Consider the following 56,042-nt stretch of genomic DNA (forward strand, 5'->3'; position numbering starts at 1 on the left):
GCCTCGATGGAACGATAGATCAAAGCCGCTCGCCGTGGCGCCTGCACACCTACTTGAGGGCGGGAGCCGCGCTGTGCGCCAGCACAGCGCCACGCCCAACTGTGAGGCCCATTCCAAAAATGGGCTGGAGCAGGCGGGAGCGCGCCGCGGTGGGACCGCTCACACCAGGCGGGGCGGTTTGTCCGGGTTGCTGCCGGGAATTTCCGGCTGGTAGATCTTGGGTTCTTCCGGCTGAGGCAGGTCGAACTTCAGCCCCACCCGCGCCAAGCTCGCCGCCACCGGGCTGTCTGCCTCGAAGAAAGCGACATCCATGGCGCCGGCCTCAATGCCCGAGAAAGTCAGTGCCTCCCCTGCTGCCTTGGCCAGCGATGGCTGTGCCGCCTCCCGCGCGCCGACAAAACCCAAAAGATGCCCCATGCCGCCATCCGCATAGCGCACCCCGACCAGATAGGCCGCGGCAGCCAGGCCACCGGCGGTCGCCAGCTTGGCATCCAGCGCCGTCAGAAGCGCCTCCGGCAATCCCTTGGGCGGCGTGAATTCGGAGACATCGCCCTCCAGCTCCTCCGGCGCGTGGCCCAGGGTCTGATGCAGCCAGCCCACCGCCTCGGCGGGGATCAAGATGGAGGACGGAGCCACTTCCAGGTTCACGCCGAGACCGATCCCCTGCCCGGCCAGCATCTGCGCCACGACCCGCCCGGACAACGCGGCATAGGGCACCGGTTGGCCTGCAAACTGCGCCAGCCGCTCCTCGCGGTCGAACACCAGCACAAAGCTGCCTTCGGGCGTTTCGAACAACGCCGGGGAAATCCGCTCGCCCACGGCCTCCTCTGTCAGCATGAGAAACAGCTCCGCATCGGCCAGCCGCTCGTAGAACCGCAGCCGGGCGGCATCCTCCTCAGGTCTGGCCTCCATGGCCGCATGGGCCTGATCCAACGGTGTCAGCTCCTGCGGGGTTTCGTCAGTCATCTCATCAGCTCCTTCACTCGGGCGCGCAGAACCGGCAGCAGCTCCGCCTCGAACCAGGGGTTCTTCTTCAGCCACCCGGTATTACGCCAGGAGGGATGCGGCAAGGGAAAGACGTGTGGCGCGTGATCCCGCCAGCTGCGCACCACCTCGGTGACCGAGGCCCTGGTGCCCAGATGATAGCGCTGCGCATGCCCGCCGACGAGCACCCGCAAACGCACCCCCGGCAGCTGCGCCATGACCTGCTGGTGCCAGGTCCGGCCACAGACCGCCGGGGGTGGCAAATCGGCCTTGTTGCCGTCGTAGCCCGGGAAGCAGAACGCCATCGGCACCACCGCGACCCGGTCCCTGTCGTAAAATTCGTCCTCCGTCAGCCCCACCCAGTCGCGCAGGCGATCACCGGAGGCATCGGTGAATGGCCGCCCGCTCTGATGCACCCGCAGCCCCGGCGCCTGCCCCGCCACCAGAATGCGCGCGGGGCCGCGGAACCAGACCACCGGGCGCGGCGCATGGGCGGTGGCGGTGGCGGCAAACCGCGCCGCGCAAATGCGGCAATCGCGGATCTGCGCCTTCAGCGTCTCGGTGTCCTGACTGTTCTCGACCATGCGCTCCCCTGGCCCCCTCCCCATCGCGGCGCGTCCGCGACTGTACGTTTGCAACACCGACGCCTTGCCGTCAGCGCCCCATCCGCGCCATAATGGTTAAGGCCTTATTGATAAATCATGTCACAATTCGACATAATAAAGCCCAAGTCACGACGTAGGCCATTAATACTCTTTTGATAAGAAAGAGCCGTCGGGCGGGTCGAAACGCCTGTCACGCGAGAGGCAAAGAGAGCCCGACAGCGGGCCATACGGGCAACACCGGAAGCAACGATGCTAGAGTTTGAAAACGTCAGCAAGTCCTTCTGGACGGGGACCCAGCGCAAGGTAATCCTTGATCGCGTGTCGTTTCGCGTCGAGCCGGGCAACTCGCTGGGGGTTCTCGCGCCGAATGGCACCGGCAAGACCACGCTGATCAACATGATGGCCGGGCTGGAAAAACCCGACGAGGGCGAAATCCGCCGCGGCTGCAAGATCTCTTTTCCGCTGGGGTTCATGGGCGGGGTGATCAGCCGCCTGTCAGCCATGGAAAACAGCCGCTACATCGCCAAGCTTTACGGGCTGGACCCCGATTACGTCGAGGCCTACTGCCGCTGGCTGTGCGGGCTGAAAGAATATTTTGACCAACCGATTGGCACCTATTCCGCGGGCATGCGGGCACGGTTCAGCTTTTCGCTGATGCTGGCGCTTGATTTCGACATCTACCTCATCGACGAGGGCATGCCGAGCACCACCGACGTCGAGTTCAACCGCAAGGCCGGCGAAATCCTGCAGGAGCGGTTGCAGACCACCACCATCGTCATCGTCTCGCACCAGGCCAAGACGCTGGAGAAATTTGCCCGCTCTGCGGCGGTCCTGTTGCAGGGGCAACTGCATATGTTTGACACTTTGGAAGAAGCGAAGCAGCTCTATGACTACGAAACCCAGAGCTAGAAAATTCCGCATCCGCCGTAGCGGCGCTGGGTCGGACGAGGGCAGTGCCTCCGGTGCCGCGCAGTCTCATGCGGCAAGTCCAGCTCCGGCGACGCCCCAGGAGGCAGCGCAAATGGCTGCCGCCGCGGCGGCGCGACCCGCGGCCGCCCGGTCTTCTGCAGACCACGCCCCCACCGGCACGGCACGCTCGGGGATGGTCAGTTCCGCCCGCGAAACCAGAATGGAAACCGATATCGAGGCAATCCGCAACGAAGGGCTGACCGGCCGTCAGCTGCGACTGGCGCGCCGCATGGCGCAAAAGCACAACCTGTCACCAACCTCGGATTTCGAAGCGGTGCGGATGTTGCGGGAACGCGGCATCGATCCGTTCAAACGCGCCAACATGCTGGAGCTGGTGGTGCCGCAGAACAAGGCGCGGCCCGAAGGCACCCCGATCGCTCCGGGATCTGTCCAGCTGCCGCAGACGGTTCCGACCGGCAAGAGCACCCTGCCCTCGACCGAGCTGAGCCCGGCGGAACGGCGCAACCGCGAAATCCAGGAGATCCAGCGCGACATCGCCCGCCGCCGCCGCCGCCGCCTGGCGCTGCTGCTGACCCGGCTGGCATTCTTCGTCATGCTGCCGACGCTGATCGCCGGCTATTACTTCTACGCGGTGGCGACACCGATGTATTCTTCCAAGTCGGAGTTCCTGGTTCTCAAGGCCGACAGCGCAGCAGGCGGCATGGGCGGGCTGCTGTCGGGCACCCAGTTTGCCACCAGCCAGGATTCGATCGCGGTGCAGAGCTACCTGATGTCAAAGGAAGCCATGCTGCGGCTGGACCGCGAGGCCGGCTTCAAGGCCCATTTCACCCAGGAGTGGCTGGACCCGATCCAGCGCCTGGAAAGCAACCCCACCAACGAGGAAGCCTATGAGACCTACACCCGCAACGTTCGGATCGGCTACGACCCGACCGAGGGTGTGGTGAGGATGGAAGTCTCGGCGGCGGACCCGGAGGCGGCCGCGGAGTTTTCGCGCAAGCTGATTTCCTATGCCCAGGAGAAGGTGAACAACCTGTCGCAGCAAAAACGCGCCGACCAGATGTCGGAAGCCGAAGCCGCTTTGAAGGATGCCCAGCGGGAACGCCGCGCCGCACAGGAGCGTCTCGTACGGTTGCAGCAGCAGGGCTCTGTCCTAGACCCGGAGGGTGTGGTTGCCTCCCTGCGCCAGCAGATCAGCACCTTTGAAATCCAGCTTGAGGAAAAGCGGCTGGAACTGGCCGCCCTGCAGGACAACCCCCGTCCCAACCGGGCCAAGGTCTCCGGTGCCGAGGCCGACATCAGACGACTGGAAGCCGTCATCGAAAGCCTGAACAACCGCATGGTCAATGCCTCGGAGGGAGAAGACTCCCTGGCCAACCTGCGCATCCAGATCCAGATGGCACAGGCCGATCTGGCCACGCGCGATCTGATGCTGCAATCTGCCTTGCAGCAGGTCGAGACCACGCGCCTCGAGGCCAACCGTCAGGTTCGCTACCTCACCACCGCGGTGGAGCCGGTTCCCAGTCAGGAACCCGCCTATCCGCGCAAGTTCGAGAATACCGTTTTGGCATTTCTGATCTTTTCCGGTATCTACCTGATGTGTTCGCTGACCGCTTCCATCTTGCGGGAACAGGTCTCCTCCTAACGCCATCGGGCCAATACCATCGGGTACCCATGAAGAAAATTGACATCGCCGGACTCACCATTGGCAATGATTGTCCGCTGACCATCATTGCCGGTCCCTGCCAACTGGAAACCGCCGATCACGCCCGGATGATCGCGGAAAAACTGAAAGAGGCCTGTGACAAGGTCGGCGCGCAGTTCGTCTTCAAGGCCTCTTACGACAAGGCCAATCGCACCTCGCTGTCCGGCGTGCGCGGCCTTGGCATCGATGAAGGGCTGAAGGTTCTGGACGGGCTGCGCCGCGAGTTTGACGTCCCGGTGCTGACCGATGTTCACACCGAGGCGCAATGCGCCGTCGCGGCCGAGGCCGTGGACATCCTGCAGATCCCGGCCTTTCTGTGCCGCCAGACCGACATGCTGCTGGCCGCGGGCCGCACCGGCAAGGCCGTGAACATCAAGAAGGGCCAGTTCCTCGCGCCCTGGGACATGGCCAATGTAGTCGCCAAGGTGGAAAGCACCGGCAACGAGAAAATCCTGCTGACCGAGCGCGGCACCTCGTTTGGCTACAACACACTTGTCACCGACATGCGCGGCCTGCCGCAGATGGCCCAAGGCGGCTACCCGGTGGTGATGGATGCCACCCACTCGGTGCAGCAGCCGGGCGGCCAGGGCGGCTCCTCCGGCGGGCAGCGCGAGTTCGCCCCGCTGATGGCGCGCGCGGCGGTGTCGCTGGGCATCTCGGCCGTCTTCATCGAAACCCACCAGGACCCGGACAACGCCCCCTCCGACGGGCCCAACATGATCTATCTCGACCAGATGCCGCAATTGATTGAAAGCCTGATGCGATTTGACGCGCTGGCCAAGGCCGACCCCATCCGTATTTGAATTTGAGTCTGAAAGAGTATTTTGAGATGAGCAAACCCCTGCCTGAGGTGACCCCGAACACCTGGAGCTTTCTGCGTGACGCGATGATCAAGCCCACCGGCTTTCGCGAATATGACGCGCGCTGGAAGTACCCCGAGGAGATCAACCTGCCCGGCATGACCGCGCTTGGCCTGGGTCTCGGCACCCAGATGCGCAAACGCGGGATCGAGCCGGTGATCGCGGTCGGCAACGACTACCGCGACTATTCCCTGGCGATCAAGAATGCGCTGATCCTCGGCCTGATGCAGGCGGGCATTCAGGTCAAGGACATCGGCCCTGCCCTGTCGCCGATGGCCTATTTCGCCCAGTTCCATCTGGACGTGCCCGCGGTGGCCATGGTCACCGCCAGCCACAACCCGAACGGCTGGACCGGTGTCAAGATGGGCTTTGACCGCCCGCTGACCCACGGCCCGGACGAGATGGCAGAGCTGCGCGACATCGTGCTGAACGGCGAAGGCGAGCCCGCGCCCGGCGGCTCCTATGAATTCGTCGAAGGCGTCAAGGAAGCCTATATCGACGACCTGGTGGGTGACTTCAAAATGTCCCGCCCGCTGAAAGTGGTCTGCGCCACCGGCAACGGCACCGCCGCCGCCTTCGCGCCGGAGATCTTCAAGCGCATAGGGGTTGAGGTCGTGGACAGCCACAACCGGCTCGACTACACCTTCCCGAACTACAACCCCAACCCCGAAGCGATGGAAATGCTGCACGACATGTCGGCCAGCGTGAAAGCCTCGGGCGCCGACCTGGCGCTTGGGTTTGACGGCGACGGCGACCGCTGCGGCGTGGTGGACGACGAGGGCGAGGAGATCTTTGCCGACAAGGTGGGCGTCATCATGGCCCGCGACCTGTCCAAGCTGCACCCCAACGCGACCTTCGTGGCGGATGTGAAATCCACTGGCCTCTTTGCCTCCGACCCGGAGCTGCAGAAGAACGGCGTGAAGGCCGACTATTGGAAGACCGGCCACAGCCACATGAAGCGCCGGGTGAAGGAAATCGGCGCGCTGGCAGGGTTCGAGAAATCCGGCCACTATTTCCTGGCTGAACCGGTGGGCCGCGGCTACGACTGCGGCATGCGCGTCGCGGTCGAGGTCTGCAAGATGCTGGACCGCAACCCCGACAAGTCGATGTCCGACCTGCGCAAGGCGCTGCCCAAGACCTGGTCGACCCCGACCATGTCGCCCTATTGCGCCGACACCGAGAAATACGCCGTGCTGGAACGGCTGGTGCAGAAACTGGTGGCCAAGCACGAGGCGGGCGAACAGCTGGCCGGCCGCGCCATCAAGGAGGTCGTCACCGTCAACGGTGCACGGGTGATCCTGGACAACGGCTCCTGGGGGCTGGTGCGGGCGTCGTCCAACACGCCGAACCTGGTGGTGGTCTGCGAAAGCGCAGAGAGCGAAGCCGAGATGCGGGCGATCTTTGCCGACATCGACGCTGTGATCCGCACCGAACCGCTGGTGGGGGAGTACGACCAGACCATCTGATCTGGTGACAAAGAGTGATTTCGCCTGCTGTCGCAGGCGACCCGCGCCCGCCTTCGGCGGGCGCATTCATTTGCTGAGAAGCGATGTAAGGGCAGGTGTGCCCTCTAATGCGCCAATTCAAGTGTAAGGCGCCAGCGGCCGCGTCAATGACACGCCTGGCTGCGCCCGGGGGCCTTTGGCCCTCCTTGACCCGGCCGCCGGCCTGGGTCGTCAGTTGCCGCCAAGCAGTTTCAGCAGCTGGTCGCGGGCTTCCTGCTCGATGCGCTGTTTCAGCAGGTCGTTCAAATTCTGCTCGGGGGCGATTTCGGTCTCCAGCTCCTCGCTCAGCTTCTGGCGCACACGATCCTTGGCCTGTTGCTCGATTTCGTCGATCCGGGGCTGCAACGCCTGATCGAACTCCGGACGGATCGTCGGGGCATCCCAACTGCCGCGGATGCGGACCGGGATGGAGAGGATCTGGTCGCTGCCGGCGCGGGCCAGCTGTGGCGTGAACAGGTAGTCGAGATCCCGTGCCCCCAGACCGATGCGCCCCTTGCCCTGCGCCCGCAGCCCCTTGAGCAGCAGCAGAAGGTCCTCGTTCTTCAGGCTGCCATCCTTGATCTCGTAGCTGGCCGAGAGCTGATCGAACACGGTGCTGCCGCCATTGCCGCCCGAGCGCATCAGGGCCTCCAGGTCGAAGCCGGTGAAGAAGCCCTTGCCAGCCTCCAGCCAGCCCTTGCCGCTGAGCGAGCGCATGATCGCATCGATCGAATTGCCTGAGCCGAGGAATTCCAGCCCGCCCAGCGCCTCGCCGTTCAGTCGGGTGTAATCGGCAGTCTCGCCCAGGGCGCGTTCCAGAAGGACGCCATCAAAGGTCAGGTTGCCGCCCACTGACAGCCCGTTTCGGTTGTTCGCCACCAGCTGCCCCTGCACCTGGCCGCCAAACATCGCCGCGGGCAGAAATTTCAGCACCGCGCGGCTGCGTTCGATGGTCAGGTTCAGCTGGCTTGCGCCCATCCGAATACCGCCAGCCGCGAGACTGTCGAAGGACATGTCCACATCCGCATCCGCCAAATCCAGTATCGAGGCATCGATATGCTCCGTCGACCAGCCCGAGGCAGAGGCGCTATCCGCCTCGCCCGCGGCCTGACGCGCGTCAGCCTTACCGGCGGCCAGAAGAGTGGAAAGATCCAGCGCCTGCCCCTTGAGTTGCGCGGTAATCTTCGGACGCTCCCCGATGGCGACATCCGCGGCCCCGGTCAACCGATTGCCACCGGTCTCCACGATCAGGTCACGCAGGGACAGACGCCCGTCCGCCGTATAGGTCGCATCGGCGCCGAACATCGCCTTCTGGGCCAAGCCCAGGGTTGGCGACAGTGCGGCCCCCAGCGCAGCCGCCATCTGTCTTGCATTGGTCGCGGCCACCGTCAGCCGACCACTGCCCTCGCCACGCACATCCGCGTGGCCGTCGTAACGTGCCTTGCCGCCCGGCGCTGCGATGGACAGACCGACCGGGGCCACCTCGCCGGAGAGGAAGGCCGCGAAGGTTCCGATCTCCGCCTCGACCTCGACCGGCTCTCCCGCGGGGCGGAGCGTCGCGCGCACCGTGGCGGGCCCGGTCGGATCCGGCCAACGCAGTCCGAAGTCGGCGTTGCTCAGCGCCACCGGGTCCTGGCCATGCACGGTGTACCGCAGGGAAGCGCCGGTCAGCTCGACCGCCTCGATCCGCAGGGGCAGAGTGCTGTCACCCCCAGCCGGTGCGTTACTGACTTCGGCTGGCGGCGGGCCGAATTCCCAGTTGCCGGTGCCATCTTCGCGGGTTGCGAGGTTGAGATGCGGCAAAATGGCCGAGACTTCGGTCACGCGCACGTTGCCACGCAACAGATCCGCAGCATCGACCCCGATGGTCAGCCGTTCCGCCCGCAACAGCGGCTCGGGCCCGGCCCATGGCGCGTTGGACAGGGTGACAGCATCCGCCTTGACGCCCAGCACCGGCCAGAAGCTGAGCCGCACCGGACCGCCAAAGGTCAGCTTGCGCCCGGTCTGGCTTTCCAGCTGATCCGCCGCCAGCCGGGCGATTTTCTCTCCCGGCAACAGCACCACCAGAGCCGCCAGCAACGCGACCGTCAGCGCCAGCGCCGAAATGACCCGGATTATCAGCTTCATCAGCCCACTCCTCATGCCCTGCCACCCGTGGTCCGGGGGCTTTTCCCCAGATTACCCAGTGCGGGCGGACGCGCAATGGCAGAAGCTGGCGACAGACGTCATCATCCCAGACGCCGCAGGATTTCGGCGCTGGCGCAGAAGTCCGGGATCGCCGCCTGGTCAGCATTCTTCTGCGCGGTCAGCCATAGGGCGCAGGACTTGCTGCACCCGCCACCGCGGCAGGCCGTGACCATTTGCGAAAACTCCAGTGGCGACAGGCGCCCTTCTGCCAAGGCTGCGTCGAGATCCAGCCCGGCAGCGGACGCCAGCGAGCGCATTAGCCAGAGATGGCGGTAGATGTTCCCGAGACTCCGGGTCTCGTCACCCAAGTCTCTCATGCCAGAAGCCTTCGACGCGAATGGGGGATCTTGCGCGGCATCAATCTCGCGGCTCCTGCAGATAGGCCAGAAGGTCCCGATTGCGACAGAAATCCGGCGCCAATCCCTGCCCAGCCCCCGCATCCGGCGCATCGGTCAGCCACTTTTTACAGGCTTTGACATTGCCGCAACGCCGACAGCGCAGCACCGCCTCAGCGATTTCATCGAACTGGAAGGCCCCCGAGACCGCCTCCTCCTCGAGATCGAGGCCAACGGCACAGGCCATCCGGTCAAACAGTTCAGCGTGTTGTTTCAGCGAAAGTTGCGAGGGCATGGCACGGATCCTGCTATCATTCATTTCAGGTGCACCTTAGGGTGCCCGTGCCAGTGCCTCCTTGACCTAGGTCAAGTCAGTCAGCGGACCGACCCGCGCGGTCCGCTGCGATCTTTCAGTGGTGCTGGCCGAGGTATTCGCGGACTGCATCCTGTACGCGGCGAAAGCGGTCGCCGCCCAGCTTCTTGCCACCATACCAGCGCGTCACGATGATCAGGTGGTCGGACAGCTGCTCGCGTTCCATCATGCGCAGGATGACCATACCGGCACCGCTTTCGCCGTCATCCGCCTTGAGCGCGCCAGTGGGCAGCACGGCCGCCCAGGTATTGTGGGTCGCCTTGGCGTACGCCCGGTCGGATTTCAGCTCGGCCAGCACCGCGTCGATATCGGCGCGGGTGCGGACACGCGCACCGCTGACCGCATAGCGCGAGCCGCGGTCGCTCAGCACCACGCCGAGCCGGTTGAGCGTCTGCACGGCCGCAGCGCCGTCCTCTGCTGACATGGTCAGTTCAACCCGTGGCGCTGGATCGTGGATTGCACCACCTGCACCCGGTTCGGGTTGGGCGGATGGGTGCCCAGGAACTGGTCGCCCGGATCCGGCAACCGGTTGAAGAACTGCACGCCCACGCTGGGGCGATACCCCGCGGCATGGGTGATGATGGTGCCCAACTCGTCCGCCTCCAGCTCATGGCTCTTGGAGTAGGCCCTCGAGCCCACAAAGCCGCCCAGGTCCCGTGCCAGCGACACGGCCGCCTCGCCGCCGCCGAACACGGACGTGATCGCCCCCGCACCGACGCTCGCCAACACGGTTGTCTGCTCCTGTCGTGCCAAATGGCCCCGGATGTGATGGGCCGCTTCATGGGACATCACGAAGGCCAGTTCGTCCTCGTTGGCGATCTCGCGCAGCATGCGCTGGGTAAAGGTGATCAGGGGGCGTCCGTTGCGATCGAGGCTCTGGTAGGCATTGGGCGCGGCGGAGGGGTTCGGATCTATGCCGATCAGGAAGTCACAGTTCATGCCCTGCGTGCGCTTGCGGCACTCGCGTTCCGCAACCGGCTCCACCCGCCGTGACACGGACGCAAAGGCCGCCTTCGCCTGCGCGGCGGACATGCCTTGCGTCGACGACGCCGGGGTCGGCGCATTCGGCACGGGCGCCGGTTGTGACGTCGGCACCGGTGTGGTGGTGAGGGTACAGGCGCTGACGGACAAGGCCAGCAAGCAGGAAAACAGGCGCATGACGGCTCCTTTCACATTTCGCGCACTGTATCGCAGCTCCGCCCTCGTTCGCAATCGCACGGCGGCGGAACTTTGCCGGAAGGATCTTGTGAACGGCGGCGTTTTGAAGGTCTTGCCAGATTGCTGGCGGTCATGCAGGCTGGCAGCATGTTTACAATCGAACATGAGTTTGACTCCACAGTCATCACCCTGGTTGACGAGGACAATGTCCCGCTCGCCGAGGATGTCACCATCAACGCCTTCGCCGAGTGCGTCACCGTGGAACAGTATGATCCACGTACCGACAGCGTGCAGAAGATCACCCTGTCCCATCTTCAGGTGCGGGATCTGGCCGCGGCCCTGGACCTGCCCGAAGGCGTGTACCGCCTGATCGAGGAAAAGGACTAGCCCCGCTGCGAGCCTGAGCCGACGGGACCGATATAAACGAAGAGCTTGTTGCGTGATGTTGCCCCGCGGCACAGCTCCAGTTGGCTTGCAGCCACCCCCCATGGCGCGGGCCAGCAGGCGGCGGACCGCCTCGGTTGCCTTGCCGTTTTCCGGCGCCTCCTTCACCATGACCCGCAGGGATCCGTCATCGGCCTCCACCACGGCATCGCGCGCCGAGCGCGGCTGCGCGCGCACCGCAATCTGCTGGCCCGGCACGCAAAGATGGCCCAGATCGGGCAGGTCCTTCCTTTTCGGTTTACCCATCGGCTGAGATTTTCCCTTCGAAACCGGGAAAACCATAGACGCCCCCGGGGGTGCCCGTCTATCACTCGCGTGATGCCCCAGCTGCGCCCTTCCCTGCTTGCCTCTGGCAGGCATTCCCGGCACGCAAGGCCTTTGCCCCTTGAAAAATGACCGCAGGTTGCCGAAATAGACGGCAAGCGATGTAAAAAGGATTTACATATGTCCGAAAGTTCCGCTCCCGCCAGCCGCAACGACGCCGCGCTGGAGTTCCTGCTCACCCGCCGTTCGCGCCCGGCAAAGACCCTGACAGCACCGGCCCCGACGCGCGACCAGCTGCTACCGATCTTGACAGCCGCCGCCCGCACCCCCGACCATGGCAAGCTGGAGCCTTGGCGTTTCATTGTCGTCGAACGTCCGGCCATGGCGCGGCTCGCCACCTTGACCGAGGAAGCCGGAACCCGCCTTGGTAAGAGCGCCGAGGACATCGCCAAGGGACGCAGCCAGTTCGACCTTGGGCAGCTGGCCGTGGTTGTGGTCGAAGTTCAGACCCCCAGCCCCAAGATCCCGGCAATCGAGCAAAGCTACTCTGCCGGCGCCGTCTGCCTGTCGCTGTTGAACGCAGCGCTGGCCTCGGGCTGGGGCGCCAACTGGCTCAGCGGCTGGGCCAGCCATGATCCGCAGTTCTGCAAGGAGGCCTTTGGCCTTGAAGCGCATGAACGGGTCGCGGGCATCATCCATATCGCGACCGAAACCGCACCGCCGCCAGAGCGCCCGCGCCCCGACATCGAAGCCAAGACGACCTGGATCAGCGCATGATTTTCGACGCCTTTTTCAAGACCCTAGGCCAATCCGGGGATCCGCGGTTTCGCCGGGTGCTGTTCAAGGGGCTGGGGCTGACCATTGCTTTGCTGGTGGCCGCCTATGCCGGTTTCGTGGTGCTGATCCAGTGGCTTGTCGGTCCCGACGCCACGCTGCCGCTGGTCGGACAGGTGACCTGGCTGGATGACCTGCTGTCAGTCGGCTCCCTGGTCGTGATGCTGCTCTTGTCGGTCTTCCTGATGGTGCCGGTGGCATCGGCCATTACCTCGCTGTTTCTCGAGGACGTGGCGCAGGCGGTCGAGGACAAACATTACCCCACCCTGCCCCCGGCGGCCAAGGTGCCGTTCTGGGACGGGGTCAAGGATACCGTCAATTTTCTGGGCCTGCTGATTGCCGCCAACCTTTTGGCGATCGTGCTCTATCTTCTGTTTCCGCCCGCGATGCTGTTCATCTTCTGGGGGCTGAATGGCTTCCTTCTGGGGCGCGAATATTTCACCCTTGCGGCCGCGCGGCGCATCGGCACCGCCGAGGCGAAGAAACTGCGGCGCAGGCATGCTGGCACCATCTGGGTGGCCGGTACGTTGATGGCGATGCCGTTGTCGGTGCCGCTGCTGAACCTGATCATCCCGATCCTCGGGGCAGCAACATTCACCCATCTCTACCACGCGCTGTCGCGGCAGTAATGCACTATGCGCGCCGCGCACCAGCGCGGCGCCACCCCCAAGCCGGGCTTGGGAACGATTGTTTACTCGAGAGACATGAAGGCAGAAACGCGGCTGCCACGGGCCGCCGGGCCCTGAAGCTCCGGGCCCGCGCGTTGCTGGTCCTGACGAGTTACTTCGCGTCGCCGGAAACCGGCGGCATCATACCCATCCAGTCAAAGTCGCGCACCGAGATCACGCCAGAAATCACGATGGCGCAGGTTACCGCCCAGATCAGCGCGGCAACCCCGGTGGTGATCCAGGCCTTCTGTTTCAGGTAGTGATTTTCAGGTGCGCCTGCATGGGTGCCCGGCACCACCTCGCCCAGGTCGCCCTGTGTCTGCAGGCGAATCGGGATCACCACCAGAAAGGTCATGAACCAGATGACCGCATAAAGCACTATTGCTGAAGTCACACCCATGTCGTCGGCCTCCGGTGAATTTGCCTGCCCCCAAAATGGGGCAGGACGCTCATAACGTCAAACCTGCTCGAGTTCCACCAGGCAGCCGTTGAAATCCTTCGGGTGCAGGAACAGCACCGGCTTGCCATGGGCGCCGATCTTGGGCTCTCCCGTGCCCAGCACCCGGGCGCCTTCGGCCTTCAGGTGATCGCGCGCGGCGAGAATATCCTCGACCTCGTAGCAGATATGGTGAATGCCGCCTGCCGGGTTCTTCTCGAGAAACCCCTTGATCGGAGAGTTCTCGCCCAGCGGATACAGCAGTTCGATCTTGGTGTTGGGCAGTTCGATGAAGACCACCGTCACCCCGTGATCCGGCTCATCCTGGGGCGCGCCCACCTTGGCGCCCAAGGTGTTGCGGTACTGCGCGGATGCCGCCTCAAGGTCGGGGACGGCAATGGCTACGTGGTTCAATCGGCCGATCATCAGGTCTGCGCTCCTCTTCGCATTTTGTTCCCTTGCCTAGGTTATGCGGCCATTGCTGCGCCGCGGCAAGTGCGCCATTGCGCGCGGGGTGGCGGTTGCCCGCAGCGGCGCGCGCCGCGTTAACCCGGTATTAGCCTAGAGTTCCTAGCGTCGTGGCATATCCCGCAAGGAGGATAAGTTATGGACGATTCGGAACTGTTTGCAGCCGCCCAACGCATGCCCACTTCACGCCGCCCACTCCTGGGCCTGACCATTCTCGTAGTGGAGGACAGCCGCTTTGCCTGCGAAGCCATGCGTCTTCTCTGCCTGCGCAGCGGTGCCCGCATTCGCCGCGCCGATTGCCTGAAATCGGCCCGCCGCCATTTGCAGGTCTATCGTCCCTCGGTGCTGATCGTCGATGTCGGCCTGCCGGATGGGTCCGGTCTGGACCTGATCAGCGAGCTTGCCACGGCCAGCGCGCGCCCGGATGTCATCCTCGCCACGTCCGGCGACCCGGCGCTGCAGCAGCCCGCCATTGAGGCCGGGGCCGCCGATTTCATGGAAAAGCCAATCACCTCGCTTGCGACCTTTCAGCAGAAGATCCTGGCCGCCCTGCCCGCCAGCCAGCAGGCCAGCGGGCCGCGCAGCCTGACGGATGAGACCGTCGAACCCGACCAGCTCGCCTTTCGCGACGACATGGCCCATGCCGCGGATGTTCTCAGCATGGGACAGGAAGAGAAGACCATCGCCTATCTCGCGCAATTTCTCGGCGGCGTTGCCCGCAGCGCCGGAGACCGGGCGCTGGCCGATGCCGCCGAGCAGCTGGCGGAATCGCGTCGAAACGGCAAACCGCTGACGCAGGATACGGCAATCGTCGCCGGTCTCGTGCAGGAGCGGCTGGAACGCAAGGCGGCGATCTGACATGGGCGAGATTTTCCTGATCGCCCTGACGACCCTGGTGATCGTGCTTTATGGTCAGACCCGGCTGGAGGCACGCACCATCCGCCGCAACCGCAGCACGGCTGCGGATCAACCACTGATCCTGCACCCCCCCAAGGGCTGACAAGGGCTGACCGGAGGAGCTGGGCACCGCCCGCAGACGGGCGCCCTTGGCATGCGGCGCCAACCCGGCTGGCCCCTGCGTGGTCGGCCTGCGGCTAAAGCAGCAGCTGCGGATCCGCCCCCATGTCCAACCCGGGAAAGACCACATTTTCGAGGTCGCGCTGCGTCACGCCAGTCGCACCGTGCAAAAGCCAGGCCAAGTGGCTGCGTACGTCCCCTGTGGGCATCAGGTCGCGCCGGTCGTAAAGATCCGCCTCCGCAAGGCCCGGCCACTGCCCCAGCACCCGACCGCCCCGCAGCGCCCCCCCCGCCAACAGCATCGCCCCGCCCGTGCCATGGTCCGTGCCGCCAGTGCCATTCTCGCGGGCGGTCCGCCCGAACTCGGTCACGGCGACAACAACCGTTTTCTGCCAGACCGGGGCCCCGACACCGTCGCGCAAGGTCAGGATCGTGTCCGACAACCGCCCCAGCGCCGAGGTCAGTCCGGCAGCCTGGCGAAAATGCGTATCCCATCCGTTGATCGAAAAAGCCGCGATCCGGGCGTCGCCGCTGAGCTGCTGCGCCGCGTAGTCCGCGACCTGCGTATGAGCCTTGCCAGACGGTGGCTGCATCATCGTCTGCATCGACCCGTCTTCCTCGCTGTCCTCGGAACCGCCATCGTCAAGCGACAGATCCCCACGGGTCAGTTCCAGCGCCTCGTTCAGGGCGCGGTGAAACAGCGGGTCATCCTCCATCAGCAGCCCCGCCAGGCGCTCGGCCTGCGGCGACATCGCCAAGCCGGCACCTGGCGCCCATTGCGAGACCGGAGCCGCCCCTTCCAGCATCAGCAGTCTTTCGTGACCGATGGCGAAAGCGGTGCGCGCTTCGACCTCCGGCATCTGCTGCAACATGCGGTTCAACCAGCCACCATCTGCGGTGCCGAGCGCCATCGTGCCGGCCTCCAGCAGGTCCTGACCATCAAAGTGGCTGCGCCGGTCGCGATAGGGCGTGGAAACCGCCTGCACGAACCCAAGCTCACCGCGCTGCCACAGCGGCATCAGTTTGGCGAGGCCGGGATGCAGCGCATAAAACCCGTCCAGATCCGCCGCCCCGGCCTGCGGCCCGGCTGACAAGGACTTGCGCAACTTGGCGAGATTGGGATCGCCATAGGGCTGCACCACGTCGAGCGCATCCATCCCGCCGCGCAGGATAATGACCACCAGCCGGGTCTCCCAAGGCGCGGCGGCAAAGCTGACCGGCGTCAGCAGCGGGCTGGCCGCCAGTGAACAGCCCATGGCGGCTGTGCGGGTCAGAAAGGAACGGCGGGACAACGTCATGGCGATCTCCTGGTCTCAGCGGCGCTGGAAGGCCGGGGCGGACAGCACCAGCCCGATAGCCTCCGCCCGTGTTTCGGCCGCCCCGGCCGCGAATTGCACCCGTGCATCCGCGAAGTGCCCCAAGGCAGTGGCTGCAAACTGTCGCGGATCCGGCAAAGGCTCGGTCAGTTGCCGCGGCGCGGCCAGCGCCCAGCGCAACCGCGCCGCCAGTGCGGCGGGCGTGATCCAGGCGCTGTCTTCTTCGGGCCAACCATCCGGCCCGTTGGAAAAGCCCCAACGCTGCCCCATCGGCGTCAACGGTGTGAGGAACAGGCGGCGCTGCTGGCCTGGGCGCAGACCAGCGATCTGGTCTTCATTCAGCCCCAGCGCCCGGCACGCAGAGGCCACGTAGTCGAACGGCGGCTTTACGTTGGCCAATTTCGGCGCCCAGGCGGCGGGATGCTCCAGCAGCGCCTGATAGACCGCCAAAAGATCACCGTCAGTCGACTGATAACGGGCGGCGAGCTGCTCAACCAGGTCCGGGTCCGGCTTATCCGCGGTGAAATGCACGGCCAGTTTCCAAGCTATATGCCGCGCGGTGGCCGGGTGGCGCGCCAGATCACGCAGCGCTTCCAATACCTGCTCCAGCCGGGCACGCCCGCCGCCATAGCTTTGCCCGAGCACCGTTTCAGCCCCCGGTTCGGCCATGCGCGGACGGAAGACAAACTGGTTGTCGCGGGTAAGCCCCAACCCGGTGAACAGCTCCGCCAACTCGCGCACATCCGTCTGGCTGTAGGGGCCATCAACGCCGAGCGTATGCAGCTCGAGAACTTCGCGGGCGAGATTCTCATTCAGCCCGTCGCGCCCCTTGCGCTGTTTCGCGGCCGGGCTGCCGGGCCCGGTTGACCGGTTCTGATCCAGATAGTGCAGCATCAGGGGGCTGGTGACGACGGCAATCAACATCTCCTCGAACCGGCCTGTCAGATGCGGTCGAATCACGCTCTCGGCATAGGGCGCTGCCAGCATCCGGGTGGCCGGAGATTTGCCCTGGGCCGTGAAATGATCCGCCCAGAACAACGTCAGCCGCTCGCGCAGCCCGTCGCTTGTATTCACCTGCCGCAACAGGCGCTGCCCATGCCAGCGCAAGCGGTCCTGCACATTCTTTCGCCGCAGCGCCTTGAACGCCTGCTCCGCCTCAGATTGCGCCGCCGGGTTCTCGGCCTGCCGCCGCTGCCGGTTCAACCGCCGGTATTCCGGCACAGTTGCAGAGGCTTCCTCAAGGCTGGCGATCAGAAAGCGCCTGGCCATTTCGTCCGGCCCTTGCAGCCGCGTCAGCATCTCGGTTACCGAGGCCGGCGCCGCGACCCTTGGTGACAAGCCGCAGCCAAAGCGGATCGCTGCCAGATCACTGTCAAACTGCATCGCACCGAAACTCCCAGTGGTCCGTCACCTGCGGCAAGAATACCCGATCACGGCCCGCCTGCCACAGTTCAGTTGATCTTACACGGCGGAGCTCCGCCGGTTCCGTCGCCCGCCGTGCAAAACCCCGCCTGTCGCAGCCCGGACGACCCCAAGGGCGCCAAGACGAAAAAGGCCCGGGGAACGAACCCCGAGCCTTTCCAATGCAATCCTGCCACAGCAGTCCGTTGCCGTTACTGATCCTGCGGGATCACCCGCAGCCCCAGTTCCATCAGCTGCTCTGCCATCGGCTCGGAGGGGGCCGACATCATCAGGTCTTCGGCGCGCTGGTTCATCGGGAACATGATGACTTCGCGGATGTTGGCCTCGTCTGCCAGCAGCATGACCATGCGGTCGATGCCGGCCGCGCAACCACCGTGCGGCGGGGCGCCGTACTGGAACGCGTTGACCATGCCGCCGAAGCGCTTGCGCACCTCTTCCTCGCCATAGCCTGCGATTTCAAACGCCTTGAACATGATTTCCGGCTTGTGGTTCCGGATCGCGCCGGAGACCAGCTCGTAACCGTTGCAGGCGAGGTCATACTGGTAGCCCTTGACCGACAGCGGATCGGACAGCAGCGCGTCCATACCGCCCTGCGGCATCGAGAACGGGTTGTGCTCGAAATCGATCTTGCCGGTTTCCTCGTCCTGCTCGTAGATCGGGAAATCGACGATCCAGGCAAAGGCAAAGCGATCCTTGTCGATCAGGCCCAGCTCTTCGCCGATCACGGTGCGGGCCTTGCCTGCCACCGCTTCGAAGGACTTCGGCTTGCCGCCGAGGAAGAAGGCCGCATCGCCAACGCCCAGTCCCAGCTGCTGGCGGATCGCCTCGGTACGCTCGGGGCCGATGTTCTTGGCCAGCGGACCGGCCGCCTCCATGCCGTCGGCACCCTCGCGCCAGAAGATATAGCCCATGCCCGGCAGGCCTTCGCCTTGCGCGAACTTGTTCATGCGGTCGCAGAACTTCCGGGAGCCGCCGGTGGGGGCCGGGATGGCCCGGATTTCGGTACCCTCCTGCTCGAGAAGCTTGGCGAAGATGGCAAAGCCCGAGCCGCGGAAATGCTCGGAGCAATCCTGCATCTTGATCGGGTTGCGCAGGTCCGGCTTGTCGGTGCCGTACCACTTGGCCGCATCCTTGTAGGAAATCTGCGGCCACTCGTGCGGCGCATCCACCTTGCGGCCACCGCCGAACTCCTCGAACACGCCTGCCATCACCGGCGCGATGGTGTCGAAGACATCCTGCTGGGTGACAAAGGACATTTCCATGTCGAGCTGGTAGAAGTCGGCGGGCGACCGGTCGGCGCGCGGATCCTCGTCGCGGAAGCAGGGCGCGATCTGGAAATACTTGTCGAAGCCGGAGACCATCATCAGCTGCTTGAACTGCTGCGGTGCCTGCGGCAGCGCGTAGAACTTGCCCGGATGCAGACGCGAGGGCACCAGGAAGTCGCGCGCACCCTCGGGGCTGGAGGCGGTGATGATCGGGGTCTGGTACTCGTTGAAGCCAAGATCCCACATCCGTTTGCGGATCGATTGGATCATGTTGGCGCGCAGCACCATGTTCTTCTGCATCTTCTCGCGGCGCAGGTCGAGGTAGCGATAGCGCAGGCGGGTTTCCTCGGGGTATTCCTGCTCGCCGAAGACCATCAGCGGCAGCTCTTCGGATTTGCCGAGAACCTCGATGTCGCGGATGAAGACTTCGATTTCGCCGGTCGAGATCTTGGGGTTCACGAGGCTTTCGTCACGGGCCTTCACTTCGCCGTCGATGCGGATGCACCATTCGGAGCGGACCTTCTCGATCTCGGCAAACACCGGGCTGTCCGGGTCCGCCATCACCTGGGTCACGCCATAATGGTCCCGCAGGTCAATGAACAACAGACCACCGTGGTCCCGGACCCGATGAACCCAGCCCGAGAGGCGGACGGTTTCACCGACGTTGGATTTGTTCAGTTCGGCGCAGGTATGGCTGCGGTAAGCGTGCATGGGTTGACCTTTCGTGTCTCGGGCCGTCTTGAGGGCCGCCTGACCGGGGGCGGACCGTCCGTAGGGATGCGCCAAGGCGGCGCTGGAATTCGTCCGGGCTGGTACACTAGGTTGCGGCTCGCTTGTCAAGCAAACTGGGCGCTTTCGGGGCGGTTACCCGAGCGTTTTTGCCCCCGGCAGCGCTCCCCGGACCACCTCTCACCCCCTGCCTGCCATGTCGGCGTGATGCCGCCATCTGGGTCGGCTGGCCAACTTCAGGCCTGCCCCCTGCCCGTTTCCTAGCCCGGGTGAGGCAACCGCGCAGCTGATCCGAATGACCGGGCTCAGCCGTCGACCAGCCGTGCGGGTATCAGCCCGCGCAGGGAATTGCCCATATAGATGGCCTGCGCATTCCGTAGATCCGCCAGCGTCAGCACCGCCTCGCGGCATTCCGCGCGTGCCAGCAGGTGCTGGCGCAACACCCCGGGCAGCAAGCCGCACGCCAGCGGTGGCGTTTTCATCTGCCCGTCCGGGCCGATGACGAAGATGTTGGTGATCGTCCCCTCGCAAGCTTCGCCGCGCTGGTTGACAAACAACAGCTCGTCCACGCCCTCCGGCAGCGCGGCCCGGGCGGCATCGTAAAGCGCGCGACGGGTTGTCTTGTGCCGCAGCCAGACGTCGCCGCTGTCGAGACGCGCTTGCGAGATCCCGAGCCGCCACATCGCGGGCGTTGCCCCCAGCGGTGTCGTTGCCAGCGCGAACTGTCCGGCCGCGTCCAGCGTCAACCGGCAGCGCAGCGGCGCGTCACCGCCTGCTTCAGTCACGGCTGCCTGCGCCTTTTCGCGATCGAAAGGAATGCCAAGCGCCTCCGCGCTTCGCTCCATCCGGGCCAGGTGCAACGCCAGATGACGCGCGCCCTCGCCCGGGTGCCAGCCAAAAGTCTCGATCAGGCGGAAAGCGGGATCGTTCTGGACGGCGGAACCTGGGCGAACCGGGCTTTCCATAGCGCTTCCTCATATTCGGATTGGGCGGTGCTGTCCCAGACCACGCCGCCGCCCACGTTCAGGGTGGCGCGCCCGTCCTCCAGCATCACCGTGCGGATCGCCACGTTGAACTCGGACGATCCATCCGGCGCGGCCCAGCCGATGGTCCCACAATAGATGTCACGCGCCCAGGGCTCCAGCTCGGCGAGGATTTCCATCGCGCGGATCTTGGGGGCACCGGTGATCGAGCCGCAGGGGAACAGCGCGCCCAGGATATCCGCCAGCCCCGCATCGGGCCGAAGTTTCGCCCGCACCAGTGACACCATCTGGTGCACGGTGGCGTAGCTCTCCACCGCGAATAGCTCCGGCACATGCACCGAACCGGTCTGCGCGACGCGGCTGATGTCGTTGCGCAGAAGATCAACGATCATCAGGTTCTCGGCGCGGTTCTTCTCGTCCTGGCGCAAAAAGTCGCGGCGGCGCGCATCCTCGAGCGGATCATCGCTGCGCGGCTGGGTGCCCTTCATCGGGCGGGTCTCGATCACGCCTTCGGCATCGGTGCGGAAGAACAGCTCTGGCGAGCGCGACAGAAGGTCCGGCAGACCGTCCTGTTCGACCAGCACGCCATGGCCGACCGCCTGCTTGGCCTGCAGCGCGGCATAGAGCTCCCCAGCGGTCCCATAGGCATCCGCATCAATCGGGAAAGTCAGATTGGCCTGATAGATGTCGCCTTTGCCGATGTTGCGGTTCACCTCGGCGAAGGCCTCGGCGTAGCGTTCATAGCTCCAACGGGGGGTAATTGCTTCCAAACCGGCACAGCCCGGCTGCGGGCCGGGCCGCGCGCGGCCCTCAGCGTTCTGCGGCAGCGGTGCCTCGTAGACCCCGAAACACAACAGCGGCAGCCGCCGCCCTTCAGGCATCCGGCCCGCCAGCTTCGACTCCAGCGCGTAGCCCAGCTCATAGGTCGCATAGCCAGCCAGCCAGTTCCCTTCGGCCCGCGCCCTATCCAGTGCAGCCAGCGCCGCGGACACCTGTTCCGGCCGATCGGCACGGATCACGCGCTGCGGCCGGTCAAAATATGTGCCACCCTGCAAGGGTCCGCGATCAAAACGAATCCGCACCAGAATTGACTCCATCAGTTTCTGGCCCCCACATATAGACGTTCACAATGCGAACAAAGGGGGTGGATGCGGCATTTTCCAATCCTTTTCCGATCCCCCTTGAACCTTTCGGCGCGGTGCCTATAACGCAGGACAATTTGGGCGCACCTCGGCGCCCGTGATTCAAAGCCTGCTCGCGCGAAAAAACCAAAGGAAGCCTGCCATGCCCAAAAGAACGGACATCCAGTCGATCATGATCATCGGAGCCGGTCCGATTGTCATTGGGCAAGCCTGCGAGTTTGACTACTCCGGCGCCCAGGCCTGTAAGGCACTGCGCGAAGAGGGCTACCGGGTCATTCTGGTGAACTCCAACCCGGCCACCATCATGACCGATCCGGGCCTGGCCGATGCCACCTATATCGAACCGATCACCCCCGAAGTGGTCGCCAAGATCATCGAGAAAGAGCGCCCTGACGCGCTGCTGCCCACCATGGGCGGTCAGACCGGCCTCAACACCTCGCTGGCGCTGGAAGAGATGGGCGTGCTTGAGAAGTTCGGCGTCGAGATGATTGGCGCCAAGCGCGAGGCCATCGAGATGGCCGAAGACCGCAAGCTGTTCCGTGAAGCGATGGATCGCCTCGGCATCGAAAACCCCAAGGCCACCATCGTCACCGCGCCCAAGAAGGCGGACGGTTCTGCCGATCTGGACGAAGGCGTGCGCATCGCGCTGGAAGCGCTGGATGAAATCGGCTTGCCCGCGATCATTCGCCCGGCCTTCACCCTCGGCGGCACCGGTGGTGGTGTGGCCTACAACCGCGATGACTACATCCACTTCTGCCGCTCCGGCATGGACGCCTCGCCGGTGAACCAGATCCTGGTCGACGAAAGCCTGCTTGGCTGGAAGGAATACGAAATGGAGGTCGTCCGCGACAAGGCGGACAACGCGATCATCGTCTGCTCGATCGAGAACGTCGACCCGATGGGCGTGCACACCGGCGACTCGATCACCGTCGCCCCGGCGCTGACGCTGACCGACAAAGAATACCAGATCATGCGCACCCACTCGATCAACGTGCTGCGCGAGATCGGCGTCGAGACCGGCGGCTCCAACGTGCAGTGGGCGGTGAACCCCGCTGACGGCCGCATGGTGGTGATCGAGATGAACCCGCGGGTGTCGCGCTCCTCCGCGCTGGCCTCCAAGGCGACCGGCTTCCCGATCGCCAAGATCGCGGCAAAACTGGCGGTCGGCTACACCCTGGACGAGCTGGACAACGACATCACCAAGGTGACCCCGGCGTCGTTCGAGCCGACCATCGACTATGTCGTCACCAAGATCCCGAAATTCGCCTTTGAGAAATTCCCGGGCTCCGAGCCGTACCTCACCACCGCGATGAAATCGGTGGGCGAGGCGATGGCCATTGGCCGCACCATCCATGAATCGCTGCAAAAGGCGCTGGCCTCGATGGAATCCGGCCTCACCGGCTTTGACGAGGTTGCCATCGACGGCGTCGGCGCCGGTGCGTGGGAGCCTGCCGGCGACAAGGCCGCCGTGATCAAGGCGATCGGCAAGCAGACGCCCGACCGGATGCGCACGATTGCCCAAGCGATGCGCCACGGCCTGTCAGATGATGAGATCCACGCCGTCACCAAGTTCGACCCCTGGTTCCTGGCCCGCATCCGCGAGATCGTCGAAGCCGAAGCCAAGATCCGCCAGGACGGCTTGCCCAAAGACGAAGCGGGCCTGCGCGCGCTCAAGATGCTGGGCTTCACCGACGCCCGCCTGGCCAAGCTGACCGACCAGAAGGAAGCCGACGTCCGCGCCGCCCGCCGCGCCCTGGGCGTCAACGCAGTGTTCAAACGGATCGACACCTGCGCTGCCGAGTTCGAGGCACAGACCCCCTATATGTACTCGACCTACGAGACCCCCGCATTCGGCGATGTCGAATGCGAGGCGCGCCCGTCGGACAAGAAGAAAGTCGTCATTCTCGGCGGCGGCCCCAACCGGATCGGCCAGGGCATCGAATTCGACTACTGCTGCTGCCACGCCTGCTTTGCGCTGACCGATGCGGGCTATGAAACCATCATGATCAACTGCAACCCGGAAACGGTGTCGACCGACTATGACACTTCGGACCGGCTGTATTTCGAACCGCTGACGTTCGAACACGTGATGGAGATCCTGCGGGTCGAGCAGGACAACGGCACCCTGCACGGCGTCATCGTGCAGTTCGGCGGCCAGACCCCGCTGAAACTCGCCAACGCGCTGGAGGCCGAGGGCATCCCGATCCTGGGCACCTCGCCCGATGCCATCGACCTGGCCGAAGACCGCGAGCGCTTCCAGGCGCTGGTCAACAAGCTGGGCCTCAAGCAGCCGAAGAACGGCATCGCGTCCACCGACGAGCAGGCGCTGGCGATTGCCGAGGACATCGGCTTCCCGCTGGTGATCCGCCCCTCCTACGTGCTGGGTGGCCGGGCGATGGAAATCGTCCGCGACATGGACCACCTCAAACGCTACATCAACGAGGCGGTCGTGGTTTCCGGCGACAGCCCGGTGCTGCTCGACAGCTACTTGGCCGGCGCGGTGGAACTGGACGTGGACGCGCTGTGCGATGGCAAGAACGTGCACGTGACCGGCATCATGCAGCACATCGAAGAAGCCGGCGTGCACTCCGGCGACTCTGCCTGCAGCCTGCCGCCCTACTCGCTCGACAAGGACGTGATCGAGCAGATCAAGGAGCAGACCAACGCCCTGGCGCTGGCGCTGAACGTGGTCGGCCTGATGAACGTGCAGTTCGCGATCAAGGACGGCGAGATCTACCTGATCGAGGTGAACCCGCGCGCCTCGCGCACCGTGCCGTTTGTTGCCAAGGCAACCGACAGCGCCATCGCCTCTATCGCCGCCCGCGTGATGGCCGGCGAGCCGCTGACCAACTTCCCGATGCGCCCGCCCTACGGGCCGGATGCGGGCTATGACGTCAACACCCCGATTGCCGACCCGATGACCCTGGCCGACCCGGACATGCCCTGGTTCTCGGTCAAGGAAGCGGTGCTGCCCTTCGCCCGCTTCCCGGGTGTCGACACCATCCTCGGCCCGGAAATGCGTTCCACCGGTGAAGTCATGGGCTGGGACCGCTCCTTTGCCCGCGCCTTCCTGAAGGCGCAGATGGGCGCTGGCATGAAGCTGCCGTCCAAGGGCCGCGCCTTCATCTCGATCAAGGATGCCGACAAGGGCCAGCTGATGCTGGAAGCGGCGCAGATCCTAGTGGAGCAAGGCTTTACCCTGGTCGCCACCCGCGGCACCCAAAGCTGGCTGGAAGCCCAGGGCGTGCCTTGCGAGCTGGTCAACAAGGTCTATGAGGGCCGCCCGCACGTGGTCGACATGCTGAAAGACGGCGCGGTGCAGCTGTTGATGAACACCACCGAGGGCGCACAGGCGGTCGAGGACAGCAAGGAAATGCGCTCCGTCGCGCTCTACGACAAGATCCCCTACTTCACCACTGCAGCTGGCGCCAACGCCGCGGCACGTGCGATCAAGGCGCAGGCCGAAGGAGATGTCGAGGTGAAGTCGCTTCAGGGCTGACGCCCTTCGCTCAAGTCGCTCCGAGCGCTTTTTGCGCCCGGACCAGATACGCAAACACCCCGTCGCGCGAACCCGCGGCGGGGTGTTTTTTTGGCCGAATCGCAGGGGCCGACACAAGGATGGAGCCGTGTCAGAACTGAGTAGAACAGCGCGCCAAAACTGACAGGCGACTGCAGCTCGCGCGTTTGCCGAAACAGTCTTGGTCCAGCCGATGACGCGCACCAGAAAGCTGTAGCTTAGATCGCCTAAGGGAGAGATTTGATCAACCTGACGCACATCGTGCCACGTCAGGGATCCAAGATGGTGCGGTCGAGAAGACTCGAACTTCCACTCCGGTTAAGGAACAGCGACCTCAACGCTGCGCGTCTACCAATTCCGCCACGACCGCACTGTCTTAGGCTTGGTGTAGCGGCGTATAGACCAGCGTGACGGGGATGTGAAGTCGAAAATCATCATTTATGCCAGAATGTTCACGACCGCGAAAACCCGACCTCCGAAGAGGTAAATCAAGCGCGCGCGCAGCCTATGGATACTTGCCCCGGAATCGGGATATTGACCGCTACATCCCCATGCGCCGGGGGCGCGCATCCAAATCACGGAGGGCAACAGCCATGGTTGAATGGATCACCACAGACGGTCTGGTTGACTATGATCAGGCGGTGGCCTTCATGGAATCGCGCGCTGCGGCCATCGCGGCGGGCGAAGCCGATGAATGTATCTGGTTGGTGGAACACCCTCCCCTCTACACGGCCGGCACCTCGGCCAAGCCCGAAGACTTGACCGACCCCGACCGGTTCCCGGTCTTCGACAGCAAGCGCGGTGGACAGTACACCTATCACGGCCCCGGCCAGCGGGTGGTTTACGTGATGCTGAACGTCGGCAAGCGAGGCCATGACGTTCGCCGCTTCGTGCAACAGCTCGAGACATGGGTGATCGCAGCGCTGGAGGAGTTCAACGTTCAGGGCCACATCCGGGAGGGGCGAGTCGGTGTCTGGGTCGAACGGCCCGACAAACCGCGGACACTCAGCGGCGGCCTGGCTGAAGACAAGATCGCCGCCATCGGCATCCGGCTGCGCAAGTGGGTCAGCTTCCACGGGATCTCCATCAACGTCGAACCCGATCTGGAGCATTTCACCGGAATCGTTCCCTGCGGCATCTCCGAGCATGGTGTCACCAGCCTGGTCGACCTCGGCCTGCCGGTGACGATGGCCGATGTCGATGTCGCCCTGAAGCGCAGCTTCACGCAGGTCTTCGGCGACAGCTAACTCGCGGCACTGGCGGCCCAAAACACGCAGGCGTCAATCGGATGCGGCGGCCGCACAATCCTGCAACGCGGTCAGGACCAGCTCCGGGAAGGTATAGAACAGCGACGCCCCCGCCTCCTGGCTGACGCACAGCTGCGCGTTGCCCATGCCGCGAAGCGCTTCCCTTATCTGCGGCAGGGGGGCCACCTGGTCTTCACCGCCATGCACGAAGACCGCCCGCGTCTTTTGCCCCAGCCCCATGTGCGCGAAGCCTCTGCGCATCACCCGCACGTCGGCCAGACACCCGGCGCCGCCCTTGTTCAGGAACAAATCCTGACTTTGCTTCAGGAGCGGCAGCAGGTGCAGCGCATCCAGCCGGGCCCGCTCGCGGCTGCCGGGCGCTGTTTGGGCGCGCAGCAATATCTCGTGGCCGTACCAGCGAATTGCGGTGGCCCAGCCCTTCAACAGGACAGGCAGCAACCACGGCGCGCGCCCGGCGCAAAACGCCACCAGCCATGCATAGCCACGGATGCCGCTGAACTGGCGCGGTGAACTGGCGTTGCAATTGGCCGCGACGGCCAGCAGGGCCGGAATTTTGCGATGCAGGCGGTTGGCTGCGGTGCAGGCGAACAAGGCCCCCGCCCGGTGGCTCAGCAGAATCGGTTTTTGCAGACCTTCCGTGGCGATCAGCGAATCCAGCTGCCGCACGCAGGCTTCAACCGGATCCTCCCCCGGCGCCAGCGGATCCGAACTGCCGTAGCCGCCCCGCATCGGGGCGAACACCCTGAACCCAAGTTGCCGGAGCTGCGGCTGCAAGCGCTGCAGCGGCGCGATCCCATCCAGAATTCCATGCACGAAGATGACCGGCTGGCCGGTCTCAGCCCCGAGACGAAAGTATTGGCTGCGGCGCCCGTTGCGCTCGACCAGCGTGGAGGCTGGTGGCAGCACTTCCCCCCTGGCGACTTTCAGATCGCGGACATGTTCGGTCATCAGAAAGGCCGCGAGCCGAACCACCGCAGCAACGTCGGGGGCCCCGAGCCGGGACGCAAGGTCGATCACGCCCCCCGCCACCAATGCGCCCTCGGCCGAGGCCCGCTCCAAAGGTGCCAACTCATCCGCGGTCGCCCCGATTACCGAGGCGACTTGCACCGCCGCCGCACTGTCCCACTCCAGTTCGAGCCGCTCAGCCATGACAGATCGTGCTGCGCCGCCTGATCGGGATGTCAGGACGGGGCGGCACAGGATGTATTCAGCGGCTGTGCCCGTCTCGAGAAGCAGCACTTCCTGACCGGATACCGCCCCCTGATGAACCTGTCGCAAAAAGTCGCGCCAGCGATTGCTGGAGGCCGCAGTCAGCCCCATCGCGTCGATCAGTTCGGCACCGCCGCTCAATTGCCGCGCCGCGCCTTGCGATGCGTTGATCAGTCGCCCCCCCGACCCGGCATCCACCAATAGCCAGAACCGACTGCAAACGCCTTTGTAACTGCCGGGGTGCTGTCGGTTGGCTTGTTGCCATTGGCCCTCGTGGATTTCTGCAGCCCGTGCGAAATGGGACTGCAAGAGCTGCGTTCCTCGGTCCCGTGCGCCGGTCGCAGTCCCGCCGCGCCGCAGCGTCACCGCCCGCTCACTCGGCGGGGGCTGAAAGAAACGATCGAACTGTTCGGGCCGGATCACCGTTTCGTAAATAGCTGCAACAACCTGATCCAGCGACAAGGCCTGCGCATGACACAAGAGCGTCACTCCCGCCCCTCCGAATGCAACATTAAATACCAAAAAAGCAGCGCGCAAAGCGCCTCTGCTGACTAAAACCTTCTGGCTGATGTATCAGGCTTTCAGCCCGGTGATTGTAATCCTGCCGGTGTGCCTCAGCGCCTGGGGGCGATGGCAATACCGCATCCAACATGCGGCCCCTCGTACCGTTGAGCGCGTGCGCCCCTTTCAAATCACAACCATTTTGGGAACCAGCTACGCCAAAACACGTCGCCAGTTCAACATTTATTTAAATTGATGGGATCGAAATTACCTGTTCCCCTGCGCCGCGACAGTCAGGTCCGCGGCGCAGGGGCTGGACTAATGGGACCGGTCTTCAGGCCTCACACGGCCTCCAGAGCGGCCCGGATCTTCTCGGCCTGGGCGCGGATTGCGTCCTGGTCGCCCATCTGGCCGGGTGCACGAAGGGCGACCCCCTCATGCCGGGGGAGAACGTGAAAATGGAGATGGAAAACCTCCTGGCCGCCAGCAGCTTCGTTGAACTGCTGCACCGTCACCCCATCCGCATCGAACGCCTTCATGACCGCTTGCGCCAATTTCTGAACCGTGCGCATGACAGCTGCCAACTGCTCCGGGGAGGCATCCAGCAAGTTCCGGCAAGGTGTTTTCGGAATCACCAGCAAGTGACCGTCAGCGCGCGGCATGATGTCCATGAAGGCCAGTGTCTCTGCGTCCTCGTACACACGTGTCGAGGGGATCTCGCCGCGCAGAAGCTTGGCAAAAATATTGTCGAAATCGTAGGTGGCCATCGGAGTCTCCTGTCTATCGCAGCCTTTGCTCCCCGGTTTTGGGCAGGACGCCCACGCAGGTCAAGCTCCGCACTGCGCGGCTGACCGGCCAGAAGATGCCGCCCCCTGCGGCAATAAATCTTGATCCATATCAAACTCCACCATTGAAGGCGCCGGCACGCCACACTAAAACGCCAAGGAATCCAGACCGCCCGGAGTCCGTCTCCTGGGGTCTTTCGTATTGCAGCAGGAGGCACCTAAATGGCAGACGCAGCCATTCATGGTCACGGCCACGAGGACGAGCGGAGCTTTTTCACCCGCTGGTTCATGAGCACGAACCACAAGGATATCGGCATTCTTTACCTGATCGTCTCGGCGATTGCAGGTCTCATCTCCGTCATCTTCACCGTCTACATGCGGCTGGAGCTGATGGATCCGGGCGTTCAGTACATGTGCCTGGAGGGCGCACGGCTGATCGCGGACGCCTCTGCCGAATGTACCCCCAACGGCCACCTCTGGAACGTGATGATCACCGCCCACGGCATCCTGATGATGTTCTTCGTGGTGATCCCGGCGCTGTTCGGCGGTTTCGGCAACTACTTCATGCCGCTGCAGATCGGTGCGCCGGACATGGCCTTCCCGCGGATGAACAACCTGTCGTTCTGGATGTATGTCGCGGGCACCTCGCTGGCGGTTCTGTCGGTGGTCTCGCCGGGCGGCAACGACCAGCTGGGCTCCGGCGTCGGCTGGGTTCTGTATCCGCCGCTGTCCGTGAACGAAGGCGGCTACTCGATGGATCTGGCGATCTTTGCCGTCCACGTCTCGGGTGCGTCCTCGATCCTGGGTGCAATCAACATGATCACCACCTTCCTGAACATGCGTGCCCCGGGCATGACCCTGTTCAAGGTGCCGCTGTTTTCCTGGTCGATCTTCGTCACCTCCTGGCTGATCCTGCTGAGCTTGCCGGTTCTGGCCGGTGCCATCACCATGCTGCTGATGGACCGCAACTTCGGCTTCACCTTCTTTGACGCGGCAGGCGGCGGCGACCCGATCCTGTACCAGCACATCCTGTGGTTCTTCGGCCACCCGGAAGTGTACATCGTGATCCTGCCCGGCTTCGGCATCATCTCCCACGTGATCGCCACCTTCTCGCGCAAGCCCGTCTTCGGCTACCTGCCGATGGTCTGGGCGATCATCGCGATCGGCGTTCTGGGCTTCGTCGTGTGGGCGCACCACATGTACACCGTCGGCATGTCGCTGAACCAGCAGGCCTACTTCATGCTCGCCACCATGGTGATCGCGGTTCCGACCGGCGTGAAGGTGTTCTCCTGGATCGCCACCATGTGGGGCGGCTCGATCGAGTTCAAGGCGCCGATGATGTTCGCCTTCGGCTTCCTGTTCCTGTTCACCGTCGGCGGCGTGACCGGTGTGGTTCTGTCGCAGGCCGCGGTCGACCGCGCCTATCACGACACCTACTACGTGGTTGCACACTTCCACTACGTGATGTCGCTGGGTGCCGTCTTCGCGATCTTCTCGGGCATCTACTTCTACTTCGGCAAGATGACCGGCCGTCAGTACAACGAGCTGGGCGCCCAGATCCACTTCTGGCTGTTCTTCATCGGTGCAAACCTGACGTTCTTCCCGCAGCACTTCCTGGGCCGCCAGGGCATGCCGCGCCGTTACATCGACTATCCGGAAGGCTTTGCCTACTGGAACAAGATCTCGTCCTACGGTGCGTTCATCTCCTTTGCGTCCTTCCTGCTGTTCTTCGGCGTGGTGATCTATTCGCTGCTGCGCGGCGCCCGCGTCACCCAGAACAACTACTGGAACGAATACGCGGACACGCTGGAGTGGACCCTGCCCTCTCCGCCGCCGGAGCATACCTTTGAAATCCTGCCCAAGCAGGAAGACTGGGACCGCTCTCATTCGCACTAAGCGTCTGACGGACTGAAAGACCAAAGCCCCCGGCGCCACTGCTCCGGGGGCTTTTTCATTCTATATTGTCAGTACTGGAACGCTCTCGAACAGGCCCGTCGATGCCCTACACCTGGATACATCCGCAGTCCGCCCCGACAGCCGAGCTGCACCTATGGCCGCATCAGTCGCTGCGTCCGCGCGGCTATGTCCGCTTCATCGGCATCACCGCAGCGATGACCTGCATTCCCCTGCTCGCTTTTCTCGGCACTTTGCTGATCTGGGGGCTGCTGCCATTTGTTGTCCTGGCCGTGTTTGGATTGAAATGGGCGCTCGACCGCAGCCGGAAAGATCGCCAGATAATCGAGGTGCTCACCCTGGGTCCGGAACAGGCGCGACTGGAACGGACCGACCCTGATGGCGCGCAGCAAAGCTGGCAGTGCAACCGCTACTGGGCCAGCGTCGAGATGCATGACGACGATGGCCCGGTCCCCCACTACGTCACCCTGCGCGGTTGCGGCCGCGAAGTGGAAATTGGCGCCTTCCTCTCCGAGGAAGAGCGCCTCACGCTCTACGACGATCTTCGCCGCGCGTTTCGACACTAGTCACCAACGAAAATGGGGGCCGAGATGGCCCCCATGTGAATAGCTTGGGTCTTCAGGCAAAGTCGCGGGCTGCCGCCGGGCGATGAGCCGTGGACGCGAAGGTTCAGCAATCGCCCTTGCTGCACAGCTGGTCCTTGACCAGCGGCCCGGCTTTGCCGAAGTCCATCTGACCGGTGTACTTCGCCTTCAGGGCGCCCATGACCTTGCCCATGTCGCGAATCGACTCGGCACCGGTTTCGGCCACCGCCTCCCTGATCGCTTCTTCGACCTCGTCGTCGCTGAGCTGCTTGGGAAGGAATTCCTCTATGATCGCGATTTCGCCCAGTTCCCGCTCTGCCAGATCCAGACGTCCGCCTTCCTCGTAGGCCCGTGCGCTTTCCTTGCGCTGCTTCGTCATCTTGCCGAGAATCGCCAGGATTTCGGCTTCATCGATACCGCTTTCTTCACCGTCCGCGCGGGCGGCGATCTCCCGATCCTTGATCGCGGCGTTGATCAGCCGCAGCGTGCACAGCCGCTCGGCCGCCTTGTCTTTCATCGCTTGCTTCAGGGCCTGGTTGACCCGCGTGCGCGTATCCATTTGCAAAAGCATCCCCATGGTTGCCGAACACCGATGGTTAGCCATTCTCGCGAGGCAGTGCAAGTTTAGCGTAAACTTTCGATTTCCGCCGCTGCGTCACACTGGCCAATGGCTGCAGGCTTGACCCGCATCTGCCCTCCCCTTACAAGCCCATGAATTTCACCCGCATGGAGACTCGCGCAATGGCCGCTTCCGCCCCGACCAAGCCCACCGCCTGCCTGGCGCTCGCCGATGGCACCGTCTTTTACGGCACCGGTTTCGGCGCCACTGGCGAGGCCGTGGCCGAGCTGTGCTTCAACACTGCGATGACCGGCTACCAGGAGATCATGACGGATCCCTCCTACGCCGGCCAGATCGTCACCTTCACCTTCCCGCACATCGGCAACACCGGCGTCACCCCGGAAGACGATGAAACCGCAGATCCGGTGGCCGCCGGAATGGTGGTCAAGTGGGATCCGACCCTCGCATCCAACTGGCGCGCCACCGAAGAGCTGAAAGACTGGCTCAAGCGCACCGGCCGCATCGCGATCGGTGGGGTCGACACCCGTCGGCTGACCCGCGCCATTCGTCAGCAAGGCGCGCCGCATGTTGCCCTGGCACATGACCCGGACGGCAACTTCGACGTCAAGGCGCTGGTCGCCAAGGCACGCGACTGGGCCGGGCTCGAAGGCATGGATCTCGCCAAGGAGGTCACCTGCGCGCAAAGCTATCGCTGGGATGAAATGCGGTGGGCCTGGCCCGATGGCTATCCGCGGCAGGAAGCCCCCAAGCACAAGGTCGTCGCCATTGACTACGGCGCCAAGCGCAACATTCTACGCTGCCTTGCCAGCGCGGGATGCGACGTGACCGTTCTTCCCGCCACCGCCACCGCCGAGGAAGTGCTGGCGCACAACCCCGATGGCGTGTTCCTGTCCAACGGCCCCGGCGACCCGGCTGCCACCGGCGAATACGCCGTGCCGATGATCCAGGACGTCCTGAAGGCGGAACTGCCGATCTTCGGCATCTGCCTGGGTCACCAGATGCTGGCACTGGCGCTGGGGGCAAAGACCGTCAAGATGAACCACGGCCACCACGGTGCCAACCACCCGGTCAAGGAACATGCCACCGGCAAGGTCGAGATCACCTCGATGAACCACGGGTTCGCGGTGGATGCGCAAACCCTGCCGGACGGCGTCGAGGAGACCCATGTGTCGCTGTTTGACGGGTCCAACTGCGGTATCCGCGTGTCGGGTCGTCCGGTCTTCTCGGTGCAGCACCACCCCGAAGCCAGCCCCGGCCCGCAGGACAGCTTCTATCTGTTCGAACGGTTTGCGGAAGCGATGGCAGAGCGTGAAACCGCATAAGCCCTTCGTAAAAACAACCACTTATCGCCATGGTTAAGATGGTATTTACCATTTCTTAAACTCCCGACTACCAGCCTGAACGTCTCAGTTCAGGTTGGTAGAAGGTTGGCAATGGGCGTTGTTTCACATCCGCTGCGGTTCTTGCGACCGCGACAAGACAAGGGGCCGGACGCCCCGAAGGTTGCGCCGCCCGTTGCTGGTGACGACCTGCTCAAGGCGCTGGTGCTGCGCCAACACCAGAAGGCCGAGCTCGGACGAATACTGATCGCCGAGGGGCTGGCCGGGGAAGATCAGGTCCTGGCGGCGCTGTCACAGCAGTATGCCATGCCGCGGGTCGACCTGGAGGGGCAAATCGGCTCGGCCCGATTGCTCGTTGCAAAGCCCGCCCGCTTCTGGCTGCGTCACGACGCGATCCCCTGGATACAGCTTGGTCAGACAGTGACCATCGCCATCGCCCATCCGGACCGCTTTGAACAGCTGCGCCAGGAGTTGCGCGGGTGCTTTGACGACATCACCCCCGTGCTGGCCAAGGAAAGCCAGATCACCGCGTTGCTGACCCGGCATTTCAGCCCGGCCATGGTGCAACAGGCCAGCTGCAGCGTGTCACAAAGGCTCAGTTGCCGGAACCTGGATCTGGCGCGCGGCAAGGCACTGTTGATCGCTTGCATTCTGCCAACGGTCACGTTGGTCGCTCTGGCCCCGGCGGCCACGTTTACAGGGCTCTGCGGCGTGGCGCTGTCCTCGGTCTTTCTGTTCACGCTGCTGAAACTGTGCGGTCTTGCCAGCAGCTGTACCGAGCGTGGCAGCCCAGCTGTGACATCGCACTCGGCCACAGCCCCCCCTCCCCGTCCGGTGATTTCGGTGATGGTGCCGCTGTTTCGCGAAGCGGCGATCAGCCGCGCCCTGTTGCACAGGTTGCGAAAGCTGACATACCCACGGGCGCTCACCGATATCCTCCTCGTGCTGGAAGCCCATGACGACATCACCCGACGCGCCTTGTCGCACATCCAGCTGCCGCCCTGGATCCGAGTGGTGGAGGTTCCGGCCTTTGGCGGGCTGACAACCAAACCGCGGGCGATGAACTATGCCCTGAATTTCTGCCGCGGCGAAATTGTCGGCGTCTGGGATGCGGAGGACGCCCCTCAGAAGGATCAGCTGGAAACCGTCGCGGGCGCATTTTCCACGGCACCGCCCCAAACCGCCTGCTTTCAGGGGGTTCTGGACTATTACAACCCCGATACCAACTGGATTGCCCGCTGCTTCACGCTCGAATACGGCAGCTGGTTCCGGATTGTCCTACGGGGCATTGCCCGCTTTGGGTTGGTGGTGCCTCTGGGTGGCACCACGATGTTCATTCGCCGCAAGGTGCTGGAAGAGCTTGGGGGCTGGGATGCCCATAACGTGACCGAGGACGCGGATTTGGGCGTGCGTCTGTACCGGGCGGGCTATCGTACGCAGATGTTGCCAACCACCACCTACGAGGAAGCCAATTGCCGTCCCTGGCCCTGGGTCAAACAGCGCTCGCGCTGGTTAAAGGGCTTCATGGTCACCTACCTCGTGCACATGCGACAGCCCTTGCGCCTGCTCGCCGATCTCGGCGTAAAGCGGTTCCTGGGCTTTCAGGCCTTCTTTATCGGCACCATAGGCCAGTTTATCTTCGCCCCGATCCTGTGGTCATTCTGGCTGATCACGCTGGGCCTGCCGCATCCGAGCTCTTCCTCGGTACCGGCTGGCGTCCTGATGCTGGCAGCGGCAACGCTGGTGTTCTTTGAATTGCTGGGCCTGGTTCTCGGCATCGCCGCTGCGTTTGCAATGCGGCGGCCCCACTTGGCCCTTTGGGCGCCGAGCCTGATCCTGTACTTCCCAATGGGGGTGATCGCCGTCGCCAAGGCCGCCTATGAATTGCTCGTCTGCCCGTTCTTCTGGGACAAAACCGCCCATGGCATCGAAGCCCCGGACAAAACGACGGAGCGGCCACGCCGCTGGGGCCGCCTCAGCCGCGCCCGCTCGCATCCTGCTTCAATCGAGTCATGAAGGCGATCGAGATGTGGTCCTTCAGCGCCTGCCCGGCGGCGGCTTCGTCCCGGCGGCTGATCGCGTCGACGATGCCCTTGTGCTCTGACTGGGCGATCTCGCTGCGCCCTTCCGCCGCGAGCGAGGTGGTCGCCATCAATGCCATCGTCCGGTGCACCAAATCCAGTTGCTGCACCAGGTAGCGATTGTGCGAGGCGAGGTGGATCTGCTCGTGGAAACGACGATTGGCCTTGGACAACGCAGCGGGATCCCCGATCAGCCTGTCATCTTCCTTGACCATTTCCTGAAGCACCCGGATTTCTTCCTCGGTGGCATGGCGCGCCGCGAGCTGTGCCGCCAGCCCCTCCAACTCTCGCCGGACGATATAGAGTTCCGCCATCTGATTGTGATCGAGGGAGGCGACAATCAGCGAGCGCCCGTCGCGCTCCAGAAGCGACTGCGTCTCCAGCCGTTGCAACGCCTCGCGGATCGGGGTGCGCGACACACCAAAACGCTCCGCCAGATCGCTTTCCACCAGCCGATCCCCCGGTTTATAGATCCCGGTATCAATCGCTTCGAGGATCAGCGCATAGGCGTCTTTCTGGTGGCTGCGGCTCTGGCTCATCTTCATTCCCGTTTTCTGTGATCTGCCAATCTCTACAGCCCACGACGCGGCATTCAACCCTGCCGCCGCCTCAGCGCCGAAAACCCGCAGGCAAAATGCAGTTTTGATTGCAAATACCGCCACCGCCGCCTAGGGGAAGCCCATGCCCAAGCAATTCTTCTCCCACGTCCGACAATGGGTGTTCGATCTCGACAACACCCTGTATCCGCCGTCCGCCCGCCTTTTCGACCAGATCGAAGTCAAAATGACGGCCTATGTGCAGGAAGCGCTGGGACTCAGCCAGCCAGAGGCTGACCGGTTGCGCGGCGACTACTGGCGTGACCACGGCACGACCCTGGCAGGGCTGATGCGAGAGCATGATCTGGACCCGGTCCCCTACCTGGAGGCGGTGCACGATATTTCCCTCGATCACCTCGAACCGGATCCATCCCTTGCAGCGCATATTCGCGACCTTCCGGGGCGGAAGTATGTCTACACGAACGGGTCTGCTCCCTATGCCGAACGCGTGCTGGCAGCGCGCGGGTTGAGCGGATTGTTCGATGGCATCTACGGCGTGGAGCACGCCGACTACCAGCCCAAACCGGACCGGCGTGCCTTTGACAAGGTGTTCGCCCTTGCCCGGATCGAGCCTTCAAAGGCAGCGATGTTCGAAGACGACCCCCGCAACCTCTCGGCGCCCCATGCCATGGGCATGCGAACCGTCTACGTTGCACCAGAGCCGCTGGTGGCCGATCACATTCACCATCATGCGGATGATCTGACCGCCTTTCTGGCCAGGCTGATCTGACCCTTGCTGACGCAGGGCCAGGCTTTGTCGGCGGCTGCGGCAAAATGTGCCTGTTTCAGTCATCTTCAGCTGCATATATGCCCCGGTGATACAGATCATCGGAGCTCTTCCATGTCCGCATATACCCTCCCCGACCGTCTGAGCCTGTGGCAGCGTGTTCTGTTTGCAATCCCGCTGCTGGGGCGGATCATGAAAGAAGTGGCCTACGGGCCGGAGGAAAATTTCTCGTATGCGCTGGTGGCGCTGGTCAGCCTGTGGGGGTGCTCGATCCTGCTGTTCGGCCTGCCCGGTCTGTATCTCCCGGCGCTCTGTTTCGTGCCGGTAATGTTTGCCTTGCTGCTGGGCATCACCCGCGGCTGAGAACGGTAGCGCGCAGGTATCCGCTTGTGTTTTTGCCCCTTGCGCGCCTATCTCTGGCCCAGACACGGAGGGCAGATACATGGCCGAAACCTGCGACATCCTGATTTCCGGTGGCGGTATTGCCGGCCTCACGGCCGCCGCCGCCTTTGCCGCCAGTGGCTTTTCCGTGATCTGCGCCGATCCCGCACCGCCAGTGACCGAGCGCGACGCCGACGGCTCAGATCTGCGCACCACCGCATTCCTGCAACCTGCACAGACCCTGTTGGACCGTTGCGGCGTGTGGCCTCGACTGGCGGATCACGCCGCCCCCTTGCAGGTGATGCGCATCGTCGATGCCGGCGGTGCCCGGCCCGAGCCGCGGGTGGTCAAGGATTTCAACGCCGCTGACATCTCGGGCCAGCCGTTTGGCTGGAACCTGCCCAACTGGCTGTTGCGGCGCGAGCTGATTGCCAGGCTGGCCGAATTGCCCAACGCCGATTTGCGGTTTGGCACCGGAACGACCGGCCTGTTCACGCGCACCGAGGCCGCGCGCGTCAGCCTGAGCGACGGCAGCCAGATCCAGGCGAGACTGGTGGTGGCCTGCGATGGTCGCAATTCGCCAATGCGCAGGGCTGCTGGCATTCCGGTAAAGACAACCCGTTACGGCCAAAAGGCGCTGGCCTTTGCGGTCACCCATCCCAGCCCCCACGACAATGTCTCGACCGAGATCCATCGCTCCGGCGGACCCTTCACGCTCGTACCACTGCCGGATTACCAGGGGCGCCCTTCCTCTGCAGTGGTCTGGATGGAACGCGGCCCCCGTGCGCAGCAATTGCTGGATCTGGACACCGAAGCCTTTGAGGCTGCGATGACGGAACGCAGCTGCGGGCTGTATGGTGATCTGAAGCTGGCGTCGCGCCGCACCATTTGGCCGATCATCAGCCAATCCGCGCAACGGTTGAACGGCGAGCGGCTGGCGCTGATGGCCGAGGCCGCTCACGTCGTGCCGCCGATCGGGGCACAGGGGCTGAACATGTCGCTCGGCGACCTGCGTTGCCTGCTGGAACTGGCTGCCGCCCGCCCCGAGGGGTTGGGCGATGCAGAGATGCTGGCCGCCTATCACAAGGCCCGCCACGGCGAGATCCTGCTGCGGGTCACCGGCATAGATCTGCTGAATCGCACGTCGATGCTGGCCCCCCGCCCCTTGCGCGATCTGCGGGCCCTGGGACTGAATGCGCTGTATTCACTGGCCCCGGTGCGCAAGACGCTGATGCAGATGGGGCTGGGCGTGAAGTAATAAAAAGCGGCTTTCCCCTTGGGAAAGCCGCTGCCTCCGGCGGGAGTATTTGGGCAAAGATGAAGCCCGGCGGTCGGTTTACAGAACCTGGTCCACCACCGTCTTCAGCCGCGCCAGGGTGGCGTCGACATCATAGAGCTTGTCGAGACCGAACAGACCGAGACGGAAGGTGCGGAAATCGGCGGGCTCGTCGCATTGCAGCGGCACGCCCGCGGCGATCTGAGTGCCCAGCGCCAGGAACTTCTTGCCGTTCTGCACGTCCGGGTCACTGGTGTAGCTCACCACAACGCCCGGCGCGCCAAAGCCCTCGGCCGCGACCGACGTGATCCCCTTATCCTTGAGCATCATGCGCACACCGTTGCCCAGCTTCCATTGCGCCTCGCGCAGGCGCTCGAAGCCATATTCCCTGGTCTCGAGCATCGTGTCGCGGAAGGCCTTCAACGCATCCGTCGGCATGGTGGCGTGATAGGCGTGGCCACCGTCCTCATAGGCCTTCATGATCGCGCGCCACTGCTTCAGGTTCAGCGCAAAGCTGTCCGAGGCGGTCTCTTCCAGACGCTTCAGCGCACGATCCGAGAACATGACCAGCCCTGCCGAAGGAGACGCGCTCCAGCCTTTTTGCGGAGCGGAGATTAGCACGTCGACACCGGTGGCCTGCATATCGATCCAGGCGCATCCGGAGGCGATGCAATCCAGCACCATCAGCGCACCGACCTCATGCGCGGCTGCCGCCATTGCCTTTACATACTCATCCGGGAGTATCACCCCGGCGGCAGTTTCCACATGCGGCGCAAAGACGATGTCCGGCTTCTGGTCCTTGATCGCCGCGACCACCTCGGTGATCGGTGCGGGTTCGAACGGGGAGGCGGAGTCATTTCCCGTTTGACGCGCCTTCATCACAGTGGCCGACGCGGTGAGACCGCCTGTTTCGAAAATCTGGCTCCAGCGATAGGAGAACCAGCCATTGCGCACCACCAGCGCGTCGGCGCCGCGGGCGAACTGGCGGGCCACGGCCTCCATCGCGTAGGTGCCGCCACCGGGCACCAGTGCCACGGCCTCGGCCTTGTAGACCTCTTTCAGCATGCTGTTGATGTCCAACATGACCTGCTGAAATGTCTTGGACATGTGGTTCAACGAGCGGTCGGTGAATACCACTGAGAATTCATCAAGACCCTCGGGGTCAACGGTGTCGAGCAATGCCATGTCGGCCTCCCATTCTGTTCTGCCCAAAGGGCTAGCGACTGCTGGCCGGTTTGGCAAACCCTGCTTTGGCGCTTCATCCCAGCGGGCCGGGGCGACGTTCTTCGCTCAACAGCACATTCGCATCCACGCTCCCCACCCCCGGCAAGGTCATCACTCGGCGCCGCAGCACCCTTTCGAAATCGGAAATGTCCCGCGCGGCCACGCGCAACCGGTAGTCATACATGCCAAGAACATGCTCGACCGTCTGCACTTCGGGAATGGCCGCAACGGCGCGTTCGAAATCCTCCAGGCTAATTCGCCCCTTTGTCGCCAGTTTCACGCCAAGGAAAACAGTGACGCCGAAGCCCAGCTTTTCACTGTCCAGATCCAGCCTGCGCCCTGCAATGATGCCGGTATCCTGAAGACGCTTGATCCGTCGCCAGGTGGCCGGCTGGCTGAGCCCCAGCTGCCGCCCCAAGGCTCCGGCCGACTGGCTGGCATCACGCGACAGAGCGCGCAGCAGGGCATAATCGATATCGTCGAGCGAGATCATACTGGCAGCACCTCATCGGATTTGAGACGCGCGACATGCATCAGCGCCTCGATGTCCGCGATATGGGGAAGGTTCAGGATCGCAGCGCGGTAGATCTGCTGATAATGCGGCATGTCCCGCGCAATCACCGAGAGCCGCACATCGACCTGCCCGAGGAAGGTCTGGATTTCCAGCACCTCGGGAATCCTGCGCGCGCCTTCGATGAATTCGTCAAAGGCCCGCGGATTGGTCTTGTCCAGCGTCACGCGCAGAGAGACCTCGACCTCATAGCCCAGCGCGCGCCAGTCGATCACCGCCCGTTGCCCCAGGATCACCCCGGTCTCGCGCAACTTGTCCAGCCGTCGCGACAGCCGCGCCGCCGTTAGTCCGAGACGTTCCGCCAGGTCCGGAATCGATTGCGCCGGGTCGGCCTGCAAGTAGCGAAGAATGCGTCGGTCGAGATCATCAAGCATGAATACATCACTATTTCATCTCCTGACGAATGACCACCAGCAAGAAAGCCCGAAAATTACCCAAATCAGCAATCGCATTTCCGCTTCGCCCCCCTATTATGCCCTCAAACACAAACTGAAAGGACGTGGATCATGCGCGTTTACTACGACCGCGATTGCGATGTGAACCTGATCAAGGACAAGAAAGTGGCCATCCTGGGCTATGGTTCCCAAGGCCACGCCCACGCGCTGAACCTGCGCGACTCGGGCGCCAAGAACCTTGTCGTTGCGCTGCGCGAAGGTTCCCCCTCGGCCAAGAAAGCCGAAGCCGAAGGTCTGAAGGTCATGGGCATCGCTGAGGCCGCCGCCTGGTGTGACGTCATCATGTTCACCATGCCCGACGAACTGCAGGCCGAGACCTACAAGAAATACGTCCACGACAACCTGCGTGAAGGCGCGGCGATCGCGTTCGCCCACGGTCTGAACGTGCATTTCGGCCTGATCGAGCCGAAGCCCGGCGTTGACGTGATCATGATGGCGCCGAAGGGCCCGGGCCACACCGTGCGCGGCGAATACACCAAGGGCGGCGGCGTGCCCTGCCTCGTGGCCGTTCACCAGGATGCGACCGGCAAGGCGCTGGAAATCGGCCTGTCCTACTGCTCCGCCATCGGTGGCGGTCGCTCGGGCATCATCGAGACCAACTTCCGCGAAGAGTGCGAAACCGACCTGTTCGGCGAGCAGGCGGTGCTGTGTGGCGGCCTGGTCGAACTGATCCGCTGCGGCTTCGAGACCCTGGTTGAAGCTGGCTACGCGCCGGAGATGGCCTATTTCGAGTGCCTGCACGAAGTGAAGCTGATCGTCGACCTGATCTATGAAGGCGGCATCGCCAACATGGACTACTCGATCTCCAACACCGCCGAGTACGGCCAGTACGTGACCGGCCCGCGCATCCTGAAGTACGACGAGACCAAAGCGCGGATGAAAGAGGTGCTCTCGGACATCCAGAGCGGCAAGTTCGTGCGCGACTTCATGCTGGAAAACGCCGTTGGCCAACCGACCCTGAAGGCCGCACGTCGTGCCAACGACGAGCACCTGATCGAAGAAACCGGTGCCAAGCTGCGCGGCATGATGCCGTGGATCTCGGCCGGCAAGATGGTCGACAAAGAGAAGAACTAAAGCGCCCGCGGAACCTCCCGCTTAGCTTACCTCTGCAGGGCGCTCCTTTTGGGGCGCCCTATCTTTTTTGCACAATTTCTTTCGAGCTGAGGCAGCCCCGCGTGGACCGTTTGCCGGATGGCCACGCGCGGCCGCAAGTGAGCGCCAGCCCCCATGGGGAAGGAGACAAGCAGTGAACAATTCCCCCGGCGCGGCCAATTGGGCCAAGCTTCTGTTTCTCGGCGTGATCTGGGGCGCCTCCTTCATGGCGGTGTCGCTGGCGCTGCGGGGCTTTCCGCCGATGACCATTGCCGCGCTGCGCATTTCAATCGGCGCGTTGTGCCTTTTGGGGGTGCTCTATGCCATGGGGATTGCCCTGCCCACGCTACGGTCACGCGAAGGTCGCCTCATCTGGGCCTGTGCGCTGGGTATGGGGTTCTTTTCCAACGCCCTGCCGTTTTCCTTGCTGAGTTGGGGTCAAACCCACGTCGCCAGCGGATTTGCCGGGGTCTGCATGGCGGTGGTGCCGCTGTTCGTGTTACCACTGGCCCATCTGCTGGTTCCGGGTGAAACCATGACCCTCCGCAGGACCATCAGCTTTTTCGTAGGCTTTTCAGGGGTCGTGGTGCTGATCGGGCTGGATGCGTTTCGAACCGCCGGGAGCGACTTTGAATCGCTGGCGCGACTGGCCTGTCTCGGCGCATCCCTTTGCTATGCGCTCGGCTCGATCATCACCCGTCTCTGTCCCCAGGTGAACATGCTGGCGCTCTCAGCCGCGGCGCTGCTGTGTGGTGCGGGCATGATGGTCCCGGCCGCGCTTTGGGCCGAAGGGGTGCCAACCTTGCCCGAAGCCCTGCCACTGGCCGCAGTGTTCTACCTCGGGCTGCTCCCAACTGCACTGGCGCAGGTACTGCTGGTGCAAGTTGCCCGCAGCGCGGGCCCTGCCTTTCTGTCGACGGTGAACTATCAGGTGCCGGTCTGGTCAGTGATCTTCGGCGCCCTCCTGCTGGGGGAAACCCTGCCGCCGCAGCTGTTCGTGGCGATGACGCTGATCCTCGGGGGGCTGGTGCTCAGCCGTGGCCGTCGGCCGCGCCCCATCTGATCTGCGCCCGGAACCGCAACACAAGATAGATAACAAGACAAGCAGTCTTGACCTATCCTGTTCGGCAAGGTTTTGTCGCGCAGAGACAAACGGAGACCTTGATGCCCCCAATCGCGCCGCGCTACTGGCTGATGATTTCCACGCTGGGTCTGGTCTGGGGAGCGACTTTCCTGCTGATCAAACTGGCGCTGGAGGGCACCACGCCATTCTGGCTGGCCGCCGGACGCACTGGGTTTGCGGCCCTTCTGTTGGGCACGATCTGGGTCACGCGCGGATGTCGACTGTTCCGCGATCAGCCAAACTGGCCGTCGCTGGGGGCGATCGCGGTACTCAGTACTGCCCTGCCCTTCATGCTGATCTCCTGGGGGCAGCAGCATGTATCGTCAGGATTTACCGGCGTCAGCATGGCGGCAATCCCGCTGATGGTACTGCCGCTTGCGCATGTCTTCGTCCCCGGAGAGCAACTGACCCTGCGGCGTCTGATCGGATTTTCCATCGGCTTTGTCGGCGTTGCCCTGCTGATCGGCGGCCAGGCATTCGAGAGCAGCGGCGCGCCGTTCGAATCCCTTGGTCGGGCCGCCTGCCTGTCGGCGGCGGCCTGCTACGCGATCAGCTCAATCCTCACACGCCGCCTGCCGCCGGTGGACCCGGTGGGCCTCGCGGCGGTGCTGCTGCTGATCGGCTTTGCGATCATCTGCCCGGTGGCGCTGTGGATCGAGGGGCCACCAGTCATGCCAGATGGCCAAACCCTGCTGATCGCCGCGTTCCTAGGTCTGATCCCCACCGCCGCCGCCAACCTGCTGCGGATCATCGTCGTACGCGAGGCCGGGCCAACCTTCATGACCCTCACCAACTATCAGGTGCCGGTCTGGGCCGTGGTGCTGGGTGCCGTCTTTCTGGACGAAGAACTGCCGCCGTCGATGCTGATTGCCATGGTGATGATATTGGGCGGCCTCGGCCTCAGCCAGTTCGGGCGACTAAGCCGCCTGTTCAACAAGGCGCGCTAGAAGGGGCGCTGGCGCCCCTTTCAGGCGACTTGTCCGGCTCGGCAATCCTGCTGACTTGGGACGGATAGCCGTCGGATCACTGTCCGACAGCAGCCTCCACCGCGGCAACAACGCTGTCGACCGCCAGGGTCATCAGCTCTGCGTCTTCGCTTTCGGCCATCACCCGCACCAGCGGCTCAGTGCCCGACTTGCGAATTAACAGACGGCCCTGCCCGTTCAGCATTTTCTCTGCCGCCGCAATCGCCTCTTGCACGCGTTCATCCTCAAGAGGTGCCTGCCCGGTTTGATAGCGGACGTTGCGCAGCCGCTGCGGCACGGTCTGGAACTGATGCGCCAGGTCCGAGGCCTTCTGCCCCGTGTGCACCATTTCGGCCAGGAAGTGCAGCCCTGCCATCAGACCGTCACCGGTGGTGGCATAGTCGCTCATCACGATGTGGCCGGACTGTTCGCCGCCGAGGTTGAAACCACCTTCGCGCATGCGCTCGACCACGTAGCGGTCGCCAACAGCGGTGCGTTCCAGCCCCAGCCCCTTGCCCTCCAGGAACCGTTCCAGTCCGAGGTTCGACATCACCGTCGCCACCAGCGCGCCCCCGGCCAGCTGCCCCTGTTCGGCCCAACGGCTGGCCAGCAGGGCCATCAGCTGGTCCCCATCGGCCACGGTGCCGGTCTCATCGATGACGATGACCCGGTCGGCATCTCCGTCCAGACAAATACCGACATGCGCGCCATGGGCCACGACGGCATCCGCCGCGGTCTGCGGCTGGGTGGACCCGCAACCGCGGTTGATGTTCAACCCATCCGGCGAAACCCCGATCGGAATGACTTCTGCGCCCAGCTCCCACAGGATTTCCGGCGCCGCGCGGTGGGCCGCGCCATTGGCGCAGTCGATCACGACCTTCAACCCATTCAGGCTGAGATTGCGTGGCAGGGAGCTCTTGACCCGCTCCCCATAGCGGAACCTCGCATCATCGATGCGCTTGGCGCGCCCGATATTGGCAGCCTGGGCCGGTTCGACCCCCGCCTCCACCAGCGCCTCGATCTCCAGCTCGGCGCTGTCGGACAATTTGTACCCGTCGGGGCCAAAGAACTTGATGCCGTTATCCTCAGACGGATTGTGACTGGCGGAGATCATTACACCCAGATCCGCCCGCATCGAACGCGTCATCAGACCAACCGCAGGCGTCGGCACGGGGCCCAGCAACAGCACGTTCATGCCGGTCGAGGTCAGCCCGGCTGTCAGCGCGTTTTCGAACATGTACCCCGACAGACGGGTATCCTTGCCGATCACGACCCGGTGCACGCCAGTCGCGTCGCGGCGAAAATAACGGCCGACGGCAGAACCGATCCGCAGCGCCATTTCCGCTGTCATGGGATAGGTATTGGCGGTGCCACGGACACCATCGGTGCCAAAAAGTTTTCGCATTTCAAAATTCCTGCCAGTCTTGGCCTTAACGGACGGCCTGCCACAAACGCAGAGCCTGCACCGTCTCGGCAACGTCATGCACCCGCAGAAACTGCACGCCTTGCGCCAGGGCTGCAAGCCCTACGGCGATGGATCCAGGCGCGCGCGCAGCTGCCTGCGGTTCCTCGCCGATCTTGCCAATGAAGCCTTTGCGAGACACCCCGAGCAGGATCGGACAGCCGAGACCGTGGAACAGGCTGAGATTGCGCAGCAGGGTCAAATTGTGCTCGAGCGTCTTGCCAAAGCCGATGCCGGGGTCGATCACGATCTGCTCGCGCACCACGCCAATCGCTTCCAGCCGGTCGATCTGTGCGTCAAGGTAATCATAGACATCCAGCAGTACATCGGCGTACTGCGGATCTTCCTGCATTGTCGCAGGATCGCCCTGGGCGTGCATGATGCAGACTGGCACGCTGGCTTGCGCGGCCAGAGGCGCAAGCGCCGGATCGAAGGTAAAACCGGACACATCGTTGACAAGGTTTGCGCCAGCCTCCAGCGCCTCCAGACCAACCGTGGCCTTGCGGGTGTCGATCGAGATCGGGATCTGGCTCTGGGCACGGATCGCCTCGATGACCGGCGCGGTACGCAAAATTTCTTCGGCTTCCGGGACTTCGGCGGCGCCGGGACGGGTTGATTCACCACCGATATCGATGATGGTCGCCCCGTCGGCGACCATCTGCAACGCCGCGGCACAGGCGGTTTCAACATCTGCGTGTCGCCCCCCATCCGAGAAACTGTCGGGCGTGACGTTCAGGATGCCCATGATCTGAGGCTGGGTGACGTCCAGTCCGGCAATGGTTGCCCGGCGGGCTGTCAGGCGGCGGCGGACCGGTTCGGGCACCAACCCCGCTGGCGCGATCCGCGGCGGCGCATCCCGGCTGAGGATCTCGACCTCGGTGAACCACAGGGCGCTGCCCGCCAGCGGCATTGCGCCTTCGGGGCGCGCCTCGCCATGCTGAACCAATGGCCGGTAATATGTCACAGTTGTGCTTGCTCCACGCTGACACCCCGCAGGGGGACACCGGGATTATCGGGCAATTCCCCGCCAAGCACAATCATTTCGCCCGCTTCGAACGTGGCGGCGAACCAGGCAGCCAGCGCCACCGAGTTCGAAGGCGGCGCCGACGGTCCCTCCACGGCGTCCAGCACGATCTTCGAGGGGGCCCAGACGCAGATTTGGCCGTTCTTCATCGCCCAGTCCAGCTCGGTTCGGGTCGACACCACGACACAGCGGTCGTCCTTGGCCGCCAGCCGCCAGGCATTCTGTTCGATGGCCAGAAGGTCGATCCGCCGCTGCGTCCACTTGTGACCGGTCTTGGGGACTTCCAGAGGGTGTGCGCCGACACAGAGGATCAGAGGCCGTTTGCGGCACTCCATCTGGTCGATCCACCCAGTCAGGTTGACGCTGTCGATAGCCGCGTTGGACAGATACATCAGCCGAGGGTGCGGGCGCTCTTCCTCATTCACCTGGTGACTGATCTGATCCTTGGAGCGCACGACCTCTACCCCCAGGGCGCCGGGCCCGCGATCCAGTTTCTCGATCCGCACGAAGGCCCGCACGGCCTGCGGCTCGAGCAAGATCCGTTCTGCCACCCGCTCGGCAAGGGTTTCTAGAAGGTTCAGACGTTCGGCGGCCAGTTCATGCGCAATCGCCTCGGTCACCTTGTCATAGGACAGGATACGATCGACGTCGTCATCCAGATCCTTGGGCAGCGGCGCAACTTCCACCACCACGTTGAAACATATCCGTTGGGTGGTGCCCCGCTCTGCCTGAAAGGCGCCGATTTCCACCTCTACGATGTGGTCGCGCAAAGAGATACGATCCAGCGGGCCCGGGGCCGCCGTGGCCACGGAACGTTCAGAAGGATGCGCAAAGGCAAGTCGGATTTCAGAGGGCATGGGAACGGGCCTTTGGCTGGCTGTGACGGGTGATGGGTCCCGATCTTAGACATTCGGCGACCTGATAACAGGCCCGCATGCGCCACGCCAGTGGTCGAATGCGGCACGATCTGTGCCGCATTCCCGCATCAGTTGCTCAAGGCGGTGCGATAGCGTTCATCGCGGTAGAACAGATGGACACCGATCCGCGCCGTTTTCGTGAAGGTCCGGCTCCAGCGCGGTCGGACCGCAGTGGTGTGATAATAGGTGGCGCCACCGGTCAGATCGGTCTTGAACCCGTCCAGTGCAGCCCGAGCCACCTTGGCCACCCGTTGGTAGGCCTTCTTCTCGTGAATGACTTCCTTGTGGCCATCACAGGTATAGGTGAACTGGCACTGGTATTTGCGCCCGGTTCCCTGATTGATGACGGCACAAGGCGTATTCGGGAACTGGGCGCTTTTCACCCGGTTCAGGATCACCTCTGCCACCGCGAATTGGCCCTTCACGGTTTCACCACGGGCCTCGAAGTACAAGGCCTCAGCGAGGCAGGCGAACTGCTCGCCCCCCTTGGCCGGCGGACGCGAGTCCAGCCACGCCTTGGTGAATTCCAGCTTGGGTTCCGCGCGGCGGCTCTTCAGCGAGGTATTGCGGATTCCGAAGAACCCACTGAATTTACGCGAAGGTACCGCACTCAGGTTGGTCTTCTCACGCTCGATGAGCGTATTCAAACCCGTTTCGGCAGCAACACTCTTACCCATCGTGATGGTGGCAGCCATCACGGCAATCATAGTCAACAGTTTCATTCAGGGTTCCCCCGTCCTATCAGCTTGCGCTCGGCCTCCCGAACGCTCGCGGTCGCATCCCTTAAAGGAAATGACCGACAAGGTCCAGCTTTGGGCGCGGGACAGCAGATGAAGGGGGGAAACTCGCAGCGCCATTATATCGTTGGCGGCTGCGAGATGCCCTGCATTTTGTTAGTATTTCGCGTATGTTGGCGCGATCTTTCCGGTTTTGCTGGAAATCGCCAGCTGGGCTGCGGCCAATCGCGCAACAGGCACCCGGAACGGCGAACAGGACACGTAGTCAAAGCCCGCATCGCGGCAAAAGGCAATCGATTCGGGGTTGCCGCCATGCTCGCCGCAGATCGACAGGGTGATGCCGTCGTTCTCCGCCCGACCGCGCTGCACTCCCAGCTTCAGCAGCTCCCCCACGCCATCCGTATCCAGGACGTGGAAAGGGTCTTCCGGAAACACCCCCTGGTTGACGTATTCGGACATGAAGCGCCCGGCATCGTCCCGCGACAGGCCGTAGGTCATCTGGGTGAGGTCATTGGTTCCGAAGCTGAGGAACGAAATATGCGGGGAAATCTCCCCCGCCCGCAAGGCGGCGCGCGGCGTTTCCACCATGACGCCCAAGCGGTAGGTAAAATCTTCGCCCCGTTCGGCCTTGACCGCTGCCGCCACAGCATCAATGCGCGCCTTGACCAGCTCCACCTCGCGTTTCGCCGAAACCAGCGGGATCATGATCTCCGGCACCACCGGCTCCCCCCATTTGGAAGCCTCCAAGGTCGCCTCGAAGATGGCGCGCGCCTGCATGTCGTAGATCTCGGGGACCGTCACCCCCAGCCGCACGCCCCGCAGACCCAGCATGGGGTTGTATTCATCCATTTCCTCGACCCGGCGCGTCACATCGCTGACCGGAATGCCCAGCGCCTCGGACAGCTCACGCTGGCCGCCCTTGGTTGCCGGCAGGAACTCATGCAGCGGGGGGTCGAACAGGCGGATGCACACCGGCATGCCTTCCATGATGCGGAACAGCTCGCGGAAGTCATCGCGCTGCATCGGCAGCAAGCGTTCCAGCACCGCGGCCCGCCCCGAAGGGGTTTCCGCAAAGATCATCTCCCGCATCACCGTCAGCCGACCGGGATCAAAGAACATGTGCTCGGTCCGGCACAGTCCGATGCCTTGCGCGTTGAAGCGGCGGGCGGTTTCCGCATCCTCCGGGGTGTCGGCGTTGGCCCGCACGCCGATATCGCGGGCCTCGTCGGCCCAGGCCAGCAAGGTGCCCAGCGCGCCGTCCTCGGCCGCCTCCAGCATCTCGGGTTGTCCGGCCAGCACCTGGCCAGTGCTGCCGTCGATGGTGATGATATCGCCCGCCTTGAACAGGCGGCCATCCTCGGCCCCCAGCATCCGACGACGGCTGTGGAATTTCAGGTTGGACGCACCGACGATGCACGGCAGGCCCAAGCCGCGGCCGATGACGGCCGCGTGGCTGGTCATGCCGCCTTTTTCCGTCAGCACACCGACCGCCGCATGCATGCCGCGCACATCCTCGGGCGAAGTTTCGCGGCGCACCAGGATGCACGGCTCGCCGCGCGCGGCGCTGGCCTGCGCGTCCGCTGCCGTGAAAACCAAACGGCCCGTTGCGGCACCGGGGCTGGCGGCGATCCCCGAGCCGATCACGTCCCGCTCAGCCTCTGGCGAGACTTGCCGGTGCAGAAGTTCGTTCAGCACGTGGGCGTCAACCCGCATCAAGGCCTCTTCCTTGGGGATGATGCCGTCCTCGGCCAAGGCCACCGCGATCCGCACCGCCGCACGGGCCGAGCGCGCCACCCGAACGCCATCCAGAATATGGACGCGGCCGTTTTCAATGACGAATTCCAGCTGCATTTCCTCGCGCAGGCGACGGCGCATCAAGGCCGCATGCGCCTTCAGCTCGGCAAAGGCTTCCGGCGCCACCTCCTCTAGGGACAAGCCGCGCGGATCCTGCTCCAGGTACAGGGCCTGCACCCCCGCCCCCAGCGCATCGCGTCCCTGGCTCTGGCTCAGGTAGCGACCGGTGAGCTGCGGCTTGCCGGTCACCGGGTTGACCAGTTGCAAGACACCGGAACCGCATTCGCCCTGCCCGACACCGGGCACCATCTCCTGCACCACGAGCCCGAGCCCCGCGTCGGCCGGCGCGCCCTTGGCCTGCCGCAAGAGCCGCGCCGAAGTGCCCTCCCAGGCCCGCGCCATCGAGCGCAAGACCGCCGCCAACTGCTCCTGTGGGTCTTGCGGGAAAGGTTCGTCCGTCTCCGCCTCATAGGCATGAAGAATTTCGCTCAGCGCGTCGGGGCCACCATCCTCGACATCGTCGAAAACATCCGGGTCCAGGCGCGCCACATGCACGGCGTAGGACTGTACGAACCGCAGGTAAAGCGCCGCCGCCGCATTGCGCCCCAGCGTATCGCACAGATCGACATAGCGCGCATCGTTCATGCCGATATTGAGGATGGCCCCCGGCCCGCCCCAGTCAGGATCTTCCGAAGATGGTCGCACGCACAACAGCGAATCCGGCTCGAACTCGCTCAGCACGGCAGCCAGATCCGGCATCTGGCCTTCGGCAATCGCATGAACCGCATCGAACGGCAGGGCAACGGTGCGGGGCACCGGCAGCTCCAGTCGGACCAACCGCTGCAAACACTTCGCCCGCCCGCCATGTGTCGCGGTGGCGATCGGTGCAGTCGGAGTGATCAACGAAGCCTGCGGGATCTGTTCTAAGTCTTTCTGCACTGCGGCGTGTCTCCTTTGCCTGTCACCATAAGGCCCGACCGCCATGGCGCAAGAGTCTTGTCGCCGCAGCGTCGCGGCAAACGCTTCCAGACAAAGAAAAACCGCCCTTCCCTGACGGAAAGGACGGCCTTTTTGCGGGATACGGTCCCGGCCTGAACAGAGCGGATGGTCCGCTCAGCCCTCGACTTTTGTCAGGTCGGCCACCTGGCCACAGACTTTGCGGATCTGGCTCAGCAGGTTCAAACGGTTGCGGCGCAGGATCTCGTTGTCGGCGTTGACCTGCACGGCATCGAAAAACGCATCGATTGGCGCGCGCAGGGCAGCCATGCCACGCATGGCTGCCGCGAAATCTTCGGCCTCGATGGCCGGAGAGATCGCCGCCCCGCCAGCCTCGAGCGCGTCGAACAGGGCCTTTTCGCTGTCGTGTTCGGCAAATTTGCGGTCGGCGCCGAACGAATACTCCACACCGTCCTTTTCCTCTTCTTTCGAGAGGATGTTGTTGGCGCGCTTGAAGCCCTGCAACAGGTTTTCACCGTCGTCGGTCTTGAGGAAATCCTCAAGCGCGCGTGCGCGTTTCACCAGCAGCGTGAGGTCATCGTTGCCCTCCATCGCAATGCAGGCGTCGATCACGTCATGGCGAATGCCCTGATCGCGCAGGAACACCTTGAGGCGATCGTGGAAGAAGGTCAGGAGATTGTCCGCATCCGCCCCCTCATACCCCTTGGAAAACACCTCGCGGAGGTTGGCGCGAACGTCATTCTCCAGCACCAGCCGGATTACCCCCAAGGCTGCGCGACGCAGCGCGAATGGGTCCTTCGACCCGGTCGGCTTTTCGTCGATCGCCCAGAAGCCGGTCAGCGTGTCCAGCTTGTCGGCCAGCGCGACGGCAACAGACACCGGCTCGGACGGTACGTCATCGCCCGGCCCCAACGGCGAGTAGTGCGCCTCGCAAGCGTTGGCCACGTCTTGCGGCAGGCCAGCGGCTTCGGCGTAGTAACGGCCCATCAGGCCCTGCAGCTCCGGGAACTCGTAGACCATTTCAGACGACAGGTCGGCCTTGGCCACCCGAGCGGCCTGCTCGGCCAGATCCGCATCGGCGCCCACCACCGGCGCGATTTCGCGAGCCAGCGCGGCGATCCGGTCGATGCGCGCGGCCTGGGTGCCCAGCTTGTTGTGGAAGGTCACATTGCCGAGGTTCTCTACCCAGGCGCTCATGCCCGCCTCGGATTTGGCGGTACGCAGATCGTTCTCCCAGAAGAACTTGGCATCGGCCAGACGCGCCGACAGCACCTTCTGGTTACCCGCAAGGATGGTGGCGCCATTGTCCGCGGTCTCACGGTTGGCAACGGTGATGAATTTCTCGATCCGGCCGGTCTTGGGGTTCTTCACCGAGAAGAACTTCTGGTGCTCCTTCATCGAGGTCTGCAGAACCTCCGGCGGCAGCTCCAGGAACTCCTCGTCGATGGCGCCCATCAGGACCACCGGCCACTCGACCAGACCGGCGACCTCAGCCAGAAGCCCCTTGTCCTCGACGACGTCCAGACCGTTGGCAAAGGCCTGGTTGGTGGCCTCCTGCCAGATCGCCTCGGCACGTTCGCGGGCGTCCAGCACCACATGGGCGCGTTTCAGCTTGGCGGCATAGTCGTCGAACCCAGTGACGGTGATCTCGTCCGGCGCCATGAAGCGGTGACCGCGGGTTGTGTTGCCCGCCTTGATGCCGTCGATGTCCAGATCCACCACCGATGTCCCTGCCTCATCCGACAGGATGCACAGGATCGAATGCAGCGGCCGCACCCAGCGCAAGGAGCCAGCGCCCCAGCGCATGGATTTCGGCCAGGGGAAGTTGCGGATGGTGGTTTCCAGTACCTCGGCGATGATCTCAGCCGCCGGGCGACCGGGCTTTTCGATTTGGACGAAATAGACGGGCCCCTTGGGGGTTTCGCGTTCTTCCAGTTGCTCGCGGGTGACGCCCGCGCCGCGCAAAAAGCCCTCGATCGCCTTGTCCGGCGCGCCGACCTTGGGCCCTTTGCGCTCCTCGCGGATGGTGGGGCTTTCGGCCAACAGGCCATCCACCGCCAGCGTCAGGCGGCGCGGCGTCGACAGGGCCGCGGCCCCCGCATAGGTCAGGCCCGCCTCGACCAGGCCGTCGGTCACGCGCTTTTTCAGATCCTCGGCCGCACGCGACTGCATGCGCGCCGGGATTTCCTCGGAGAAAAGTTCAATCAGAAGATCGGGCATTGGATGTCCTCGAGCGTGGCCACGCGGACGGGCGCAGCGGAATGATTACGATTGGCAGACAGGGACCGGCAGGGCATCAGCCTGCATCACCGGTCTCGGGACGCGGCGGGCATTCCTCGCCAACGACGGTGCCGTCATAGGCCTTGTGGCCACAGTTGTTCAGTTCGTGCCAGACATAGCCAAAGCCGTCGTCGGTCACGGTAACGATGCGGTCCACACCATAGGAGATGTTCTTGGCCGACAGGAACGAGCGCGCCTTGCCCTCCGCGAGCTGGGCACCGATGGCTGCGGCGTCAAAACATTCAAACCAGGGCGGCGCGTTGCGGGGCTCGACCTTGTCCGACAGGGTAAAGACCTGCGCCAGCTCATCCGGCGAGACCTTGGTGCGGAAGCAGGCACGATAGCGGATCGGCGAGCTGTCCGCGTCGATCGCCTCGAAGTCGCTATAGGCGATCGGCTGCGCGGCGCCCCCGTCCAGCGGCATCAACATCACGTCACGACCGGGCTGCGGCTTTACCGTGTCGTAAAAGCCGTAGATCTGGAAGTAATACATCGCCCCCCCGGCCGCGAGCGCGGAGACGATCAGGATCAATGCGAGGAACTTTCCCATAGGTCCGTCCCCGATCAGGCCGCGTTTTCGGCTTCGGCCTCATGGCCGCCAGCCTCGGTCAGCACGAAGGCATCGGCGCATTGTTTGGCCAGCGCCCGCACCCGGCCGATATAGGCCTGACGCTCGGTCACCGAGATCACGCCGCGCGCGTCCAGCAGGTTGAAGATGTGGCTGGCCTTGATGCACTGGTCATAGGCCGGATGCGCCATGATGATGCGTTTGCCGGTCTTCGGGTCGGTATGTTCCTGTGCGAGGATTGCCGCGCATTCGGCCTCTGCCTCCTCGAAGTGGCGCAGCAGCACCTCGGTGTTGGCCACGTCGAAGTTCCAGCGCGCGTATTCTTCCTCGGTCTGCTTGAAGACATCGCCATAGGTCAGCGGGATCGGCGCGTCCGGGTCATTGAACGGCATGTCCATCACGTGATCGACGCCGAGGATATACATTGCCAAACGCTCCAGACCATAGGTCAGCTCGCCGGACACCGGATGGCAGTCATGGCCGCCGACCTGCTGGAAATAGGTGAACTGGCTGACTTCCATGCCGTCGCACCAGACTTCCCACCCAAGGCCCCAGGCGCCCAGCGTCGGGCTTTCCCAGTCGTCCTCGACAAAGCGGATGTCATGCAGCGCCATATCGACGCCAATCGCCTCGAGGCTGCCCAGGTACAGTTCCTGAAGGTTCGGCGGGCTGGGTTTGATCAGCACCTGATACTGGTAGTAGTGCTGCAAACGGTTCGGGTTTTCGCCATAGCGCCCGTCGGTGGGACGGCGCGAGGGCTGCACGTAGGCCGCGGCCCAGGGCTTGCTGCCCAGGGAACGCAGCGTGGTCGCCGGGTGAAAGGTCCCTGCCCCGACCTCCATGTCGTAGGGCTGCATCACTGCGCAACCCTTGGTGGCCCAGTAAGTCTGAAGCCTCAGGATAATCTCTTGGAAGGAGCGCGGCGCGCCATTGGTCTGGGTCATCTTTCAATCCTTCGGGGGCAGCTGGGGCAGCAATTGCGGGGATCTTCCTATGCAAGCCTCCGGGCAGGGTCAACGCCCTCTGACCGCCTGCATAACGCCGGGCGCACTGCAGGCTGCAGCGCATCGGCAACAAAAGTGCGGGAATGCGGCAACGCGCCGGGAATTCCCCCTGCCATGAGGAGTTCCCTTTGCCGGACCAAAATGCTTAATCTCCGCTTCAATCATAACGATGACTTCCGGGATACGAGGCCCTGACAATGAAAAAACTGATTGCCGCTCTGGTTCTGCCGCTGTTTGCGCTGACCATGGCGTTCACCGCGGCTTCCACCGCGCCGGTTTCGGCGCAGAGTGGGGCCGATGCGGTCTGGATTCAGATCGCTGCCCGTTCCTCGCTGCGCGAGGCCGAGGCCGAGGCGCGCAGATATGCCGCTCGCCTGCCCGACGTGTCGGGTTACGCTCTCGGCGGCGGCTGGTATGGCGTGGTTCTGGGCCCCTATGCGCGCGACGATGCTGAACGGGTGCTGCAGGTCTACCGCAGTGAAGGCCAGATCCCGCGAGACAGCTTCATCGCCTTTCGCCGCAACCTGCGCAGCCAGTTCTACCCGGTAGCTGCAAACGCCGGGCCAGCGGACGATCCCGCACCCGCCCCAGTCGCGCCGGACAGCGCCCATAGCCTGCCGCAATCGCCGGACGTGCCGACCACCCTGCCCGACGAAACCCCGGCAGAAGCACGCCGCAGCGAGCGGGCACTCAGCCGCGAAGAGCGTATGGAATTGCAGGTCGCCCTGAAGGCTGCGGGCTTCTACGACGCCGGCATCGACGGGGCCTTTGGCCGTGGCACCCGCACCTCCATGAGCGAATGGCAGGCGGCACGCGGCTATGAGCCCACCGGCGTGCTGACGACCGGCCAGCGCCAGGCCTTGATGGAGGAATACAACGCCCCGCTGATCTCGGTCGGGATGACCCGGATCGAGGACAGCAAGGCAGGCATCGCGCTGGAAATCCCGGCCAAGGAAGTCGCGTTTGAACGTTATGAATCGCCTTTTGCCCATTACACCGCCAAAGGCGATCTTGGCGTGCGACTGCTGCTGATCAGCCAGCCCGGCGACAAGCGCACGCTGTTTGGCCTTTACGACATCCTGCAGACGCTGGAAATCGTGCCCATGCAAGGCCCGCGGCAGCGTGGCAGCAACAGCTTCACCATCGAAGGGCGCAACGAGCGTATCGTCTCATTCACGCAAGCCAGCCTGGAGAACGGTGAAATCAAGGGCTTTACCCTGATCTGGCCCGCCGGAGACGAAGACCGCCGCGCGCGCGTGCTGGCAGCGATGCAGGCCAGCTTCACCCGGCTTGAAGGGGTTCTGGACCCCGCCGCAGGGGCGGACGTGGTCCAGGATATCGACCTGGTATCAGGACTGGAAATCCGCCGTCCCAAACGGTCGCGGTCGGGTTTTTACGTTGACGGCCAGGGCAGCGTTCTGACCAGTTCGGACGCGGTCACCGGGTGCAGCCAGGTCACCCTCGACCACAGCTACCAAGCCGAGATCGCCGCCAATGACGCCGA

Annotated in this window: 52 protein-coding genes, 1 tRNA gene and 1 pseudogene (1 of these 54 only partly in view); 23 read left to right on the plus strand and 31 right to left on the minus strand. The window is 63.9% G+C overall.

What is annotated here, in order from left to right; all coding sequences use genetic code 11:
• Positions 1 to 159: 159 nt before the first annotated feature.
• Together ACZ52D_RS03305 and ACZ52D_RS03310 are read right to left on the minus strand one after the other, a co-directional pair.
• A complete protein-coding gene (locus ACZ52D_RS03305; RefSeq protein ID WP_464442539.1) occupies positions 160 to 966 on the minus strand; it encodes an SseB family protein in 807 nt (268 codons plus the stop codon).
• A complete protein-coding gene (locus ACZ52D_RS03310; protein ID WP_464442540.1) occupies positions 963 to 1,568 on the minus strand; it encodes a uracil-DNA glycosylase family protein in 606 nt (201 codons plus the stop codon). The genes ACZ52D_RS03305 and ACZ52D_RS03310 overlap by 4 nt, the downstream gene beginning before the upstream one ends.
• 270 nt (positions 1,569 to 1,838) lie before the next feature.
• On the opposite strand from ACZ52D_RS03310, the gene ACZ52D_RS03315 reads away from it, so the two are divergent.
• Genes ACZ52D_RS03315 through ACZ52D_RS03330 form a run of 4 tightly spaced genes read left to right on the plus strand, consistent with a single transcriptional unit; the run spans position 1,839 to position 6,547 of the window.
• Positions 1,839 to 2,498, plus strand: a complete 660-nt coding sequence (locus tag ACZ52D_RS03315) for an ABC transporter ATP-binding protein (RefSeq protein WP_222455246.1) — start codon at positions 1,839 to 1,841, stop codon at positions 2,496 to 2,498.
• Entirely contained in the window at positions 2,476 to 4,161 is a 1,686-nt protein-coding gene (locus tag ACZ52D_RS03320; RefSeq protein WP_464442541.1) for a KpsE/RkpR family capsule polysaccharide export protein, read from the plus strand. Before ACZ52D_RS03315 ends, ACZ52D_RS03320 begins: the two co-directional genes overlap by 23 nt.
• Positions 4,162 to 4,190: 29 nt before the next feature.
• Complete coding sequence (kdsA, locus tag ACZ52D_RS03325; protein WP_417474166.1) at positions 4,191 to 5,024, plus strand: 3-deoxy-8-phosphooctulonate synthase; 834 nt, start codon at positions 4,191 to 4,193, stop codon at positions 5,022 to 5,024.
• A 26-nt stretch (positions 5,025 to 5,050) separates the two neighbouring features.
• Positions 5,051 to 6,547: a phosphomannomutase/phosphoglucomutase gene (locus tag ACZ52D_RS03330; RefSeq protein WP_464442542.1), complete on the plus strand. Its 1,497-nt coding sequence runs from the start codon at positions 5,051 to 5,053 to the stop codon at positions 6,545 to 6,547.
• 210 nt (positions 6,548 to 6,757) lie between these two features.
• Here the strand turns inward: ACZ52D_RS03330 and ACZ52D_RS03335 are convergent, their stop codons facing one another.
• From ACZ52D_RS03335 to ACZ52D_RS03355, 5 genes are all read right to left on the minus strand, one after another.
• The gene (locus tag ACZ52D_RS03335) at positions 6,758 to 8,692 is read right to left on the minus strand and encodes an AsmA family protein (protein WP_464442543.1); all 1,935 of its coding nucleotides are present in this window, start codon (positions 8,690 to 8,692) and stop codon (positions 6,758 to 6,760) included.
• Between the two features lie 101 nt (positions 8,693 to 8,793).
• Positions 8,794 to 9,069, minus strand: a complete 276-nt coding sequence (locus tag ACZ52D_RS03340) for a DUF6455 family protein (protein WP_464442544.1) — start codon at positions 9,067 to 9,069, stop codon at positions 8,794 to 8,796.
• 40 nt (positions 9,070 to 9,109) lie between these two features.
• A complete protein-coding gene (locus tag ACZ52D_RS03345) occupies positions 9,110 to 9,382 on the minus strand; it encodes a DUF6455 family protein (protein WP_464442545.1) in 273 nt (90 codons plus the stop codon).
• A 115-nt stretch (positions 9,383 to 9,497) separates the two neighbouring features.
• Positions 9,498 to 9,884: a YigZ family protein gene (locus tag ACZ52D_RS03350; RefSeq protein WP_417474176.1), complete on the minus strand. Its 387-nt coding sequence runs from the start codon at positions 9,882 to 9,884 to the stop codon at positions 9,498 to 9,500.
• A 2-nt stretch (positions 9,885 to 9,886) separates the two neighbouring features.
• On the minus strand, positions 9,887 to 10,618 hold the full coding sequence (locus ACZ52D_RS03355; protein ID WP_464443110.1) for a M48 family metalloprotease: 732 nt from the start codon (positions 10,616 to 10,618) through the stop codon (positions 9,887 to 9,889).
• 147 nt (positions 10,619 to 10,765) lie between these two features.
• Here ACZ52D_RS03355 and ACZ52D_RS03360 point away from each other — a divergent pair, with 147 nt between their 5' ends.
• The gene (locus tag ACZ52D_RS03360) at positions 10,766 to 11,005 is read left to right on the plus strand and encodes a hypothetical protein (protein WP_222455255.1); all 240 of its coding nucleotides are present in this window, start codon (positions 10,766 to 10,768) and stop codon (positions 11,003 to 11,005) included.
• Between the two features lie 156 nt (positions 11,006 to 11,161).
• Here ACZ52D_RS03360 and ACZ52D_RS03365 read toward each other — a convergent pair.
• Positions 11,162 to 11,422 (minus strand): annotated as a pseudogene (locus ACZ52D_RS03365) (hypothetical protein); the annotation flags it as partial.
• 84 nt (positions 11,423 to 11,506) lie between these two features.
• Between ACZ52D_RS03365 and ACZ52D_RS03370 the strand changes: the two are divergent.
• Together ACZ52D_RS03370 and ACZ52D_RS03375 are read left to right on the plus strand one after the other, a co-directional pair.
• Positions 11,507 to 12,103: a nitroreductase family protein gene (locus ACZ52D_RS03370; protein WP_369926105.1), complete on the plus strand. Its 597-nt coding sequence runs from the start codon at positions 11,507 to 11,509 to the stop codon at positions 12,101 to 12,103.
• Positions 12,100 to 12,789 (plus strand): EI24 domain-containing protein, encoded by a 690-nt coding sequence (locus ACZ52D_RS03375; protein WP_464442546.1) that lies wholly within the window; start codon positions 12,100 to 12,102, stop codon positions 12,787 to 12,789. Before ACZ52D_RS03370 ends, ACZ52D_RS03375 begins: the two co-directional genes overlap by 4 nt.
• 151 nt (positions 12,790 to 12,940) lie before the next feature.
• Here the strand turns inward: ACZ52D_RS03375 and ACZ52D_RS03380 are convergent, their stop codons facing one another.
• On the minus strand, positions 12,941 to 13,228 hold the full coding sequence (locus ACZ52D_RS03380; protein WP_369926101.1) for a DUF1467 family protein: 288 nt from the start codon (positions 13,226 to 13,228) through the stop codon (positions 12,941 to 12,943).
• 57 nt (positions 13,229 to 13,285) lie between these two features.
• Positions 13,286 to 13,690 (minus strand): methylmalonyl-CoA epimerase, encoded by a 405-nt coding sequence (mce, locus tag ACZ52D_RS03385; protein ID WP_222455260.1) that lies wholly within the window; start codon positions 13,688 to 13,690, stop codon positions 13,286 to 13,288.
• Between the two features lie 180 nt (positions 13,691 to 13,870).
• Between mce and ACZ52D_RS03390 the strand changes: the two genes are divergently transcribed.
• A complete protein-coding gene (locus ACZ52D_RS03390; protein ID WP_222455261.1) occupies positions 13,871 to 14,590 on the plus strand; it encodes a response regulator in 720 nt (239 codons plus the stop codon).
• Between the two features lies 1 nt (position 14,591).
• Positions 14,592 to 14,732, plus strand: coding sequence for a hypothetical protein (locus ACZ52D_RS03395; RefSeq protein WP_369926098.1), 141 nt, complete (start codon positions 14,592 to 14,594; stop codon positions 14,730 to 14,732).
• A gap of 94 nt (positions 14,733 to 14,826) precedes the next feature.
• Here ACZ52D_RS03395 and ACZ52D_RS03400 read toward each other — a convergent pair whose 3' ends face one another.
• The 5 genes from ACZ52D_RS03400 to ACZ52D_RS03420 form a co-directional block, all read right to left on the minus strand.
• A complete protein-coding gene (locus tag ACZ52D_RS03400; protein ID WP_464442547.1) occupies positions 14,827 to 16,047 on the minus strand; it encodes a DUF1501 domain-containing protein in 1,221 nt (406 codons plus the stop codon).
• Positions 16,048 to 16,062: 15 nt separating this feature from the next.
• Entirely contained in the window at positions 16,063 to 17,448 is a 1,386-nt protein-coding gene (locus ACZ52D_RS03405; RefSeq protein WP_464442548.1) for a DUF1800 domain-containing protein, read from the minus strand.
• A gap of 230 nt (positions 17,449 to 17,678) precedes the next feature.
• Positions 17,679 to 19,463: an aspartate--tRNA ligase gene (gene aspS, locus ACZ52D_RS03410; RefSeq protein WP_222455264.1), complete on the minus strand. Its 1,785-nt coding sequence runs from the start codon at positions 19,461 to 19,463 to the stop codon at positions 17,679 to 17,681.
• Positions 19,464 to 19,786: 323 nt separating this feature from the next.
• Complete coding sequence (locus tag ACZ52D_RS03415; protein ID WP_464442549.1) at positions 19,787 to 20,446, minus strand: aminotransferase class IV family protein; 660 nt, start codon at positions 20,444 to 20,446, stop codon at positions 19,787 to 19,789.
• Positions 20,389 to 21,546 (minus strand): aminodeoxychorismate synthase component I, encoded by a 1,158-nt coding sequence (locus tag ACZ52D_RS03420; protein ID WP_464443111.1) that lies wholly within the window; start codon positions 21,544 to 21,546, stop codon positions 20,389 to 20,391. Before ACZ52D_RS03420 ends, ACZ52D_RS03415 begins: the two co-directional genes overlap by 58 nt.
• A gap of 202 nt (positions 21,547 to 21,748) precedes the next feature.
• Between ACZ52D_RS03420 and carB the strand changes: the two genes are divergently transcribed.
• Positions 21,749 to 25,105, plus strand: a complete 3,357-nt coding sequence (gene carB, locus ACZ52D_RS03425) for a carbamoyl-phosphate synthase large subunit (RefSeq protein ID WP_464442550.1) — start codon at positions 21,749 to 21,751, stop codon at positions 25,103 to 25,105.
• A gap of 301 nt (positions 25,106 to 25,406) precedes the next feature.
• On the opposite strand, the gene ACZ52D_RS03430 is transcribed toward carB, so the two are convergent.
• Positions 25,407 to 25,493: transfer RNA gene (locus ACZ52D_RS03430), tRNA-Leu, on the minus strand.
• A gap of 181 nt (positions 25,494 to 25,674) precedes the next feature.
• Here ACZ52D_RS03430 and lipB point away from each other — a divergent pair.
• Positions 25,675 to 26,370, plus strand: a complete 696-nt coding sequence (lipB, locus tag ACZ52D_RS03435; RefSeq protein ID WP_464442551.1) for a lipoyl(octanoyl) transferase LipB — start codon at positions 25,675 to 25,677, stop codon at positions 26,368 to 26,370.
• Positions 26,371 to 26,403: 33 nt separating this feature from the next.
• Here lipB and ACZ52D_RS03440 read toward each other — a convergent pair whose 3' ends face one another.
• Complete coding sequence (locus ACZ52D_RS03440) at positions 26,404 to 28,089, minus strand: alpha/beta fold hydrolase (RefSeq protein WP_464442552.1); 1,686 nt, start codon at positions 28,087 to 28,089, stop codon at positions 26,404 to 26,406.
• Between the two features lie 79 nt (positions 28,090 to 28,168).
• Here ACZ52D_RS03440 and ACZ52D_RS03445 point away from each other — a divergent pair, with 79 nt between their 5' ends.
• Positions 28,169 to 28,357, plus strand: a complete 189-nt coding sequence (locus tag ACZ52D_RS03445; protein ID WP_464442553.1) for a hypothetical protein — start codon at positions 28,169 to 28,171, stop codon at positions 28,355 to 28,357.
• Positions 28,358 to 28,442: 85 nt separating this feature from the next.
• On the opposite strand, the gene ACZ52D_RS03450 is transcribed toward ACZ52D_RS03445, so the two are convergent.
• Positions 28,443 to 28,868 (minus strand): HIT family protein, encoded by a 426-nt coding sequence (locus tag ACZ52D_RS03450; protein ID WP_464442554.1) that lies wholly within the window; start codon positions 28,866 to 28,868, stop codon positions 28,443 to 28,445.
• A gap of 240 nt (positions 28,869 to 29,108) precedes the next feature.
• On the opposite strand from ACZ52D_RS03450, the gene ctaD reads away from it, so the two are divergent.
• Positions 29,109 to 30,782, plus strand: a complete 1,674-nt coding sequence (gene ctaD / locus ACZ52D_RS03455; protein ID WP_222455271.1) for a cytochrome c oxidase subunit I — start codon at positions 29,109 to 29,111, stop codon at positions 30,780 to 30,782.
• A gap of 101 nt (positions 30,783 to 30,883) precedes the next feature.
• Positions 30,884 to 31,366 (plus strand): DUF2244 domain-containing protein, encoded by a 483-nt coding sequence (locus ACZ52D_RS03460; RefSeq protein ID WP_464442555.1) that lies wholly within the window; start codon positions 30,884 to 30,886, stop codon positions 31,364 to 31,366.
• A gap of 103 nt (positions 31,367 to 31,469) precedes the next feature.
• Here ACZ52D_RS03460 and ACZ52D_RS03465 read toward each other — a convergent pair whose 3' ends face one another.
• Positions 31,470 to 31,943 carry a GatB/YqeY domain-containing protein gene (locus ACZ52D_RS03465; protein WP_222455273.1) on the minus strand — a complete coding sequence of 158 codons (474 nt, stop codon included), beginning with the start codon at positions 31,941 to 31,943 and terminating at the stop codon, positions 31,470 to 31,472.
• A gap of 182 nt (positions 31,944 to 32,125) precedes the next feature.
• Here ACZ52D_RS03465 and carA point away from each other — a divergent pair, with 182 nt between their 5' ends.
• The gene (gene carA, locus ACZ52D_RS03470) at positions 32,126 to 33,286 is read left to right on the plus strand and encodes a glutamine-hydrolyzing carbamoyl-phosphate synthase small subunit (protein ID WP_464442556.1); all 1,161 of its coding nucleotides are present in this window, start codon (positions 32,126 to 32,128) and stop codon (positions 33,284 to 33,286) included.
• A gap of 141 nt (positions 33,287 to 33,427) precedes the next feature.
• A complete protein-coding gene (locus tag ACZ52D_RS03475) occupies positions 33,428 to 35,320 on the plus strand; it encodes a glycosyltransferase (RefSeq protein ID WP_464442557.1) in 1,893 nt (630 codons plus the stop codon).
• Here the strand turns inward: ACZ52D_RS03475 and ACZ52D_RS03480 are convergent.
• A complete protein-coding gene (locus ACZ52D_RS03480; protein WP_222455276.1) occupies positions 35,280 to 35,924 on the minus strand; it encodes a GntR family transcriptional regulator in 645 nt (214 codons plus the stop codon). The genes ACZ52D_RS03475 and ACZ52D_RS03480 overlap by 41 nt on opposite strands.
• A gap of 142 nt (positions 35,925 to 36,066) precedes the next feature.
• On the opposite strand from ACZ52D_RS03480, the gene ACZ52D_RS03485 reads away from it, so the two are divergent.
• From ACZ52D_RS03485 to ACZ52D_RS03495, 3 genes are all read left to right on the plus strand, one after another.
• On the plus strand, positions 36,067 to 36,711 hold the full coding sequence (locus ACZ52D_RS03485; RefSeq protein WP_464442558.1) for a pyrimidine 5'-nucleotidase: 645 nt from the start codon (positions 36,067 to 36,069) through the stop codon (positions 36,709 to 36,711).
• A gap of 111 nt (positions 36,712 to 36,822) precedes the next feature.
• Entirely contained in the window at positions 36,823 to 37,071 is a 249-nt protein-coding gene (locus ACZ52D_RS03490; RefSeq protein ID WP_222455278.1) for a hypothetical protein, read from the plus strand.
• Between the two features lie 79 nt (positions 37,072 to 37,150).
• Positions 37,151 to 38,347: a UbiH/UbiF family hydroxylase gene (locus ACZ52D_RS03495; RefSeq protein WP_464442559.1), complete on the plus strand. Its 1,197-nt coding sequence runs from the start codon at positions 37,151 to 37,153 to the stop codon at positions 38,345 to 38,347.
• A 78-nt stretch (positions 38,348 to 38,425) separates the two neighbouring features.
• Here ACZ52D_RS03495 and ACZ52D_RS03500 read toward each other — a convergent pair whose 3' ends face one another.
• From ACZ52D_RS03500 to ACZ52D_RS03510, 3 genes are all read right to left on the minus strand, one after another.
• On the minus strand, positions 38,426 to 39,550 hold the full coding sequence (locus ACZ52D_RS03500; protein WP_464442560.1) for an aminotransferase class V-fold PLP-dependent enzyme: 1,125 nt from the start codon (positions 39,548 to 39,550) through the stop codon (positions 38,426 to 38,428).
• Positions 39,551 to 39,623: 73 nt separating this feature from the next.
• Positions 39,624 to 40,082 carry an Lrp/AsnC family transcriptional regulator gene (locus ACZ52D_RS03505; protein ID WP_222455281.1) on the minus strand — a complete coding sequence of 153 codons (459 nt, stop codon included), beginning with the start codon at positions 40,080 to 40,082 and terminating at the stop codon, positions 39,624 to 39,626.
• A complete protein-coding gene (locus ACZ52D_RS03510; protein WP_464442561.1) occupies positions 40,079 to 40,534 on the minus strand; it encodes an Lrp/AsnC family transcriptional regulator in 456 nt (151 codons plus the stop codon). The genes ACZ52D_RS03505 and ACZ52D_RS03510 overlap by 4 nt, the downstream gene beginning before the upstream one ends.
• A gap of 132 nt (positions 40,535 to 40,666) precedes the next feature.
• Here ACZ52D_RS03510 and ilvC point away from each other — a divergent pair, with 132 nt between their 5' ends.
• The 3 genes from ilvC (at position 40,667) to ACZ52D_RS03525 (ending at position 43,777) form a co-directional block, all read left to right on the plus strand.
• Positions 40,667 to 41,689, plus strand: coding sequence for a ketol-acid reductoisomerase (ilvC, locus tag ACZ52D_RS03515; RefSeq protein ID WP_222455283.1), 1,023 nt, complete (start codon positions 40,667 to 40,669; stop codon positions 41,687 to 41,689).
• Between the two features lie 172 nt (positions 41,690 to 41,861).
• On the plus strand, positions 41,862 to 42,770 hold the full coding sequence (locus ACZ52D_RS03520; protein WP_464442562.1) for a DMT family transporter: 909 nt from the start codon (positions 41,862 to 41,864) through the stop codon (positions 42,768 to 42,770).
• Between the two features lie 101 nt (positions 42,771 to 42,871).
• Positions 42,872 to 43,777, plus strand: a complete 906-nt coding sequence (locus ACZ52D_RS03525; RefSeq protein WP_464442563.1) for a DMT family transporter — start codon at positions 42,872 to 42,874, stop codon at positions 43,775 to 43,777.
• Positions 43,778 to 43,853: 76 nt separating this feature from the next.
• On the opposite strand, the gene glmM is transcribed toward ACZ52D_RS03525, so the two are convergent.
• The 8 genes from glmM to ACZ52D_RS03565 form a co-directional block, all read right to left on the minus strand.
• The gene (gene glmM, locus ACZ52D_RS03530) at positions 43,854 to 45,200 is read right to left on the minus strand and encodes a phosphoglucosamine mutase (RefSeq protein WP_464442564.1); all 1,347 of its coding nucleotides are present in this window, start codon (positions 45,198 to 45,200) and stop codon (positions 43,854 to 43,856) included.
• Between the two features lie 25 nt (positions 45,201 to 45,225).
• Entirely contained in the window at positions 45,226 to 46,221 is a 996-nt protein-coding gene (folP, locus tag ACZ52D_RS03535; RefSeq protein ID WP_464442565.1) for a dihydropteroate synthase, read from the minus strand.
• The gene (locus ACZ52D_RS03540; RefSeq protein ID WP_222455288.1) at positions 46,218 to 47,138 is read right to left on the minus strand and encodes a dihydroneopterin aldolase; all 921 of its coding nucleotides are present in this window, start codon (positions 47,136 to 47,138) and stop codon (positions 46,218 to 46,220) included. Before ACZ52D_RS03540 ends, folP begins: the two co-directional genes overlap by 4 nt.
• Positions 47,139 to 47,266: 128 nt before the next feature.
• The gene (locus ACZ52D_RS03545; protein ID WP_222455289.1) at positions 47,267 to 47,920 is read right to left on the minus strand and encodes a cell wall hydrolase; all 654 of its coding nucleotides are present in this window, start codon (positions 47,918 to 47,920) and stop codon (positions 47,267 to 47,269) included.
• A gap of 171 nt (positions 47,921 to 48,091) precedes the next feature.
• Positions 48,092 to 50,713, minus strand: a complete 2,622-nt coding sequence (locus ACZ52D_RS03550) for a putative PEP-binding protein (protein WP_464442566.1) — start codon at positions 50,711 to 50,713, stop codon at positions 48,092 to 48,094.
• 129 nt (positions 50,714 to 50,842) lie between these two features.
• Complete coding sequence (glyS, locus tag ACZ52D_RS03555) at positions 50,843 to 52,906, minus strand: glycine--tRNA ligase subunit beta (protein ID WP_417474225.1); 2,064 nt, start codon at positions 52,904 to 52,906, stop codon at positions 50,843 to 50,845.
• Positions 52,907 to 52,982: 76 nt separating this feature from the next.
• On the minus strand, positions 52,983 to 53,516 hold the full coding sequence (locus tag ACZ52D_RS03560) for a DUF6446 family protein (RefSeq protein ID WP_222455292.1): 534 nt from the start codon (positions 53,514 to 53,516) through the stop codon (positions 52,983 to 52,985).
• 14 nt (positions 53,517 to 53,530) lie between these two features.
• On the minus strand, positions 53,531 to 54,478 hold the full coding sequence (locus tag ACZ52D_RS03565; RefSeq protein WP_222455293.1) for a glycine--tRNA ligase subunit alpha: 948 nt from the start codon (positions 54,476 to 54,478) through the stop codon (positions 53,531 to 53,533).
• A 257-nt stretch (positions 54,479 to 54,735) separates the two neighbouring features.
• Between ACZ52D_RS03565 and ACZ52D_RS03570 the strand changes: the two genes are divergently transcribed.
• Positions 54,736 to 56,042: the 5' portion of a serine protease gene (locus ACZ52D_RS03570; protein ID WP_464442567.1), read on the plus strand. The gene runs 469 nt beyond the window's last position; 1,307 of the gene's 1,776 nt are visible here — the first part of the coding sequence; the start codon lies at positions 54,736 to 54,738; its stop codon lies off the right edge, out of view.

Source organism: Leisingera sp. S2M4, assembly GCF_055398055.1.

Excerpts from the sequence above, each read along its gene's own strand:
- ACZ52D_RS03305 (WP_464442539.1), bottom strand. The coding sequence starts at position 966 with ATGACTGACGAAACCCCGCAGGAGCTGACACCGTTGGATCAGGCCCAT.
- ACZ52D_RS03310 (WP_464442540.1), bottom strand. The coding sequence starts at position 1,568 with ATGGTCGAGAACAGTCAGGACACCGAGACGCTGAAGGCGCAGATCCGC.
- ACZ52D_RS03315 (WP_222455246.1), top strand. The coding sequence starts at position 1,839 with ATGCTAGAGTTTGAAAACGTCAGCAAGTCCTTCTGGACGGGGACCCAG.
- ACZ52D_RS03320 (WP_464442541.1), top strand. The coding sequence starts at position 2,476 with ATGACTACGAAACCCAGAGCTAGAAAATTCCGCATCCGCCGTAGCGGC.
- kdsA (WP_417474166.1), top strand. The coding sequence starts at position 4,191 with ATGAAGAAAATTGACATCGCCGGACTCACCATTGGCAATGATTGTCCG.
- ACZ52D_RS03330 (WP_464442542.1), top strand. The coding sequence starts at position 5,051 with ATGAGCAAACCCCTGCCTGAGGTGACCCCGAACACCTGGAGCTTTCTG.
- ACZ52D_RS03335 (WP_464442543.1), bottom strand. The coding sequence starts at position 8,692 with ATGAAGCTGATAATCCGGGTCATTTCGGCGCTGGCGCTGACGGTCGCG.
- ACZ52D_RS03340 (WP_464442544.1), bottom strand. The coding sequence starts at position 9,069 with ATGAGAGACTTGGGTGACGAGACCCGGAGTCTCGGGAACATCTACCGC.
- ACZ52D_RS03345 (WP_464442545.1), bottom strand. The coding sequence starts at position 9,382 with ATGCCCTCGCAACTTTCGCTGAAACAACACGCTGAACTGTTTGACCGG.
- ACZ52D_RS03350 (WP_417474176.1), bottom strand. The coding sequence starts at position 9,884 with ATGTCAGCAGAGGACGGCGCTGCGGCCGTGCAGACGCTCAACCGGCTC.
- ACZ52D_RS03355 (WP_464443110.1), bottom strand. The coding sequence starts at position 10,618 with ATGCGCCTGTTTTCCTGCTTGCTGGCCTTGTCCGTCAGCGCCTGTACC.
- ACZ52D_RS03360 (WP_222455255.1), top strand. The coding sequence starts at position 10,766 with ATGTTTACAATCGAACATGAGTTTGACTCCACAGTCATCACCCTGGTT.
- ACZ52D_RS03370 (WP_369926105.1), top strand. The coding sequence starts at position 11,507 with ATGTCCGAAAGTTCCGCTCCCGCCAGCCGCAACGACGCCGCGCTGGAG.
- ACZ52D_RS03375 (WP_464442546.1), top strand. The coding sequence starts at position 12,100 with ATGATTTTCGACGCCTTTTTCAAGACCCTAGGCCAATCCGGGGATCCG.
- ACZ52D_RS03380 (WP_369926101.1), bottom strand. The coding sequence starts at position 13,228 with ATGGGTGTGACTTCAGCAATAGTGCTTTATGCGGTCATCTGGTTCATG.
- mce (WP_222455260.1), bottom strand. The coding sequence starts at position 13,690 with ATGATCGGCCGATTGAACCACGTAGCCATTGCCGTCCCCGACCTTGAG.
- ACZ52D_RS03390 (WP_222455261.1), top strand. The coding sequence starts at position 13,871 with ATGGACGATTCGGAACTGTTTGCAGCCGCCCAACGCATGCCCACTTCA.
- ACZ52D_RS03395 (WP_369926098.1), top strand. The coding sequence starts at position 14,592 with ATGGGCGAGATTTTCCTGATCGCCCTGACGACCCTGGTGATCGTGCTT.
- ACZ52D_RS03400 (WP_464442547.1), bottom strand. The coding sequence starts at position 16,047 with ATGACGTTGTCCCGCCGTTCCTTTCTGACCCGCACAGCCGCCATGGGC.
- ACZ52D_RS03405 (WP_464442548.1), bottom strand. The coding sequence starts at position 17,448 with ATGCAGTTTGACAGTGATCTGGCAGCGATCCGCTTTGGCTGCGGCTTG.
- aspS (WP_222455264.1), bottom strand. The coding sequence starts at position 19,463 with ATGCACGCTTACCGCAGCCATACCTGCGCCGAACTGAACAAATCCAAC.
- ACZ52D_RS03415 (WP_464442549.1), bottom strand. The coding sequence starts at position 20,446 with ATGGAAAGCCCGGTTCGCCCAGGTTCCGCCGTCCAGAACGATCCCGCT.
- carB (WP_464442550.1), top strand. The coding sequence starts at position 21,749 with ATGCCCAAAAGAACGGACATCCAGTCGATCATGATCATCGGAGCCGGT.
- lipB (WP_464442551.1), top strand. The coding sequence starts at position 25,675 with ATGCGCCGGGGGCGCGCATCCAAATCACGGAGGGCAACAGCCATGGTT.
- ACZ52D_RS03445 (WP_464442553.1), top strand. The coding sequence starts at position 28,169 with ATGTATCAGGCTTTCAGCCCGGTGATTGTAATCCTGCCGGTGTGCCTC.
- ACZ52D_RS03450 (WP_464442554.1), bottom strand. The coding sequence starts at position 28,868 with ATGGCCACCTACGATTTCGACAATATTTTTGCCAAGCTTCTGCGCGGC.
- ctaD (WP_222455271.1), top strand. The coding sequence starts at position 29,109 with ATGGCAGACGCAGCCATTCATGGTCACGGCCACGAGGACGAGCGGAGC.
- ACZ52D_RS03460 (WP_464442555.1), top strand. The coding sequence starts at position 30,884 with ATGCCCTACACCTGGATACATCCGCAGTCCGCCCCGACAGCCGAGCTG.
- ACZ52D_RS03465 (WP_222455273.1), bottom strand. The coding sequence starts at position 31,943 with ATGGATACGCGCACGCGGGTCAACCAGGCCCTGAAGCAAGCGATGAAA.
- carA (WP_464442556.1), top strand. The coding sequence starts at position 32,126 with ATGGCCGCTTCCGCCCCGACCAAGCCCACCGCCTGCCTGGCGCTCGCC.
- ACZ52D_RS03480 (WP_222455276.1), bottom strand. The coding sequence starts at position 35,924 with ATGAGCCAGAGCCGCAGCCACCAGAAAGACGCCTATGCGCTGATCCTC.
- ACZ52D_RS03485 (WP_464442558.1), top strand. The coding sequence starts at position 36,067 with ATGCCCAAGCAATTCTTCTCCCACGTCCGACAATGGGTGTTCGATCTC.
- ACZ52D_RS03490 (WP_222455278.1), top strand. The coding sequence starts at position 36,823 with ATGTCCGCATATACCCTCCCCGACCGTCTGAGCCTGTGGCAGCGTGTT.
- ACZ52D_RS03495 (WP_464442559.1), top strand. The coding sequence starts at position 37,151 with ATGGCCGAAACCTGCGACATCCTGATTTCCGGTGGCGGTATTGCCGGC.
- ACZ52D_RS03500 (WP_464442560.1), bottom strand. The coding sequence starts at position 39,550 with ATGGCATTGCTCGACACCGTTGACCCCGAGGGTCTTGATGAATTCTCA.
- ACZ52D_RS03505 (WP_222455281.1), bottom strand. The coding sequence starts at position 40,082 with ATGATCTCGCTCGACGATATCGATTATGCCCTGCTGCGCGCTCTGTCG.
- ACZ52D_RS03510 (WP_464442561.1), bottom strand. The coding sequence starts at position 40,534 with ATGCTTGATGATCTCGACCGACGCATTCTTCGCTACTTGCAGGCCGAC.
- ilvC (WP_222455283.1), top strand. The coding sequence starts at position 40,667 with ATGCGCGTTTACTACGACCGCGATTGCGATGTGAACCTGATCAAGGAC.
- ACZ52D_RS03525 (WP_464442563.1), top strand. The coding sequence starts at position 42,872 with ATGCCCCCAATCGCGCCGCGCTACTGGCTGATGATTTCCACGCTGGGT.
- glmM (WP_464442564.1), bottom strand. The coding sequence starts at position 45,200 with ATGCGAAAACTTTTTGGCACCGATGGTGTCCGTGGCACCGCCAATACC.
- ACZ52D_RS03540 (WP_222455288.1), bottom strand. The coding sequence starts at position 47,138 with ATGCCCTCTGAAATCCGACTTGCCTTTGCGCATCCTTCTGAACGTTCC.
- ACZ52D_RS03545 (WP_222455289.1), bottom strand. The coding sequence starts at position 47,920 with ATGAAACTGTTGACTATGATTGCCGTGATGGCTGCCACCATCACGATG.
- ACZ52D_RS03550 (WP_464442566.1), bottom strand. The coding sequence starts at position 50,713 with ATGGCGGTCGGGCCTTATGGTGACAGGCAAAGGAGACACGCCGCAGTG.
- glyS (WP_417474225.1), bottom strand. The coding sequence starts at position 52,906 with ATGCCCGATCTTCTGATTGAACTTTTCTCCGAGGAAATCCCGGCGCGC.
- ACZ52D_RS03560 (WP_222455292.1), bottom strand. The coding sequence starts at position 53,516 with ATGGGAAAGTTCCTCGCATTGATCCTGATCGTCTCCGCGCTCGCGGCC.
- ACZ52D_RS03565 (WP_222455293.1), bottom strand. The coding sequence starts at position 54,478 with ATGACCCAGACCAATGGCGCGCCGCGCTCCTTCCAAGAGATTATCCTG.